This window comes from Nonomuraea salmonea, assembly GCF_042428605.1.
In the GTDB taxonomy this organism is placed as follows: domain Bacteria; phylum Actinomycetota; class Actinomycetes; order Streptosporangiales; family Streptosporangiaceae; genus Nonomuraea; species Nonomuraea salmonea.
On record NZ_JBHMCF010000007.1, the window covers coordinates 55,439 to 112,418 of the forward strand.

General features: G+C 71.0%; 51 protein-coding genes (2 of these 51 cut by a window edge). 24 read left to right on the forward strand and 27 right to left on the reverse strand.

Features of this window, described 5'->3' with window-relative positions; translation table 11 throughout:
- The 9 genes from ACFFR3_RS07020 to ACFFR3_RS07060 all read left to right on the forward strand — a co-directional run.
- Positions 1–65, forward strand: partial view of a hypothetical protein gene (locus ACFFR3_RS07020; RefSeq protein ID WP_364372194.1) — the final stretch only. The gene continues 1,624 nt to the left of window position 1, outside the view; only the last 65 of its 1,689 coding nucleotides appear in the window; its start codon lies off the left edge, out of view; the stop codon is at positions 63–65.
- A 7-nt stretch (positions 66–72) separates the two neighbouring features.
- The gene (locus ACFFR3_RS07025) at positions 73–525 is read left to right on the forward strand and encodes a roadblock/LC7 domain-containing protein (RefSeq protein ID WP_345405362.1); all 453 of its coding nucleotides are present in this window, start codon (positions 73–75) and stop codon (positions 523–525) included.
- The gene (locus ACFFR3_RS07030) at positions 522–872 is read left to right on the forward strand and encodes a DUF742 domain-containing protein (protein WP_364372198.1); all 351 of its coding nucleotides are present in this window, start codon (positions 522–524) and stop codon (positions 870–872) included. Before ACFFR3_RS07025 ends, ACFFR3_RS07030 begins: the two co-directional genes overlap by 4 nt.
- The gene (locus ACFFR3_RS07035; RefSeq protein ID WP_345405368.1) at positions 853–1,431 is read left to right on the forward strand and encodes a GTP-binding protein; all 579 of its coding nucleotides are present in this window, start codon (positions 853–855) and stop codon (positions 1,429–1,431) included. Before ACFFR3_RS07030 ends, ACFFR3_RS07035 begins: the two co-directional genes overlap by 20 nt.
- Positions 1,428–2,753, forward strand: a complete 1,326-nt coding sequence (locus tag ACFFR3_RS07040) for a cytochrome P450 family protein (protein ID WP_345405372.1) — start codon at positions 1,428–1,430, stop codon at positions 2,751–2,753. The genes ACFFR3_RS07035 and ACFFR3_RS07040 overlap by 4 nt, the downstream gene beginning before the upstream one ends.
- Complete coding sequence (locus tag ACFFR3_RS07045; RefSeq protein WP_345405375.1) at positions 2,657–3,883, forward strand: cytochrome P450 family protein; 1,227 nt, start codon at positions 2,657–2,659, stop codon at positions 3,881–3,883. Before ACFFR3_RS07040 ends, ACFFR3_RS07045 begins: the two co-directional genes overlap by 97 nt.
- Positions 3,884–3,997: 114 nt before the next feature.
- Complete coding sequence (locus ACFFR3_RS07050) at positions 3,998–4,954, forward strand: D-alanine--D-alanine ligase family protein (RefSeq protein WP_379482791.1); 957 nt, start codon at positions 3,998–4,000, stop codon at positions 4,952–4,954.
- Complete coding sequence (locus ACFFR3_RS07055) at positions 4,951–6,321, forward strand: UDP-N-acetylmuramoyl-tripeptide--D-alanyl-D-alanine ligase (RefSeq protein WP_379482792.1); 1,371 nt, start codon at positions 4,951–4,953, stop codon at positions 6,319–6,321. Before ACFFR3_RS07050 ends, ACFFR3_RS07055 begins: the two co-directional genes overlap by 4 nt.
- 13 nt (positions 6,322–6,334) lie before the next feature.
- Positions 6,335–7,027, forward strand: a complete 693-nt coding sequence (locus ACFFR3_RS07060) for an aspartate/glutamate racemase family protein (protein ID WP_345405384.1) — start codon at positions 6,335–6,337, stop codon at positions 7,025–7,027.
- Between the two features lie 143 nt (positions 7,028–7,170).
- Here ACFFR3_RS07060 and ACFFR3_RS07065 read toward each other — a convergent pair whose 3' ends face one another.
- From ACFFR3_RS07065 to ACFFR3_RS07105, 9 genes are all read right to left on the reverse strand, one after another.
- Complete coding sequence (locus ACFFR3_RS07065) at positions 7,171–10,392, reverse strand: hypothetical protein (RefSeq protein WP_379482793.1); 3,222 nt, start codon at positions 10,390–10,392, stop codon at positions 7,171–7,173.
- Positions 10,389–11,717, reverse strand: coding sequence for an SWIM zinc finger family protein (locus tag ACFFR3_RS07070; protein ID WP_345405392.1), 1,329 nt, complete (start codon positions 11,715–11,717; stop codon positions 10,389–10,391). Before ACFFR3_RS07070 ends, ACFFR3_RS07065 begins: the two co-directional genes overlap by 4 nt.
- Positions 11,718–11,817: 100 nt before the next feature.
- Complete coding sequence (locus tag ACFFR3_RS07075; protein WP_345405395.1) at positions 11,818–12,582, reverse strand: hypothetical protein; 765 nt, start codon at positions 12,580–12,582, stop codon at positions 11,818–11,820.
- 95 nt (positions 12,583–12,677) lie between these two features.
- Entirely contained in the window at positions 12,678–13,688 is a 1,011-nt protein-coding gene (locus tag ACFFR3_RS07080; protein ID WP_364372212.1) for a LacI family DNA-binding transcriptional regulator, read from the reverse strand.
- A gap of 62 nt (positions 13,689–13,750) precedes the next feature.
- Positions 13,751–14,773 (reverse strand): LacI family DNA-binding transcriptional regulator, encoded by a 1,023-nt coding sequence (locus ACFFR3_RS07085; protein WP_379482807.1) that lies wholly within the window; start codon positions 14,771–14,773, stop codon positions 13,751–13,753.
- A 68-nt stretch (positions 14,774–14,841) separates the two neighbouring features.
- Positions 14,842–15,918, reverse strand: coding sequence for a LacI family DNA-binding transcriptional regulator (locus tag ACFFR3_RS07090; protein ID WP_379482794.1), 1,077 nt, complete (start codon positions 15,916–15,918; stop codon positions 14,842–14,844).
- Between the two features lie 109 nt (positions 15,919–16,027).
- Positions 16,028–17,482 carry a non-reducing end alpha-L-arabinofuranosidase family hydrolase gene (locus ACFFR3_RS07095; RefSeq protein ID WP_379482795.1) on the reverse strand — a complete coding sequence of 485 codons (1,455 nt, stop codon included), beginning with the start codon at positions 17,480–17,482 and terminating at the stop codon, positions 16,028–16,030.
- A 31-nt stretch (positions 17,483–17,513) separates the two neighbouring features.
- Positions 17,514–19,544, reverse strand: a complete 2,031-nt coding sequence (locus ACFFR3_RS07100; protein ID WP_345405410.1) for a family 43 glycosylhydrolase — start codon at positions 19,542–19,544, stop codon at positions 17,514–17,516.
- A 319-nt stretch (positions 19,545–19,863) separates the two neighbouring features.
- The gene (locus ACFFR3_RS07105) at positions 19,864–21,336 is read right to left on the reverse strand and encodes an endo-1,4-beta-xylanase (RefSeq protein WP_364372224.1); all 1,473 of its coding nucleotides are present in this window, start codon (positions 21,334–21,336) and stop codon (positions 19,864–19,866) included.
- Positions 21,337–21,815: 479 nt separating this feature from the next.
- On the opposite strand from ACFFR3_RS07105, the gene ACFFR3_RS07110 reads away from it, so the two are divergent.
- Positions 21,816–23,129 carry an extracellular catalytic domain type 1 short-chain-length polyhydroxyalkanoate depolymerase gene (locus tag ACFFR3_RS07110; protein ID WP_345405419.1) on the forward strand — a complete coding sequence of 438 codons (1,314 nt, stop codon included), beginning with the start codon at positions 21,816–21,818 and terminating at the stop codon, positions 23,127–23,129.
- Between the two features lie 171 nt (positions 23,130–23,300).
- On the opposite strand, the gene ACFFR3_RS07115 is transcribed toward ACFFR3_RS07110, so the two are convergent.
- On the reverse strand, positions 23,301–23,888 hold the full coding sequence (locus tag ACFFR3_RS07115) for a CGNR zinc finger domain-containing protein (RefSeq protein WP_345405422.1): 588 nt from the start codon (positions 23,886–23,888) through the stop codon (positions 23,301–23,303).
- Between the two features lie 87 nt (positions 23,889–23,975).
- Between ACFFR3_RS07115 and ACFFR3_RS07120 the strand changes: the two genes are divergently transcribed.
- The 3 genes from ACFFR3_RS07120 to ACFFR3_RS07130 all read left to right on the forward strand — a co-directional run bounded on the left by ACFFR3_RS07120 (position 23,976) and on the right by ACFFR3_RS07130 (position 26,456).
- Positions 23,976–24,758, forward strand: coding sequence for an MBL fold metallo-hydrolase (locus tag ACFFR3_RS07120; RefSeq protein WP_345405425.1), 783 nt, complete (start codon positions 23,976–23,978; stop codon positions 24,756–24,758).
- A 333-nt stretch (positions 24,759–25,091) separates the two neighbouring features.
- Positions 25,092–26,225 carry an MFS transporter gene (locus ACFFR3_RS07125; protein ID WP_379482796.1) on the forward strand — a complete coding sequence of 378 codons (1,134 nt, stop codon included), beginning with the start codon at positions 25,092–25,094 and terminating at the stop codon, positions 26,223–26,225.
- Between the two features lie 54 nt (positions 26,226–26,279).
- Entirely contained in the window at positions 26,280–26,456 is a 177-nt protein-coding gene (locus tag ACFFR3_RS07130; RefSeq protein ID WP_345405431.1) for a hypothetical protein, read from the forward strand.
- 226 nt (positions 26,457–26,682) lie between these two features.
- Here ACFFR3_RS07130 and ACFFR3_RS07135 read toward each other — a convergent pair whose 3' ends face one another.
- The 5 genes from ACFFR3_RS07135 to ACFFR3_RS07155 form a co-directional block, all read right to left on the reverse strand.
- Positions 26,683–28,650 (reverse strand): right-handed parallel beta-helix repeat-containing protein, encoded by a 1,968-nt coding sequence (locus ACFFR3_RS07135; protein ID WP_379482797.1) that lies wholly within the window; start codon positions 28,648–28,650, stop codon positions 26,683–26,685.
- Between the two features lie 70 nt (positions 28,651–28,720).
- The gene (locus ACFFR3_RS07140; protein WP_364372241.1) at positions 28,721–29,812 is read right to left on the reverse strand and encodes a mandelate racemase/muconate lactonizing enzyme family protein; all 1,092 of its coding nucleotides are present in this window, start codon (positions 29,810–29,812) and stop codon (positions 28,721–28,723) included.
- Positions 29,813–29,847: 35 nt separating this feature from the next.
- Positions 29,848–30,675, reverse strand: coding sequence for a carbohydrate ABC transporter permease (locus ACFFR3_RS07145; RefSeq protein ID WP_345405443.1), 828 nt, complete (start codon positions 30,673–30,675; stop codon positions 29,848–29,850).
- A complete protein-coding gene (locus ACFFR3_RS07150; RefSeq protein WP_345405446.1) occupies positions 30,675–31,571 on the reverse strand; it encodes a carbohydrate ABC transporter permease in 897 nt (298 codons plus the stop codon). The genes ACFFR3_RS07145 and ACFFR3_RS07150 overlap by 1 nt, the downstream gene beginning before the upstream one ends.
- A gap of 2 nt (positions 31,572–31,573) precedes the next feature.
- Positions 31,574–32,833 (reverse strand): ABC transporter substrate-binding protein, encoded by a 1,260-nt coding sequence (locus tag ACFFR3_RS07155; RefSeq protein ID WP_364372246.1) that lies wholly within the window; start codon positions 32,831–32,833, stop codon positions 31,574–31,576.
- 136 nt (positions 32,834–32,969) lie between these two features.
- Here ACFFR3_RS07155 and ACFFR3_RS07160 point away from each other — a divergent pair, with 136 nt between their 5' ends.
- A complete protein-coding gene (locus ACFFR3_RS07160; RefSeq protein ID WP_364372249.1) occupies positions 32,970–33,764 on the forward strand; it encodes a FadR/GntR family transcriptional regulator in 795 nt (264 codons plus the stop codon).
- Here the strand turns inward: ACFFR3_RS07160 and ACFFR3_RS07165 are convergent.
- From ACFFR3_RS07165 to ACFFR3_RS07180, 4 genes are read right to left on the reverse strand one after another with little or no spacing between them, the layout of a single operon-like run.
- Entirely contained in the window at positions 33,761–35,383 is a 1,623-nt protein-coding gene (locus ACFFR3_RS07165) for a GH39 family glycosyl hydrolase (protein ID WP_379482798.1), read from the reverse strand. The genes ACFFR3_RS07160 and ACFFR3_RS07165 overlap by 4 nt on opposite strands.
- A gap of 23 nt (positions 35,384–35,406) precedes the next feature.
- Entirely contained in the window at positions 35,407–36,303 is an 897-nt protein-coding gene (locus tag ACFFR3_RS07170; protein WP_345405463.1) for a carbohydrate ABC transporter permease, read from the reverse strand.
- Positions 36,287–37,186: a carbohydrate ABC transporter permease gene (locus ACFFR3_RS07175; RefSeq protein WP_345405466.1), complete on the reverse strand. Its 900-nt coding sequence runs from the start codon at positions 37,184–37,186 to the stop codon at positions 36,287–36,289. The genes ACFFR3_RS07170 and ACFFR3_RS07175 overlap by 17 nt, the downstream gene beginning before the upstream one ends.
- 30 nt (positions 37,187–37,216) lie before the next feature.
- Positions 37,217–38,524, reverse strand: coding sequence for an ABC transporter substrate-binding protein (locus ACFFR3_RS07180; RefSeq protein ID WP_379482799.1), 1,308 nt, complete (start codon positions 38,522–38,524; stop codon positions 37,217–37,219).
- 169 nt (positions 38,525–38,693) lie between these two features.
- Between ACFFR3_RS07180 and ACFFR3_RS07185 the strand changes: the two genes are divergently transcribed.
- The 6 genes from ACFFR3_RS07185 (at position 38,694) to ACFFR3_RS07210 (ending at position 46,609) form a co-directional block, all read left to right on the forward strand.
- Complete coding sequence (locus ACFFR3_RS07185; protein WP_345405472.1) at positions 38,694–39,734, forward strand: LacI family DNA-binding transcriptional regulator; 1,041 nt, start codon at positions 38,694–38,696, stop codon at positions 39,732–39,734.
- 96 nt (positions 39,735–39,830) lie between these two features.
- Entirely contained in the window at positions 39,831–40,847 is a 1,017-nt protein-coding gene (locus ACFFR3_RS07190; RefSeq protein WP_364372267.1) for a LacI family DNA-binding transcriptional regulator, read from the forward strand.
- 184 nt (positions 40,848–41,031) lie between these two features.
- Positions 41,032–43,155, forward strand: a complete 2,124-nt coding sequence (locus ACFFR3_RS07195) for an alpha/beta hydrolase (protein ID WP_379482800.1) — start codon at positions 41,032–41,034, stop codon at positions 43,153–43,155.
- Positions 43,156–43,307: 152 nt separating this feature from the next.
- Positions 43,308–44,702, forward strand: a complete 1,395-nt coding sequence (locus ACFFR3_RS07200; protein ID WP_345405481.1) for an ABC transporter substrate-binding protein — start codon at positions 43,308–43,310, stop codon at positions 44,700–44,702.
- Positions 44,703–44,873: 171 nt separating this feature from the next.
- Positions 44,874–45,728, forward strand: a complete 855-nt coding sequence (locus ACFFR3_RS07205; protein ID WP_355424502.1) for a carbohydrate ABC transporter permease — start codon at positions 44,874–44,876, stop codon at positions 45,726–45,728.
- Entirely contained in the window at positions 45,725–46,609 is an 885-nt protein-coding gene (locus ACFFR3_RS07210; RefSeq protein ID WP_364372274.1) for a carbohydrate ABC transporter permease, read from the forward strand. The genes ACFFR3_RS07205 and ACFFR3_RS07210 overlap by 4 nt, the downstream gene beginning before the upstream one ends.
- A 6-nt stretch (positions 46,610–46,615) precedes the next feature.
- Here the strand turns inward: ACFFR3_RS07210 and ACFFR3_RS07215 are convergent, their stop codons facing one another.
- Complete coding sequence (locus ACFFR3_RS07215) at positions 46,616–47,629, reverse strand: DUF4331 family protein (RefSeq protein ID WP_345405487.1); 1,014 nt, start codon at positions 47,627–47,629, stop codon at positions 46,616–46,618.
- Positions 47,630–47,812: 183 nt separating this feature from the next.
- On the opposite strand from ACFFR3_RS07215, the gene ACFFR3_RS07220 reads away from it, so the two are divergent.
- The 3 genes from ACFFR3_RS07220 (at position 47,813) to ACFFR3_RS07230 (ending at position 52,213) form a co-directional block, all read left to right on the forward strand.
- Complete coding sequence (locus ACFFR3_RS07220; protein WP_345405490.1) at positions 47,813–48,850, forward strand: LacI family DNA-binding transcriptional regulator; 1,038 nt, start codon at positions 47,813–47,815, stop codon at positions 48,848–48,850.
- Positions 48,851–48,873: 23 nt separating this feature from the next.
- A complete protein-coding gene (locus ACFFR3_RS07225; protein WP_379482801.1) occupies positions 48,874–50,700 on the forward strand; it encodes a glycoside hydrolase family 2 protein in 1,827 nt (608 codons plus the stop codon).
- 214 nt (positions 50,701–50,914) lie between these two features.
- Positions 50,915–52,213 (forward strand): AI-2E family transporter, encoded by a 1,299-nt coding sequence (locus tag ACFFR3_RS07230; protein WP_364372283.1) that lies wholly within the window; start codon positions 50,915–50,917, stop codon positions 52,211–52,213.
- 49 nt (positions 52,214–52,262) lie between these two features.
- On the opposite strand, the gene ACFFR3_RS07235 is transcribed toward ACFFR3_RS07230, so the two are convergent.
- The 7 genes from ACFFR3_RS07235 to ACFFR3_RS07265 all read right to left on the reverse strand — a co-directional run bounded on the left by ACFFR3_RS07235 (position 52,263) and on the right by ACFFR3_RS07265 (position 56,462).
- Positions 52,263–52,721 carry a hypothetical protein gene (locus tag ACFFR3_RS07235; protein ID WP_345405499.1) on the reverse strand — a complete coding sequence of 153 codons (459 nt, stop codon included), beginning with the start codon at positions 52,719–52,721 and terminating at the stop codon, positions 52,263–52,265.
- A 93-nt stretch (positions 52,722–52,814) separates the two neighbouring features.
- The gene (locus ACFFR3_RS07240; protein ID WP_345405502.1) at positions 52,815–53,645 is read right to left on the reverse strand and encodes a toll/interleukin-1 receptor domain-containing protein; all 831 of its coding nucleotides are present in this window, start codon (positions 53,643–53,645) and stop codon (positions 52,815–52,817) included.
- 40 nt (positions 53,646–53,685) lie between these two features.
- Positions 53,686–54,621, reverse strand: coding sequence for an oxidoreductase (locus ACFFR3_RS07245; protein ID WP_345405505.1), 936 nt, complete (start codon positions 54,619–54,621; stop codon positions 53,686–53,688).
- Between the two features lie 196 nt (positions 54,622–54,817).
- Positions 54,818–55,126 (reverse strand): hypothetical protein, encoded by a 309-nt coding sequence (locus tag ACFFR3_RS07250; protein ID WP_364909304.1) that lies wholly within the window; start codon positions 55,124–55,126, stop codon positions 54,818–54,820.
- Between the two features lie 112 nt (positions 55,127–55,238).
- Entirely contained in the window at positions 55,239–55,550 is a 312-nt protein-coding gene (locus ACFFR3_RS07255) for a hypothetical protein (RefSeq protein ID WP_364372292.1), read from the reverse strand.
- Between the two features lie 133 nt (positions 55,551–55,683).
- Positions 55,684–55,950 (reverse strand): YciI family protein, encoded by a 267-nt coding sequence (locus ACFFR3_RS07260; RefSeq protein ID WP_345405514.1) that lies wholly within the window; start codon positions 55,948–55,950, stop codon positions 55,684–55,686.
- Between the two features lie 62 nt (positions 55,951–56,012).
- Positions 56,013–56,462: a carboxymuconolactone decarboxylase family protein gene (locus ACFFR3_RS07265; RefSeq protein ID WP_345405517.1), complete on the reverse strand. Its 450-nt coding sequence runs from the start codon at positions 56,460–56,462 to the stop codon at positions 56,013–56,015.
- Positions 56,463–56,544: 82 nt separating this feature from the next.
- Here ACFFR3_RS07265 and ACFFR3_RS07270 point away from each other — a divergent pair, with 82 nt between their 5' ends.
- Positions 56,545–56,980, forward strand: the 5' portion of a protein-coding gene (locus tag ACFFR3_RS07270) for a sigma-70 family RNA polymerase sigma factor (RefSeq protein WP_345405520.1). 431 nt of this gene lie beyond the right edge of the window; only the first 436 of its 867 coding nucleotides appear in the window; it begins with the start codon at positions 56,545–56,547; its stop codon lies beyond the right edge, outside the window.

The following is a 56,980-nucleotide window of genomic DNA, read 5'->3' on the forward strand; positions in this document are numbered from 1 at the left end:
GCGCAGAAGCGGGCCGCCGCGAAGCGCTGCCGTCTCAGCACGACGACGCGACCGAAGGGAACTGAACCCTCCATGGACCACACCCCCGCCGCCACCCCCCGCCCGCGCCGCCGGCCGCTGACGCTCGACGTCTCCTGGGTCCTGTCACCGCTCCTCGCGCTGCCCGGCGTCACCAGCGGCGTGGTGCTGAGCCGCGACGGGCTCATCCTCGGCGGTTCCGCCAACGTGAGCGTCGAGGCGGGAGAGCGTACGGCCGCGATGACGAGCTCGGTGCTGGGAGCCGCCCGCGCCCTGTGCGAGGGGCTCAGCAACGGCGCCGACGGCGAGGTCGTGGACATCGTCATCTCCGCGGGCACCGGCTACTACTATCTCGCTCCCGCCGGTGACCGCGCCGCCATCGTCGTGGCCGCCACCGGCGCCGTCCAGATCGGGTCTCTCGCGTACGAGGTGCAGCTCCAGGTGCAGAAGCTCATCAAGGCGCTCAACGACGCCAGCGCCGCCAGGACGCCGGAAGCCCCGGCATGACCTCCGGACGGCAGCGGCGGCGTGTCGTCCCCGACTTCATGGCCGCCGCCAAGCTGGCCGTGCCAGAACACATCAGCGTCGAACGGACGACCCTCGTCTACGTCGCCCCCGAGGCGGTCCACGGCGCGCTGGACCCACCGGGCTCTCACCTGGTGAACCTCCTGGAGGAGGGCCCGCTGTCCGTCTATGAGTGCGCGGCGCACCTGGGCCTGCCGTACTGCGTGGTACGGCTGCTGGTGGCGGGGCTGGCGGCCTCCGGCACGCTGCTGACCCGGGATCCGCCGCGCGCGGACGGACCCGACATAGAAATCTTGGAGTTGGTACTCAGTGGCCTCCGCGCTCTCTGATAGCCGGATCAGCGCCGACCACATCCCGGTCAAGCTGATCATCGCCGGACCCTTCGGCGTGGGCAAGACGACCATGGTCAGCGCCCTGTCGGAGATCGAGCCCCTCAACACCGAAGAGGTCCTCACCCAGGCGGGCACGCTGGTCGACGACCTCACCGGCGTCAACGAGAAGACCACCACCACCACCGCGATCGACTTCGGCCGGCTCACCCTGCCCGGCGTGGTGCTGTACCTGTTCGGCGCTCCCGGGCAGACCCGCTTCCAGGTGCTGTGGGAGGAGCTGGCGCGCGGCGCGCTCGGCGTGCTGGTGCTCGCCGACACCCGCCGCATCGACGACAGCTTCGCCGTGCTCGACCTGGTCGAGAACGCCGGAATCCGGTACGCGGTCGCCGTCAACCACTTCCCCGACTCGCCCGAGTACCCGGCCGAGGCGCTGCGGCAGGCCCTGGACCTCGACCCGCGCACGCCGCTGCTGGTGTGCGACGCCCGCGACCCCGTCTCCGCCCGCGCCTCCCTCATCGCGCTGGTGGAACACATCAAGGAACTGATGTCGACATGACCCTGCGTTATCTGCCCGACGCGGGCAAGCTGTACGGGCCCGAGTTCACCAACGACCCGCAGGCGGTCTACGCGCGGCTGCGGGAGCGGCACGGGGCCGTCGCGCCCGTGGAGATCGCCCCCGGCATCCAGGCGCACCTGGTGATCAGCTACCAGGCCGCGCTCGACGTGCTGACCAATGCCGACGGCGCGTGGAGCAAGGACTCGCGCCCGTGGCAGGTCAGGCTGCCGGACACGCCCGGCGCGGCGGCCGCGCTCGGCATGCTCGCCCACCGCGACAACGTGCTGTTCTCCGACGGCGCCGACCACGCCCGCTACCGCCGGGTGGTGATCGACTGCTACAGCATGATCCAGCCGCACAAGCTGCGCGACATGGTGATCGAGGTCTCCGACTCGCTGATCCGCGGCTTCGCCGCCAAGGGCTCGGCCGACCTGGTGCACGAGTTCGCCAGGCCGATCCCGCTGCGCGTGTTCAACCTGCTGCTCGGCCGCCCCGACTCCGACAGCGCCGCGCTCATCTCGGCCCTGTACGACATGATGGAGGCCGACCCCGAGGCGGGCGCGCGCGGCTCCGAGAACTACTACCGCTACATCATCGAGCTGATCGAGTCGAAATACGCCAGCCGCGGCGACGACCTGACCTCGTGGTTCATCGACCACCCCGCCGGGCTGACCCAGCAGGAGGCCATCGAGGCGCTCGTCGTCACGCTGGCCGCCGGCTTCGACCCGATGGCGAGCCTCATCTCCAACACGATCTCCCGCATGGTCAGCGACGACCGCTACTACAGCTCGCTGACCAACGGCGCGCTCAGCACGTACGACGCGCTCATGGAGGCGCTGCGCGCCGAGCCGGCCATGGCCAACTACGGCCCCTACTTCACCACGCGGGCGGTCGACTTCCACGGCACCTGGATCCAGCCGGCCGAGCTGGTCCTGGTGTCGTACGCCGCGGCCAACACCGAGCCGACCCACGTACCGGACGAGCTGCGCTCCGACGGCGGCTCCTACCTGGGCTTCGGCGCCGGCGCGCACCGCTGCCCGGCCTCCGACCCGGCGACGCTCATCGCCATGACCGCCATCGAGCGGCTCACCTCGTACCTGAGCGACCTCGAGCTGGACGTGCCGCGCGAGGAGCTCGAGTGGCGGCCGGGGCCGTTCATCCGCTCGCTGGCCACCCTTCCGGTCAGTTTCACCCCCATCCGCCCCGACCAGCCTGGAGAGTCCCCTTGGTCAGCGCAGAGCGCGTCGCCCTCGACCCCTTCGGAACCGACCTTCCCGGCGAGTCCCGCCGACTACGCGACCTCGGCCCCCTGGTCCTCGTAGAGCTCGCCGGCGGCATCCCCGCCTGGGCGGTGACCCGGCACGACCTGCTCAAGGAGCTCGTGCTCAATCCGCTGGTCAGCAAGGACAAGCAGCACTGGCGGCTGTGGGAGGAGGTCGGCGGCCGGCCCGAGTGGATGTGGATCGCGGGCTGGATCGGCGTGCGCAACATGCTCAGCACGTACGGCGCCGACCACCGCAGGCTGCGCAAGCTCATCGCGCCGAGCTTCACCGCCCGCCGCAGCAAGGCGCTGCAGCCCGTCATCGAGCGCATCATCGCCGAACTGCTCGACGACATGGCCGCCACGCCTCCAGGGCAGCCGGTCGACCTGCGGTCGGCGTACGCGCATCCGCTGCCGATGCGGGTGATCTGCGAGCTGTTCGGGGTGCCCGAGCACATGCGGACCGACATGGCCGAGATCATGGAAGCGGTCATGGACACCACGGCCACGCCCGAGGCGACGGCGGCCAACCTGCAGCGCATCGCCACCGTCCTGCCCGCGCTGGTCGCCTACAAGCGCGAGCACCCCGGCGACGACCTCACCACGGAGCTGATCGAGGCCCGCGACCAGGGCGACCGGCTCAGCGACGACGAGCTGCGCGACACGCTGCTGCTGCTCATCGCCGCCGGGCACGAGACCACCGTCAACCTGATCGGCAACGCGGTGCACGCCCTGCTGACCCACCCCGAGCAGCTCCGCCGGGTGCTGGCCGGGGAGATCACGTGGGAGGCGGCGGTGGAGGAGACGCTGCGCTGGGCGCCGTCCATCGCCAACCTGCCGCTGCGGTTCGCGATCGAGGACATCGAGATCGCCGGCACGCGGATCCCGGCCGGCGACGCCATCATCACCACGTACCTGGCGGCCAACCACGACCCCGCCCAGCACGGTGAGGACGCCGACCGGTTCGACGTCGCCCGGGACCAGGCGGAGCACCTGGCCTTCGGCGTCGGCGTGCACCGCTGCATCGGCGCGCCGCTGGCCAGGCAGGAGGCGCTCACCGCGCTGCCCGCCCTGTTCGCCCGTTTCCCCCACCTGCGCCTGGCCGAGCCGAGCGGTGAGGCGCCGCACGTGCCGTCGTTCATCGCGCACGGCTGGAGCGAGCTGCCGCTGCTGCTCGACGACCCGTCCTGACGCCGTGACACGATCATGACATCGCGCTGACGGCGCGCGGACATCGCCGCACCACAGTGATTCGGAGCCGCCCCCCGGGCCGGCTCCGAATCACTGCAGGAAGGCTGATGGATCGTGACAGAACGCGTACGCGTGGCCGTCTTGGGAGGCGGGCCGTCCGCCGAGCACGAGGTGTCGCTGCAGTCGGCTCAGGCCGTGCTCGACGCCTTGCCCGCCGACCTTTACGAGCCCGTCCCGGTCATCATCGACCGGCGCGGCCGGTGGCCGGTGGAGCTGCGGCGCGACGTGGTGGACGTGGTCTTCCCCGTGCTGCACGGCCCGTACGGGGAGGACGGCGTCGTCCAGGGGCACCTGGAGGCGCTCGGCCTGCCGTACGTGGGGTGCGGCGTGCTGGCCTCGGCCGTCGCGATGGACAAGGTCGCGATGCGGCGCGCGTTCGTCGCGGAGGAGGTGCCGGTCACCTCGTCCGTGTGGTTCTCCGCCCGCGAGTGGCGCGCCACCACCGACCCGTGGGCGCTGGTGAAGCCGCTCGACTGGCCGATGTACGTCAAACCGGCCAACATGGGCTCCTCCATCGGCATCTCCCGCGTCACCTCCGTGGACGAGCTGCGCGCCGGCGTGGAGCTGGCGCTCACCCACGACCGGGTGGTGGTCGTCGAGCAGGGCGTGAGCGCGCGGGAGTTCGTGTGCGGCGTGCTCGGCGGCCACGACGAGCCGGACGTCTCGGTGCCCGGCGAGCTGCTCGTGCCCGGCGACTGGCTCGACTACGAGGCCAAGTACCTCGGCCGGTCCGAGATCGCCGCCATCCCCGCCGTCCTGCCCGACCGGATCGCGGGCGACATGCGCGAGCTGTCCCTGCGCGCCTACCGCGCGATCGGCGGCTACGGGCTGGCCCGGGTCGACTTCCTCTATGAGGAGGCGACGGGCCGCCTGTACGTCGGCGAGATCAACACGATGCCGGGCTTCACCGCGCGGTCCGTGTACGCCAGGTGCTGGGAGGCGAGCGGTGTCCCGTACCCGGAGATGCTGCGCCGCCTCATCGACCTCGCCTTCGCGCGGAGCCGCGCGTGATCCCCATGACGCTGCGCGAGATCGCCGAGGTCGTCGGCGCGCGCCTGCACGACGTGGCCCGCCCCGGGACGGTGGTGTCGGGTCCCGCTGCGGTGGACTCCCGCGAGGTGCGGCGGGGCGGGCTGTTCGCCGCCACGGCCGGCGCCCACGTGGACGGGCACGACTTCGCCGGTGCCGCCGTCGCGGGCGGCGCCGTCGCGGTGCTCGCCGCGCGACCCGTCGGGGTGCCCGCGCTGGTCGTCGGGGACGTCCAGCTCGCGCTCGGGCGGCTGGCCGGGCACGTGCTCCGGCGGCTCCGCCCGGCGGTGATCGGCCTGACCGGGTCCGTCGGCAAGACCACGACCAAGGACCTGCTGGCCCAGGTGCTCGAACGGCACGGGCCGACCGTGGCCACCGACCGGTCGTTCAACAACGAGCTGGGGCTGCCGCTCACCGTGCTGCGCGCCGACGCCGGCACCCGCTACCTGGTGCTGGAGATGGGGGCGAGCAGGAAGGGCGATCTGACCTATCTGACCGGCATCGCGCCGCCCGGGCTCGGGCTGGTGCTGAACGTCGGGGCCGCGCACGTGGAGCGCATGGGCGGCGGGCTCGCCGACGTGGCCGCGGCCAAGGGCGAGCTGGTCGAGGCGCTGCCCGCCGACGGGTGCGCGCTGCTCAACGCCGACGATCCGTACGTGCTGGGCATGGCGGGTCGTACCCGTGCGCCGATCCTGCTGTACGGGCGCGCGCCGCAGGCCGAGGTGCGGGCCGAGCACGTGCGGCTGGACGGGCGGGCACGTGCCGCTTTCGACCTGATCACCCCGACCGGCCGGGCCCCGGTCCAGCTGGACCTCATCGGCGCGCACCAGGTCGCCAACGCCCTGGCGGCCGCCGCCGTCGCCACCGCGCTCGGCCTGGACGCCGCCGAGATCGCCGACGGCCTGACCGCCGCCCGCCGCCGCTCGGCCGGCCGGCTGGAGATCGTCGAACGGCCCGACGGTGTCACCGTCGTGGACGACGCCTACAACGCCAACCCCGAGTCCATGCGGGCCGGGCTGCGGGCGGTCCGGGCCCTGGCCGGCGACCGCCGTACCGTCGCCGTGCTCGGCGCCATGGGGCAGCAGGCGGACGCCTCCCGCGCCCGGCACGCCGACGTGGGCGCGCTCGTCGCGCTGCTCGGCTTCGACGTGCTGATCGCGGTCGGCGCGGGCGACCCGCACGCCATGGCGGAGGCCGCGGCATCCCGCGGCGTGCACGTCCACACCGTCGCCGACCCCGCCGAGGCCGCCGCCCTGGCCACTGAGCTGCTGCGGCCGGGGGACGTGGTGTTCGTCAAGGCGTCCAGCGAGATCGGGCTCGGCGCCTGCGCCCGCGCCCTCACCCACTGAACGGAGAACGCACATGCGCGCGATCGGCCTCATCGGCGGGCTGAGCTGGGAATCGACCGCCATCTACTACCAGATCATCAACCAGCGGGTACGCGAGCGGCTCGGCGGCAGCCACTCGGCCGACAGCCTCATCTGGTCCGTCGACTACACCACCGTCGAGGACCTCATCTTCGCCGGCCGCTGGGACGAGGTGAGCGCCCTGCTGGCCGACGCCGGCCGCAAGCTGGAGGACCTCGGCGCCGGCGTGCTGCTCGTCTGCAGCAACACCTTCAGCAAGGTCAGCGACGACGTGGCGCGGGCCACCGGCGTGCCCGTGCTGCACATCGCCGACGCCGTGGGCGCCGAGGTCCGCTCCCGGGGGATGCGCAAGGTCGGCCTGCTCGGCACCCGCTTCACCATGGAGCAGCGCTTCTACCGTGACCGGCTGGTCTCCCACGGCTTCGAGGTGATCGTCCCGCCGCGCGAGCAGCGGGACCTGGTGCACGACGTGATCTTCGGTGAGCTGGTGCGCGGCGTGATCCGCGAGGCGTCCAGGGACGCCTACGCCGAGATCATCGACGGGCTCGCCGCCGCCGGGGCCGAGGGCGTCATCCTCGGCTGCACGGAGATCGAGCTCCTGATCACCGAGAAGGACACCACCGTCCCGCTGCTCCCCACCGCCCGCCTCCACGCCGAAGCCGCCGCCACCTTCGCCCTGTCGGGCTGACGCCGGGGGCCGCCTTGGCCCTGGCGGGATGGCCCCGGCCGTCGCCGCCTTCGCCTCGATGGGCCGGCCCCAGGGCGCCGCCTTCCCTTCCTGACGGGGCTGACCTCAGGGCGCCACGCGTGAGCGCGGGCGCCCTGGGGCGGTCAGGGGGCGGTGAGGAGGGCGTGCAGGTTGCGGCATTCGTGGGCGAAGCGCGACTTCCTGCGGGTGCCGGCATGGCCGGCGATCACCGGGATCTCACCGCGGGCGTCCGTCCACGCGGCCACCTCGGCGGCGAAGGCGACCCAGGTGGTGTGGGTGACGGTGATGCGCCGATCCGTCCCCGCACCGGGAACCAGCTCGGGGAGCAGGCCCCGCAGGATGCGCCACACTTCGTGGTGACCGCCGGCCTCGGCCAGCTCGGTCAGCGCCGCGATGGCCGCCTTGGTCTCCTGCCAGGTGCGGCGCAGCACCAGCGCGAGCTGCCGGCCGATCGCCTCGCACGGCAGCGTGCCCCGCGCGGCCAGGCAGAGGACCAGAGGCAGCGTGCCGTGCAGCTCACCGCCCAGCATGAACGCGATGATCACCCCCGTGGCCTCGCCGAAGGGACCGTCCGAGAGCTCCAGAGCGGCGACGTCGGCGGGGAACAGCCCCGCACCCCAGTAGTCGTGGAGCAGGGCGGGCAGGGCGCTGACGGCCACGATCTCGGGGTGCGAGGGCACCATCGCCGCCCAGGCGGGAAGCTGGCCGCGCAAGTCGTCCCGCCGCCAGTAGTCCGGCTCCCGCAGCAGCACCTCGTCGATCATCCGATGGCCGCTGGGCGCCGTCACCCGCACCACGGGCCGCAGCTTGACCTCGGTGAAATGCTCGGGCTCGCTGTCGCCGAAGTCCACCATGGACGCGCCGACCATGTGCTGCCACACCGGCCCGCACTCGGGGTCGGCCATGCCGCCCTCGGCGAGCCACCGGGCGGCCGAGCCCGCCGCCTCCGAGCCGAGCTCAGCCGCCCGCGCGGCCGCCGCGGGGTGCTGCCCGCGCGGCAGCCGCAGCAGCGCCTGGGCCAGGTCGGCGGGCAGCGGCTCCACCCCGGCGGCGGCGCAGACCGCCAGCCGATCGACCAGCACGCCGGGGTCGAGGTGACCGCTCGTCGAGGTCGGCGTGGCCAGCAGCACCGGCGGCAAGGCGTCGGCGCGCAGGGCCGCGGCCAGCTCGGCGTAGCGGTGCAGCAGGAAGTCGTGCAGCGGGGCGACCGAGCCGCCACGCGGCAGCCGGTTGACCCGACGCCACTCCTCCGGCTCGGGCAGCTCCTCCGGCATGAACGACCGCAGCCGGGCCGGCATGTAGGAGACGGTCACCTCGACCAGCGGCTCGTCCGGGGCCGGCACGGGCACCGGCTGCCCGGCGCGCATCGCCGCGATCCTGTCAGGGGCGACGCCCAGCTCGGCCATGCGCTCGTAGACGTCTTCGAGGACGTGGGACGGCATGGCCTCATCGGAGGCGTCGTAGCGGACGCCGGGCCGCGACCGTAAGGCGTGGCGGTGATCAGGCGGCCCGGAGAACACGTCGTCGTCCGCGGGGGCCGGGCCGGTGAGGACGTCCCACCTAGCCTCCTCTTCCGGCTGCCGGTGGCCAGCGGGGGAGTCGAGGTGGACCCGGCCGCCGCTGAAGGCGACCTCCTTGCCGTGCTCGCGGGCCACCGCGGCGCCCGGACCCTCGTCACTGGTCCAGGTGATGTCGATGACGCGCAGCGGGCTGTCGTCGTCAAGGTAGCGGCCAGGACGGTAACCGCCGAACACCGCGAACCCTCTGGCCCGGCGACGCGGCTCCGGCGGGGGCTCCTCGCCGCGCGGGATGGCGCGTACCCGTACGGAATGGCTGGAGTTGTCCCAGGCCTTCCGCGGCTGGACCGGCGGCACCTCCGGCAGGCTGCCGGGACTCACCAGCTCGCGCGCCAGCGCCAGCTGCCAGCGGTCGGGCTCGTCGAGCACCTTCCTGGGATGCCAGTGCCGGCGCTCGACCTCCGGCTTGAGCTCGCCGCTGAGGCGGGCCCGGTCGTCGGCGACCCCGGCGACGAAGGCCGCGAGCCAACACTCCCTGCGCACCCAGAACTCGCCGGCGTCCGGATGGATCGACGGCGCGGGGAACGGCTCCGCCTGACGCGGCGCGGGCAGCGGCGGGAACACCTTGCGCTCCTGCTCCTCGACCGGGACCTCCCCGCCGAACCGCGCGACCAGCCGCGCCCGCTGGTCGGCGGGCAGGTGCTCGAAGCCGTCGCCGACGGCCTCGGCGTGATCGGCTAACAGCCCGGCATGCTTGAGCGTCAGCTCCACCGCGCGGTTGCGCACCTCGAAGGACGTGTGCGCGTACGCGGTCGTCAGCGCCGGAACGAAGTCACCGGCCGCGTCGGGTGTGGCCCGCAGCCCCTCGTCGAGCCAGCGCAGGCCCATGACCGCGAGCTTGGCCTCCGCCCTGAACGTGAGCGCCTCCACCGCCTCGACCAGGTCGGCGTGGCCGAGCGGCGGCGCCGCGCGCACCTGCCCGGCCGCCAGCTCGGCGACCGTGCCGGGCGCCGACGGCAGCAGCCGCAGGTAGTCGCGCAGGCGGGCGGCGGACTCGGCGGGCGTCGGTTCGAGCAGTGTGTGCAGCCGGACGAAGAACCGCAGATCCTGGACGTCGCCGCCGCGCAGGAAGCGGCTCACGCACCCGTCGAGCGCCTCCTGCCGCGGCAGCCCGCGCGCGGCGGTGGCCAGCCAGTGGGTCGGGCGGGGATCCAGGCGTTCCTCACGCAGGACGCGGCCCGCGCCGTCGGCGGTGAAGATCCGGGGCAGCAGCACCGGCAGCAGGGGATCATTGGGCACGCTCGGCGCGGCCAGCCAGGCGGCCACCAGCGGGTCGTGGTCGGGCGGCGTGACGCCGGACGCGCGCAGCAGCGCCACGGCCAGCGGCGCGATGCGATCGGCCGGACGGCGCACCCGCAGGGCCAGCCGGGCCGCGACGTCGCGACGCCACTCCGGCGAACGCGCGGCGGCCACCCGGCACACCTGGGCGACGTCGATGTCGCGGGCCCAGCGGCGGTTGACGTCGCGGCTGGTCACCCACGACACCGTCGCCGCGGGCCCGCCGATGACCCCCACCCCGGCCAGCAGCAGCCCACCGGCCACCATCCTGATCCCGTCGGCGACCTGCCAGGAGATCATGTCCACGTGGCTCTCGTGGTGTTCGGCGCGCAGCTTCTCCGTCAACGCCTCGCGCAGCTCCTTGACCAGGCCGGGCAACCGGCCCGCCAGCTCCGCGCGCTCCTCGTCGGTGAGCGCGACCAGGCGGTCCGCCAGCCGGGCGGTCCGCTTCTCGCTGATCAGCGTACGGATCTCCGTCCAGAGACTCATCGGGAGACCTCCACGGCGGCGCGGGCGACGATCCTGGCGGCCAGCACGTGCTTGCACGGCCCACGGGAGCCGCGATGGTCCCACCACCACTCGCACGTACACGACCCGTCCGTCAGCGACACCCGCCGCTCGCCGCCCGAGGTGCGCACGGTCGCCAGCTCGCCCTCCAGCCGCACCGCGCCCGCCTCGGCCAGCCTGCGCGCCTTGGCCAGGCGCGGGTTGAGCAGCAGCACGTTGTCCTTGTCGTACGGCAGCTCGCGGTGGAAGTGCGCGGCCTCCGCCAGGTCGTAGCCGACCCGGCCGGCGACGCCGAGCTGCGTCAGCGCGGCGCGTACGCGGTCGGCCGGGATGCCCGCCCGGTCGGCCAGCAGGCCGATCTCGACCTCGGGCTCGAAGTTGAGCAGCATGCCCACCACGTCGGCGTCGTTCTCGGCCTCGTCGGTGGCGAGGTCGTGGAGCACCGCGCCCTCGCCGGAGAAGCCGCGCCAGCCCTCGGGGGAGAGGGTCAGCGTGTAGCGCATGCCGGGCAGCTCCAGCTCCCAGGCGCTGGACGCGGCGTCGGCGGCGCCGTAGACGCGCAGGGTCTTGGCGAAGCGCAGCAGCGGCAGCAGGGTGGCGAGCCGGTTGGGGCCGGCCAGGCGTACGGACCCCGGCGTCTGCCGCTCCGACGCCTTCAGCTCGCGCCCCGCCTGCGTCACCCACAGCGTGCCGCGCTTGGGCAGCCCGCGCAGGAACCGCACCGCCGCCATGCCCGCCAGCTCGCCCCGCTGGTCCATGCCCGAGGCGATCACCTGCACCTCGGCGAAGCCGCGCAGCCAGCGCTCGGGCAGCGGCACCTTCTTCTCCACCACCGCGCCGTCGCCCGTGGTCACCACCAGCTCGTCGAGCCCCACCCCGAGGTGCAGCGGGTCGCGCGCGCCGATGCGGGCCAGCGCCTCGCGCAGGGGCGCGTTCACGTCGACGTTGGTGGTGCCCCGGTCGAACACCTCGCCGTCGAGCGCGCCGCCCAGCAGGTCGAGCCGGGCGTAGACGCCGCCGCAGGCCGAGAACGACTCGAAGCGCAGCCGGTCGCCGTTGCACGTGACGACCGGGTCGCGTACCCAGCCGGGCCGCGACTGCGGCTGGTGGTAGCGGGCGAGCGCCACATCGGCGACGCCGAGCAGCGCCGCGGCGGCCGGAGCCGCCTGAGTGACCACGCCACTGAAGAAGCGCGGAGCGAGGGCGGGCCCGGACAGGGCCCTGCCACCGGAGGTCGCCAGCCCGAGGCGACCGTCGACAAGGGAGGAAGGCGCGGCGTACGTGTACGCCTGCGTCGCTGCAGTCATGGCGGGGACGATAGATCGCCCCACCGACAGATTCCACCGGGGCCCCGAGGCCGATCTCGGACGCTGCCCGATCAACGCCGGCGGCCCGCTCGGGGCTTGACTAGATCCCGCATCCACCGCCCTGGTCGGCAAGCGGCGGCATCGGGGCACCCACCTGCTTCCACTCCGTCTCCTGGCGTCTCCCCAGACCGTGCTCGTCTATCCGGGTGCTGAAGGTCGACGCGAGAAGGCGCTCTTTGGCCAGTCTCGCCTCCGCGGACGTCGCCAATCGCAACTCTGTGCTTCTTCTGTAGTGGGAGTCGGGAATGCTCGGATGGGCCGCGGCGACTCTGAGCTCGATCGCCTCGATCCACATGGCTTCGTGCATCCGGTCCCGCGCCAGGCGTTTCTTCTCCCGATGCCGTGTCAATGACTGCTTTTCGAAGCGGCAGATCCAGTGGCCGTTCTCTCGCTCGATGGAGATCGGCTGAGGCGGCGAGTCGCGCCACATGGACGAGTCCGCCTTCTTGGATACGACCAGATAAGCCAGTACATAAAGTGCGAACGCTCTGGCTTCGTCCGCATCGAGGCCCGTGTCGCGGTCCCCGCGACGCCTGCGCACGAATGCGCGCACGGCGCTCTTGGCGCCATCGTAGATGGCGTTTCCCATCACCCCTGCGATGGCCGCCTCAGCGCCCCACTGCAGCGCCATGGAGATCAGAACATAGTCGATGTCCAGGTGAGGATCGGGGTCCTTGTGCTTTATGGCGGCGTACTGCTCGCCCAGGAGAGTCCGCGCGTCTTTCCCGGCATCCTGAGCGCCCAATAGGTCGTGAACCGCTTGAAGGTCCTCGGCGTCCTCATCACTGGTGGGTGGCGTGGTCACTTTTCCACTTTCTCATGAGCGGTCTCACCGGCAGTGCGGGAAATGTGCATGCGCTCTGGAGCCGCCTCGTCGCCGGCGCATTCCGCGGGGCCGGGTCAGGCGGGTGGGGCGGTGCTGGCGCGGATGATGAGTTCGGTGGCCAGTTCGACGCGGGTTTGCGCCAGTTGTTCGCCTTGGGCCAGGGTCAGGAGCATGGACGTCGCGGCGGCGGCCATGTCGGCCAGCGGCTGGCGGATCGTGGTCAACGGCGGGATGGCCCAGCGGACGGAGGGCAGGTCGTCGAAGCCGATGACGCTCAGGTCGTCGGGGATGCGCAGGCCGAGCTGGTGGGCGGCGTGGTAGACGCCGATGGCCTGGCCGTCGTTGGTGGCGAAGACGGCCGTGGGGCGGTCGGGCAGGCGCAGCATGCGCAGGGCCTCGGTCAGGCCGCCCTGGATGAGGAAGTCGCCGCGGCCGATCAGCTCGGGGTCGACGGGCAGGCCGGCCATGTCGAGGGCGGTGCGGTAGCCGTCGAGGCGGGCGCGGCTGGACAGGGCGGAGTCGGGCCCGGTGATGATGGCGATGCGGCGGTGGCCGAGGTCGAGGAGGTGGCGGGTGGCGGTCAGGCCGCCGTGCCAGTTGCCCGCGCCGACGGACGGGACGTCGCCGCCGGGGGTGTCGGCGGGGTCGAGCAGGACGAGCGGGATCTCGCGGCGGGCCAGCAGGTCGTGCTGGGCCAGGGTGAGGCCGGAGAACACCGCGATCACGCCGCTCGGCCGCCGCCGCAGCACGCCCTCCAGCCAGGCGTCGCCCTCGGCGCTGTCACGGTGGACGTCGGAGACCGCCACCGTCAGCTCGTGCTTGCGGGCGACCTGCGCCACGCCCTTGGTGATCTCGACGGGGTAGTCGCCCTCGAGGGCGTGGAAGACCAGCTCGACCAGGGCCGTGGGGGTGGAGCGGCGGCGCTGGCGGCGGTAGCCGTGGCGGCGGATGAGCTCTTCGACGGCGGCGCGGGTCTCGGAGGACACCTCTGAACGGCCGTTGACGACCTTGGAGACCGTCGCGGTGGAGACGCCGGCCAGCTCGGCGAGCTGGGCGATGGTGAGTGGAGACGACTCCGTGGTCATGGCCGCAGTCTAGCCAGGCGAAGCCCGAACCAGGGCGGTCCCGGCCCGCCAAGATCAGGCCTTCAGCGTACGTTCCGCGCCCTGGCGGTGCTGTCGCGGGCTATGAGCTGGGGCGGGACGACCAGCACCTCGTGAGCGGCCGGCCGAGCCGCGTCCATCCGCCCGAGCAGCAGCTCGATGCTCAGCCTGCCGACCTGACCGAAGTCCTGCCGGACGGTGGTGAGGGCGGGGGTGAAGTACGCGGACTCGGGGACGTCGTCGAACCCCACCACGGACACCTGCTCGGGCACCCTGATCCCCGCCTCGCTGAACGCCCGCAGCAGGCCGAGCGCCATCTGGTCGTTCGCCACGAACACCGCGCTCAGGCCGGGGACGCGGGCCAGCTCTCCGCCGGCCACGTATCCGGATCTGGGCGTCCAGTCGCCCGTCAGCGGCTCGGGGATCTCGCGTCCCGCCGCCGACAGGGCGGCTCGCCATCCCTCGCGTCGTCCCTCGGACTCCAGCCAGCCGTCCGGGCCGCTGACGTGCCAGACGGTCTCGTGGCCCAGCGCGAGGAGGAGAGCGGTCGCCTGCCGCGCGCCTTCGGCCTGGTCCACGCGGACCACGGGCACGTGGCCGTGGTGCGGGTACTCGATCGCCACGGCGGGCAGGCCGGCAGGCAGACCGGCCAGGGCTCGCGCGGCGGCGTGCTGCGGCGCGACCACCACGACACCGTCGACGCCCTGCTCGACCAGGTGACCGATGGCCTCGTCCACGCCCTGCTCCACCAGGCTGCTGATGGCGGTGGGGGCGTTGATGGTGCGCAGGCTCAGGACGCTGACGAAGTAGCCGGCTTCTCTGGCCGCTTGTTCGATGCCGTGGACGGTTCTGGCGGGGCCGTACAGGGTGGTGTTGAAGCCGATGACGCCGAGCCGGTGGGAGCGTCTGGTGACCAGCGCTCGCGCGGCCAGGTTTCGGCGGTAGCCGAGGATGCCGATGGCGTGCAGGACGCGCGCCCGCGTCGCCTCGCGCACTCTCGGGTGCTTGTTCAGCACGCGGGAGACGGTCTGCTGGGAGACGCCCGCCAGCTTGGCCACGTCGGCCATGATCGGGAGGTGGCGCTCGGCGGGTGGCCGCAATCTGTCCCTCTTCCGGCGTACGGCAGCATGCGGCGTCAGGCTAAGCCTCCCCGCCGACGAGCGTCAAGATTGTTTTCGGTGATTCGACAGTAACGTTCGGCAGGTGTGGTGCTTCCTCGGAGGATGAGGTCGGTGCCCAGCTCGACGCGGTGCCGGACCGGGCGATCGCCGCGGGCCAGGGCGAGGACCAGGTCGGCGGCGGTCGCGGCCATCTCGGGGAGCGGGCGGCGGATCGTGGTGAGGGGCGGGTCCATCCACCGGCCGGCCAGCGGGGCGTCGAAGCCGATCACGCTGACGTCGTCGGGGATGCGCAGGCCGAGCCGGTGCACGATGCGGTAGACCCCGGCGGCCTGGCCGTCGTCGCAGGTGAGGATGGCCGTCGGTGGGGACGGCAGCCGCAGGAGGCGCTCAGGGGCGTCTCCTGGGCCGGCGATCAGCCCGGGGTCGACGGGCAGGCCGGCCATGTCGAGCGCGGTGCGGTAGCCGTCGAGGCGGGCACGGGCGGCCAGGGCGTCGGCGGGGCCCGCGACGGCGGCGATGCGGCGGTGACCGAGTGAGAGCAGGTGGCGGGTGGCCGTGAGGCCGCCGCTCCAGTCGCTCGCGCCCACCGAGGCGACCTCGGCCGGCTGCTCGTCTCGCGGATCGAGCAGGACGAGCGGGATGCCGCGGGTGGCGAGCTGCTCGCGTTCGGTGCCGGTGAGGCTGCAGAACACCGAGATCACGCCCGTGGGACGGCGGCTGAGCACCCCCTCGATCCAGTCTCTGCCCCGGTCGTCGCCGTAGCGCAGCCGCGACAGCGTCACGGCCATGCCGTGCTCGCGCGTCACCCGTTCGGCGCCTGCCGCGACCTCGGCGGGCGCCTCGCCGTCGAGCGTGTCGAAGGCCAGCTCCACCAGGGGCGCGAAGGGGGCGCGGCGCCGTTGCGGCCGGTAGCCGTGCTCGTGGATGAGCCGCTCGATGAGCGCGCGGGTCTCCGGCCTGACCTCCGTACGGCCGTTGACGACCTTCGAGACGGTGGCCGTGGAGACTTGGGCCAGCTCGGCGAGCTGCGCGATGGTCAGCGGCCGTGACTGCGTGGCGCCGTCGTCGGGCGGCCCTGCGACCATGCTCATGCCGAAAGTCTAGCCAGCAGTTTTCGGGACTTCCGACCTTAGTTTTCGGCGGCATCGATGACAGCGGGAGGCCGGGGCCGCTGGGCGGCCCCGGCCTGGATTCACGGCCTCAGCGCTGCAAGGTGAGCAGGCCGGGGCGGTAGGGGAGGAGGCCGTAGTCGCCGCCGCTGTTCGGGCTGCGGCCCTGGTAGAGGAGCTGCAGGTTGCAGGGGTCCACGGTGAACGTCTGGTCCGCGCTCGCCCTGACCAGCTCGCCGTGGCTGATGTCGTTGGTCCACGTCGCGCCGCTGTTGGCCTTGCCGGCGAACGGGTTGCCCTCGCTCGCCGCCTGCGGCGTCCACGTGCCGTTCAGGCTGGTCGCCGTGAACGAACGGAAGTAGCGTCCCTGCGAGCCGATCGCCTCGACCAGCATCAGGTACTTGTTCTGGCCCTGCAGCTTGTAGACCTGCACGCCCTCGAACAGGTTGTTCGTCGAGTCGCTCATGATGATCGTCGAGGACGAGCCGAAGTTGCCGGGGAAGTTCCCGATGGGCATGCTCGCCCGGTAGATCCGGCCGTTGTCCCCGGCGAAGAACAGGTACATGTTCGAGCCGTCACCGATGAGCGTCTGGTCGATCGGGCCGGTGCCGGAGCCGGAGATGCTGCCGGTGAACAGCGGCTGCTCGCCCGACCAGCCGTTCGGGTTGGTGGGGTCGGTGGAGGTCCGGTACGAGAAGGCCGAGCTGCCCCACTGGTAGGCCAGCACCCAGATGTTGCGCGGCGCGAAGTAGAACAGGGTGGGCGCGACGGTGCCGGAGTTCATGGCGTTCTGGCTGGCCGAGCCCATCTCCGACCAGTTGGTGAACGGGCTGAAGTTCATCGACCCCCAGCGCGTGCCGGTGTCGTGCGTGGTCGCGTAGACCAGGTGCCGGCCGTTGTAGGGGGCGACGGTGAAGTCCTTGAGCGACACCCAGCCCGACCGCGGCTGCGCCAGCGGCCCCGTCGAGGTCCAGCGGTAGCTCGACGGCAGGTCGCACTGTCCGGGGTTGCCGGGGTCGGTGCCGCCGTCCACCTTGACGAGCTGCCACTGCTGGTTGGCGCCGCCCCAGTCGTCGTACTGCACGATGTTGCCGCCGTCGGCGGTGGAAGCGCCCTGCACTTCGAGGGCCTTGTTGCTGTTGCGGTTGATGAAGCGGACGTGGCCGTCGGAGCTGTCGGCCAGCCGCCACTGCTGGTTGGTGCCGTTGTGGTCGCTCCACTGGACGACGGACGCGCCGTTGGCGGTGGAGAAGTTGTAGACGTCGAGCACCTTGCCGGAATGGCGGGACTTGATGCGGTAGTAGCCGCCGCCGGAGTCGACGAACTGCCACTGCTGCTGGTTCTGGTTGTTACGGCTCCACTGGGTGATGCGGGCGCCATCGTTGGTGGCCAGGTTGTAGACGTCCAGCGCCTTGCCGCTGTTGCGGTTGACCAGGATGTACCAGGCGTTGGTGTCCACGGTGGCCGCGCGGGCCGGTAGGGCGACGAGCAGGCCCGCCAATAACGAGCCCAGCGCCGCGAGGACGGCCAGGAGTCTGCGATTCACGAAGCATGCCTTTCTCGAGAGGGGGGTTCGATCAGGGTGCGGTGAGGTCGAAGCGGCGCACGGTCACCGCGCCGCCGAGCGACCTGGTGGCGTAGTTGAAGATTCCGAAGCGGTAGCCCATGAAGAACTGCCAGGCGTTGTTCAGCGTGAACGCCCGGCCGAGGCTCACGTACGTGCTGCCGTCCGTGCTGTACGAGAAGCGCGCCTGCCGGCCCGACCCCGGCCGGACGTCGGCGGTGACCCGCAACCAGATCCGGCCGCCCGAGACGGGAGCGCTCGCCGCCTCCGTACCGGTGCCGGTCGTCTGCCACGAACTGTTCATGGTCAGCCCGTCCGTCATCGCGACCCGGGTGACCCCGTTGTCGCGCCGGACGCCGATCCACGCCGACTGGTCGCGCAGCATCGCCAGGCCGGCGCGGTCGCCGTCGGCCATCTGCGCGTAGTCGAGCTCGATCGTCGCCGTGGACTGCGGCCCCTGGATGCGGTGGGTCAGCGTGTTGCGGGCGTTGTAGAGGTCGTTCGTGACGGTCGCGGTCTGCAGCCGCAGGCCGTTGCCGGTGGAGTAGCGGCTGGTGTCGGGGTTGTGGTTCCACTCCCAGCGGTGGCCGAGGCTGCCCGACGAGAACGTGTCGGGGCCGATCATGGACGCCACGGTCTTGGACGTCTGGATGTTCGGCTTCGGGTACGTCACGCCCCAGCGTCCGTTGACGGTCTGCAGCACCGGCCAGTCGCCGCTCCACGTGATCGGCGCGAGCGCCGGGACCCGGCCGCCGGGGTAGGCGTCGACGAAGGACATGTAGTACCAGTCGCCGTTCTGCGTCTGGACGAGCCCGCCCTGGTGCGGCACGCCGCCGCCGGAGATGGGACCGGGCAGGTCGAGCAGGACCTGGCGCATCTCGTACGGGCCCCACGGGGAGGTGGAACGGAGCACGTACTGGCCGTTGGCGGGCCTGGTCAGCCAGATGTAGTAGTAGCCGTTGCGCTTGTAGAAGCGGGCGCCCTCGAGGGTGCCGACGCTGCTCGGCGTCTGGAACACCTGCTGCGCCCGCACCTGGCTCAGCCCGTCGGCGGAGAGCTGGGCGACGCTGATGGTGCCGTTGCCGTAGGCGACGTACATGGTGTCGTCGGTGTCGATGAGCAGGCCCGCGTCGTAGTAGCAGTTGTTGATCTGCGAGCGCTTGGTCCAGGTGCCGTCCACGGCGGAGGCGGTGTAGACGTACGTGCGGTTGAACTCGATGCAACCCATCCAGTAGTAGGTGGAGTTGCTCGGCCGGTAGTTGAGCGTCGAGGCCCAGATGCCCTTCACGTACGCCCGTCCGCCGCTCAGGTCGTACGCGCCGGAGCCGAAGTCGAGCCGCGGCACCGAGTGCCCGGCGTACTCCCAGTCGACCAGGTTGTACGAGCGCAGGATCGGCGCGCCGGGGGAGTAGTGCATGGTCGAGGCCGAGTAGTAGTAGGCGTCGCCGACCCGGATGATGTCGCCGTCGGCGAAGTCCTGCCAGACGACGGGGTTGCCGTAGGTGTCACCGGGGTTGCCGGGGTCGGTGCCGTCGACCTTGACGAGCTGCCATTGCTGGTTGGCGCCGCCCCAGTCGTCGTACTGCACGATGTTCGCGTTGTCCGCGGTCGACGCGTTCTGCACTTCGAGGGCCTTGTTGCTGTTGCGGTTGATGAAGCGGACGTGGCCGTCGGAGCTGTCGGCCAGCCGCCACTGCTGGTTGGTGCCGTTGTGGTCGCTCCACTGGACGACGGACGCGCCGTTGGCGGTGGAGAAGCCGGACACGTCGAGGACCTTGCTGGAATGGCGGGACTTGATCCGGTAGTAGCCGCTGCCCGAGTCCACGAACTGCCACTGCTGCTGGTTCTGGTTGTTACGGCTCCACTGGGTGATGCGGGCGCCGTCGTTGGTGGCCAGGTTGTAGACGTCCAGCGCCTTGCCGCTGTTGCGGTTGACCAGGACGTACCAGGCGTTGGTGTCGACCGTCGCCGCTTGAGCAGTCGTCGGCGTCAGCAGCACGCCGATGAGCGTGAGGGCCGAGAGGATCGCGAGCGCACGCCTCACGGGGACCTCCAGCACGTACGCAACCGGGCTGTTAGCGCTAACATTTCGCTCCGCATGATGAGATGTCACTCCTTCTCAGGGTGCGTTGTCGGGGAGTACATCCGACGGTCCGGCCCGCCGTCAACGAACGTCAACGAAGGACGCCCCGCCGCCGGGCGGGGCGCGGCGCTCCTGCCTGGCGTTTCACGCCGTCAGAAGGACCGCTGTGCGCGGAGCGAGGTCATGAAAATTTCATGCGCTGATCGAGTTACGTTACGAGCGCGGCTGTCTCGTCCCGGTACCCGCCCGTCCGGGACCGGGACGAGAGCTCAAGCCGCGGTCAGGACCCGGAGTTGTAGGTCCACCGCTGGTTCGCGCCACCGTGGCAGGTGTAGAGCTGCAGCCCCGTGCCGTTGGCGGTGCCCTGGCCGACGGCGTCGAGACAGAGGTTCGACTGGACGCCGGTGATGCTGCCGTCGGAGTTCACGCGCCACTTCTGGTTGTCGCCGCCCCAGCAGGAGTAGATCTGGATGCGGGCGCCGTTGCCGCTGCCTCCGGCGTCGAGACACTTGTTGCCGTAGACGCGCAGCTCACCGGACGAGGTCTGGCTCCACTGCTGGTTGGTGCCGGTGTTGCAGTCCCAGAGCTGGACCGCGGTGCCGTCGCTGGTCGAGGCGTTCGGCACGTCCACGCAGCGGCCCGAGCCGGCGCCCCTGATCTGCCCCTCACCCTCCGGGTCGGGGCCGGGCGTCCCGGTGTCGCCGCCGTTCAGCGCGTTGAGGACCGCGGTATAGGCGGCCTTCTTGTTGCCGTTGCCGTCGAAGAGCAGCGCCTGGGCGCCGCTGCCGAGCCAGGAGTCGGTGTCGCGCACGCCCCAGACCGTGATGCCGGTGCAGCGCGACACGGCCAGGCAGTCGTTGACGACGTTGGCGTACGTGGTGGCCGAGCCGCCCTGGATGTCCAGCTCGGTGATCTGCACGTCAACACCCAGCGCCGCGAAGCTCGAGATGGTCGTGCGGTAGTTGCTGTTGTACGGGCTGTTGCTGTTGAAGTGGGACTGCAGGCCGACGCAGTCGATCGGCACGCCACGCGCCTTGAAGTCCCTGACCATGTTGTAGACGCCCTGCGTCTTGGCCCAGTTCCAGTTGTCGATGTTGTAGTCGTTGTAGCAGAGCTTGGCGCTCGGGTCGGCGGCACGGGCGGTGCGGAAGGCCACCTCGATCCAGTCGTTGCCGGTGCGCTGCAGGTTGGAGTCGCGCCGGCCGCCGGAGTTGCCGTCGGCGAAGGCCTCGTTGACCACGTCCCAGGCGTAGATCTTGCCCCTGTAGTGGTTCATGACGCCGTTGATGTGGTTGATCATGGCCTGGCGCAGCGAGCCGCCCTCCATCGACCGCATCCAGTTCGGCTGCTGGTTGTGCCAGGCCAGGGTGTGGCCGCGGACCCGCTTGCCGTTCTGCACGGCCCAGTTGTAGATCCGGTCGCCGCCGCTGAAGTTGAACTGCCCCTGGTTGGGCTCGGTGGCGTCGATCTTCATCTCGTTCTCGGCGGTGATCATGTCGAACTCGCGCGAGGCGATCGAGGTGTACTGGCCGTCGCCCAGCTTGCCCTGGGCTATGGCGGTGCCGAAGTAGCGGCCGGTCTGCGCGGCCGCCGCGCCGAGCGTGCTCTCGGCGGCCTGCGCGGGTAAGGGCGCCGTCATGGCCGCGATCACGCCGATCCCGGCGATGGCGCTCACCACGCCGGCGATCAGCGCCCGCTTGCGCCTGCCGGGCGCGGGCGGGAAGGTGGGTGGGGACATGGCGTTCTCGCCCATGCCTGAGCCTCCATGTACGTGTCGGGGGGAAGGAAGCCAGCGGGGGACACCCGCGGCAGCGACGCCGCGGTGCGCACCACGGCGGTCGTGACGGCGCCCCCTGCCGCACACCACCGTTCCTGACAGGGGAGATCGTCGTGCGGTCTCAGTCTGGGAATCGCTCCGAAAGTTGTCAAGGATTTAGTGAAAGTTTCGGTCAGGGCGTCTTCGCGATGTCCGTGACATCGTCCCGGAACACCTGATCAGCGTATTTGAAACTTTCGGCAGCCCGCCGATGGGAATGAAAGTTTCACGGCGCGGATCCCGATCGTGGCTGGTGAGCGCCTGCGGCGCGGCCCATGGCCGCACGGGGACTCTTGACACAACGTTTCTGCTCGGATTTGCTCCGTGCGCCACCACCGAACAGGCCCGAGGACACTCGGGGACACCACTTGTTAGCGCTAACAGCAAGCGTCCGGCCCCCAGAAAGGACGTGCAGCATGAGAACGCGAAGGTACGCCGGCATCGGTGCCGGCCTGGTGGCGCTCATCGCGGCGATCGCGACCGGGCTGTCGTTGTCCCTGACCGCCCCGCAAGCGTCGGCGGCGGCGCTGACCGAGGTGACGAACTTCGGCAACAACCCGGGCGGCCTGCGTATGTACCTCTATGTCCCCGACCGTCCCGCCGCCAGGCCGGGCGTGCTGGTGGCGATGCACGGGTGCAACGGCTGGGCCCAGGGCTTCCACCAGGGGACGGAGTTCGCCTCCCTGGCCGACCGCCACGGCTTCATCGTCATCTACCCGCAGGCCAACAAGAGCGCCAACGGCATGTCGAACTGCTTCGACGTGTGGTCGAACGAGGCGCTGCGGCACGGCGGCGGCAGCGACCCCGTCTCGATCGTTTCCATGGTCAACTACGTGCTCCAGCGCCACTCGGGAGACCCGGAGCGGGTGTTCGCCACCGGCTTCTCCTCCGGCGCGATGGAGACGCTCAACCTGCTCGCCACGTACCCCGATGTGTTCAAGGCCGGCGCTCCGTTCGCGGGCGTGCCGTACGCGTGCCTCGGCCCGGCCGGCTGCGGGGACAAGTCGCCGCAGCAGTGGGGCGACCTGGTCAGGAACGCCTACCCCGGCTACACCGGAGCCCGGCCGCGCGTGACGGCCTGGCACGGCACCAACGACTCCGTCCTGCCGTACTCGATGCTGCAGGAGGAGATCGACCAGTGGACCAACGTGCACGGGCTGAGCCAGACCCCGACCTCCACCGACAGCCCGCAGTCCGGCTGGACCCGGCGCGTCTACGGCTCCGGGCAGGTCGAGGCGTACACGATCAACGGCGCCGGCCACGACCTGCCGCACAACGGGATGGCCGCGCACGCCATCCGCTTCTTCGGCCTCGACGGCGGCGGCACGACCCCGCCACCGGACCCGGAGGGTGAGGGGCAGATCAGGGGAGTGGGCTCGGGCCGCTGCATCGACGTGCCGAACAACGCGACCAGCGACGGCACCGCCGTCCAGCTCTGGGACTGCAACACCGGCGCCAACCAGCAGTGGACGCAGAGTTCATCCGGCGAGCTGCGTGTCTACGGCAACAAGTGCCTGGACGCGGCCGGCTCCGGCAACGGCGCCCGCATCCAGATCTACGCCTGCCACGGCGGCGCCAACCAGCAGTGGCGCCTCAACTCCGACGGCAGCATCACCGGCGTCCAGTCGAACCTCTGCCTCGACGCCGTCGGCCAGGGAACAGCGAACGGCACCCGCCTGCAGCTCTACTCCTGCCACGGCGGCGCCAATCAGCGCTGGACCCACAGCTGACCGCCACCGTCGGGCCCCGCGCCTGGGGGCCGTAGCCGCAGACCCGCCCGCGCCGGAAGCAGAGGACGACTTCCGGCGCGGGCGCTCCGGCCTCACGTCCGGCGGTAGCGCGGACCGTCCCGCGCTCCGTCCCGCGCTCCGGTATCGCCGCGGCCGCCGGCATCAGGGGCGTCAGCGGGCGCGGCGGGCGTAGGCGCGGGCGGCGCGGGCGCGGTCTCCGCACCGGGTGGAACACCAATGGCGGCGGCCGTGGCGCAGCAGGTAGCGGTTGCAGGGGGTGGAACCGCAGCCGGTGAGGCGTTCGGCGTCCGGCCCCGTGAGCAGGTCGGCGGTGTCGGCGGCGAGGGCCGCGAGCGCGTGGTCGAGGACCTCGTTGACGGGGCACGGCGCCGCACGATAGGGGCCGGTCTTCTCGTCCCAGTACAGCAGGGCGGCCGTCGGCGCCCTGGTCAGCGCGTCGTTGACGGCGGACAGAGCCGCGGGCAACGCGGGCAGCCCGGCGACCCGGGCGGCGAACAGCGCCCTGACGTGCTCGCGCAGCGAGCGCAGCTGCGTGGCGCACATCTCCTGCACCCCGGCGTCGGGCGGAGCGAGGCCGCGTTCGGCGAGCCACTGATTCGTCGACGCCGGGGTGCCGAGGAGGTCGATGAACTGCCCGCCCGGCAGCGCGATCGCGCTGTTGACGAAGTCGAGAGCGACGTAGTCGGCCGCCCCTGGCGCGGGCGGCAGGACGGGCTCTGCGGTCGGGGTCTCGCTCATACCTCTCATGGTACGGCTTGCGCTCATCCGTGAGACTCCTCTACCTTCATCACGGATGAACCGCTTTCTATCCGTGAGGTATTCGACATGACCGATCCGGCCCCCGAGCCGTTCCCCGTCCGCGTCATCGGCGGCCCCACCGCCCTCTTCGACTACGGCGGCCTGCGCTTTCTGACCGACCCGACCTTCGACGCGCCCGGTGACTACCACGTACCGGGAGGCCGGCTGACCAAGACGGCCCACTCCGCCGCCGCACCGGCCGACCTCGGCCCGATCGACGTGGTCCTGCTCTCCCATGACGAGCACCCGGACAACCTGGACGCCGCCGGGCGGGCGCTGCTCGCCGACGTCCCCCTCACGCTCACCACGCCCGGGGGAGCCCGGCGCCTGGGAGGCGGAGCCAGAGGGCTCGGCGAGTGGGAGTCGATCGAGGCGGAACGTTCCGGCGGCGGCACCGTGACCGTCACCGGCGTGCCCGCCGTCCACGGGCCCGGCCCGCGCGAGCAGGTCGAAGCGATCCTCGGCGAGGTCACGGGGTTCGTCCTGACCGGCGAGGGGCTGCCCACGGTCTACGTGAGTGGTGACAACGCCTCGCTGGACGCGGTCAGACAGGTAGCCGAGCGCTACCGCCCGGTGGACACCGCCATCCTCTTCGCCGGGGCGCCCCGGTTCGACATCCTCTTCGGCGGCGAGCAGATCGTCCTCAGCAGCGCGGAGGCCGTCACGGCTGCCGAGATCCTGCACGCCCGCCGCGTGGTACCCGTCCACTACGAGGGCTGGGCCCACTTCACCGAGGGCCGCGACGCCCTGCTCGCCGCCTTCACCACCGCCGGCCTGACCGACCACCTGGACCTGGGCCGGCGCGGCTGACCCCCGCCCCGCCGGACTCGCCGAGCCCGGCCGAGCCTGGCCGATCGCCTGGTCCCGGGCTGGTGGGGATGCCCCCAGCCCGGCCGAGCCTGGCTGATCGCCTGGTCTCCGGTTGGTGGGGGGTGACTTCCGCTCGCCGGGACCGCCGCCGAGCCGGCCGATCGGCTGGTCCTGGGTCGGCGGGGTGAGTGTCTGGCTTGCCGGAACCGTCGCCGGTGGCTTCTGGGCCCGTGTCCTTTTCTGAGAAGAGCCTTCATCGTGACAATCAACGCGCCTGTTCGGAACGGGGATGTCGCCCGCCTCCGGGTACAGCGCCGTTCCCTGATCGTCCTGGTGGCCGCGCAGATCCTCAGCGGTGTCGGGCTCGCGGCCGGTGTGACCGTCGGAGCCTTGCTGGCGCAGGACGTGTTCAGCTCCACCGGCCTCGCCGGGCTGCCCAGTGCCGTGGGCACCGCCGGTTCCGCGGTCGCGGCCGTCGCCGTCGGGCGCGTGTCCCAGGCCCGCGGGCGCCGGCCCGGCCTGGCCGCCGGTTACCTGGCCGGTGCCGCCGGCAGCGCTGGCGTCGTCGTCGCCGCCATCGCCGGCAGCCCGTTCCTGCTGCTCCTCGCCCTGTTCTGCTACGGCGCCGGCACGGCCACCAATCTGCTGGCTCGTTACGCCGGCGCCGACCTGGCCGCTCCGGGCAACCGGGCCCGCGCCGTGTCCACCGTGCTGGTCGCCACGACCCTGGGAGGAGTCGCCGGCCCCAACCTCGCCGCCCCCGCCGGCGATCTCGCCCGGTCTTTGGGCATTCCCACACTGGCAGGACCGTTCCTCCTCGCCGCAGCCGCGTACGCGCTGGCCGCCGCCGTCCTGGCCGTCTACCTCCGCCCCGACCCCCTGCTGCTGGCCCGCGCTCTGAAGCCCGAACGCGACAGCGATGGGGACGGAGACGGTGACGAGGCCGATGACCGGCCGCCCGCAGCGGCCGGGGGTGCTGCCGGATCCGGCAACGGCGAAGTGGATGAAGGGTCGCAGCCGGTGGCCCACGGTGTCGTCGCGTCGGCTGAAGGCGATGTGGGTGAAGGGTGGCGGCCGGTGGCGCAGGGTGTCGTCGCGTCGGCTGAGGGCGATGTGGATGGAGGGTCGCGGCCGGTGGCGGGGCGGCGACGTCCCGGTGTGCTGGTGGGTGCGGGGATCATGGCCTTCACTCAGCTGGTCATGGTCGCGATCATGACGATGACGCCCGTTCACATGCGCGACCTCGGACACGGCACCGCTGCCGCCGGGCTCGTCATCGCCGTCCACATCGGTGCGATGTACCTGCCCTCGCCGCTGACCGGGTGGCTCGTCGACCGCTACGGCCGCCTCGTGGTCGCCGCCGCCTCCGGGCCGGTCCTCCTGGCCGCCGGGGTCGTCGCCGCCACCGCGCCCGCCGGCTCCGCCACCGCGTTCGCGATCGCCCTCGTCCTGCTGGGGCTGGGGTGAAACTTCGGCCTGATCGCCGGGACCGCCATCATCACCGACGCCGTCCCGCCGGCCGTGCGCGCCAGGACCCAGGGCTCGGCCGACGTCCTCGTCTCCGTCGCCGGCGCCACCGGAGGCATGGCCTCGGGCCTCGTCGTCGCCGTCGCGGGCTACCCCTTCCTCGCCATCTGCGGCGGCATCCTGGCGCTGGCCGTCGTGCCGGCGACGGTCGCCGCAGCGCGCGGCCGGTGAGCGCCGGCCCGCCACGGCGCGCCCGGTGGGTGCGTCATCGGCCCACCTGCCCGATTGGCCACCACGGCCGCCTCGGCCCACCCCGGCCACCCCAGCTGCCTCGGCCCACCCGGCCGCCTAGGCCGCCTCGGCCCGCCCAGGGTGCCTCGGCGCTGCTGGTCAGGGCCGGTTCTTCGTCGGGTACCGAGGTGGCCGGCCCCGCTTCGCAGTGAGGCCGGCCGGGTGGTCAGGGGGTCTTGCCGTGTGGGCCCGCCTGGTCGATGACCCTCTTGGCCTCCGCCGGGAGGTCGTCGGCGGTGACGGTGGTGTTGTCGCGGACGGTGTTGCCGCGTTCGCCGTCCACCAGCCCCGTGATGGCGGGGTTCGTGGTGTAGTTGCCGGTCAGCGTGATGTCGCCGGTGTGGTTGCCGTTCTGGTTGTTGGCGTGTGCCCACTGGGCGGCGGTGCCGACGAACACGTTCTTACTGGCGGACATGTACCGGGAGCCCTCGTCGAAGTACACGCCGAGCTGCCCGCTCTTCTCGCAGTAGTTCTGCTCGATGTGGCTGCGCGGCATCGCCGACAGCGTGTAGATGCAGCCGGCGTCGAACATCGTGTGCACGACGTCGCGCACGTGGTTCCCCACGACGCGGACCTCGGTGGACGTGGTCGGCGTGTCGTAGATCGGCTGGAAGTCGTACAGACCCCGGTTGATGTACTCGGGGCTGCCGCCCGGGTCGTTGGCGCCCCAGCCGAAGCCGATCCCGATCCCGGTGTACGGCAGGTCGGCGACCTCGTTGTGCTCGATGGTCAGCCGCGTGACGTAGCTGGCGAAGATGCCGTCCTGGTCGAGGTACTCGCGGGCGGTGGAGTAGATGCGGTTGCCGCTGATCCTGATGTCCTTGTTGACCATGCGCGGATCGGAGGGGTGGTGCGCGTCGGGCCGTACGCCGCCGACGACGATCCCGCCACCGGCGCTCGCGGTGAACGTGCTGTCCTTGACGGTCACGCCGTGCGCGCCCAGCCCGACCCCGGTGGCGTGGGCGTTGGCGTCGTTGCCGATGCCGAGCCCGACGGAGCCGAGGTTGACGAACGTGTCGCCGGTGAAGGTGATGTTCTCCGCGGCCGACACCTGCACCGCCGCGGGCGTCTGCGACCAGTTGTTGCGCGAGCCCTCGAAGCCCTTGCAGCCGAAGTCGCATGAGGTGAACGCGTCGGCCGGCCGGTGTTCCTGGACCCCGGCGATGAACACGCCGGTCTGCTGGTTGGCGTATCCCTCCGAGGTGCCGGGCTGCAGCCAGGTCGTGCCGGTGAAGGTCAGCCCCTCGAAGCGCAGGTTGCGGGCCGGTTCGTCGTACGTGCCGCCGATCTCCAGCAGCCGCTCGAGCCGGGGCAGTTCGACCCGCGCGCGGGACAGGTCCTGCCCGGCGAGCGGCTTGTAGAAGAGGGTCCCGGCGCTGCGGTCCAGGTACCACTCGCCCGGCTCGTCGAGGAACGCCCGGGAGTTCAGCAGGGAGAAGGTGGGCGTGCGCAGCGGCGACTGGATGGTGTCGTAGCCGTAGGTGTTGTTGTCCCAGGCCGGCTGCTGCATGGTGACCGTGGTGCCGGAGATGCTCTGTACCGGCGCGAACCGGTTGGTGAACGACAGCTTGGCCTGCAGCTCGATGCGCTGCTGGTCGGGCAGGCCGGCGAGGTGGGCCAGGCCGGGGTCGTCGAGGGTGAAGCCGGTCGCGGTGAGCGTGATGGCGTCGCGCGGCACGTCGACGCGGGCCCGCTGGGCCAGGGCGCCGTCCACGTAGAGCTGCCGGCTGTCGGCGCCGGCGCCGGCCTGCGCCTTGTAGACGCCGTCTTCGTCGGGCGTCCAGCCGGTGACGGGGCGGGCGCCGCTCAGCACGGGCTTCGCTCCTGGCCTGGCCTTCCACGTCACCACGTGCCCGTTCCTGCCGGAGTCCGCGGCGCCGAACCGCAGCGGCTCGCTCAGCCGGTAGGTGCCGCCGAGCAACTCGACGGTGACGTCGTGCCGGCCCTCGGCCGCGGCCGCGCGGGCTCTGCGCTGCGCCTCCTCAAGGGTGGCCAGCGGCCGGCCGGCGCTGCCCGGACCCTGGTCGTCGGCGTTCTTCGCACCGGTGGGGGCGACCACGATGGTCCGCGCGGGCGCGGCCTCGGCCGGGCTCGCGAGGAGCCCGCCGGCGGTCATCAAGGCAGCGGCCGCCACGACAGATGTCCTGAACGATGGGCGCACGAAGTTTCCCTTTCATTCGTGATTTCTGACGATCAGGGGTGGGTCAGCGCAGCCGCAGCCCGGCCCGCTCCGGCCGTACGTCGGGGGTGCCGTCCGAGCGGGGCGCGGGCGTGGCGATCGCGCCCTCGTCGACGGTGATGCCGAGGCCGGGGGCGTCGCCGAGCACGAAGGCGCCGTCCTCGATGGTCAGATCGACGGAGACGCCCAGCGGCGGCCGCAGGTCCTGCAGCTCGCTGACCAGGTGATTCGGTACGGAGGCCGCCGCGTGCAGCAGCCCGACGGGCGTGGTGCCGATGGGGCTCACCGGCAGGTCGTGGGCGTGCGCCAGCGCGGAGACCCGCAGGAAGTGCGTGACCCCCCAGACGGCGGCCGCCTGCACGACGTCCACCGCGCCCGCGGCCAGCAGCGGGCGGTACTGTTCGAGCCCCGTGAGGTTCTCGCCCGTGGCGACCGAGGCGCGGATCCCGCGTCCGACGGCGGCCAGCCCCTCGGCGTCCCACCGCCGCACCGGCTCCTCGATCCACACCAGGTCGAGCGCGCGTTCCAGCTCGCCGACGTGCCTGACCGCCTGCTTGCGGGTCCAGGACTCGTTGACGTCGAGCATCAGGGCGGGCCGCGCTCCGTGCCCGGCCTCGGTCAGCACCTCGCGGACGAGCTCCAGGCGCCGCCGGTCGCGGTCGATGTCGAGCCCGCCCTTGAGCTTGGCCGCCCGCAGCCCGCGCGTGGCGTACTCCTGGTGCACGGCGATGAGCTCCGCGTCGGTCAGCGCGATGTCCAGGCCCGACGCGTACGCGGGAATCCGCCGGTCGCGCCCGCCCAGGAGCCGCCACAGCGGTTCGCCGGCCGCCTGCGCCTTGATGTCCCACAACGCGGTGTCGAGCGCGCCGATCGCCCCGAACACCGCGCCCGCGTGCCCGGCCTTGAACGTCCGCCGCACCATGCGGTCGTGGAGCGCGGTGACGGCGCGCGGGTCCTCGCCCTCGATCGCCGGGAAGACGGCGTCGAGGTGGGCGTGCGCGCCGAGGCCCACGCCGGTGATCCCTTCATCGGTGTCCACCAGGACGATCGGCACGGGAACGTTCCCGTCGGCGTGCACGCCGTTGGCGTCACCGACGGGGCGGCCCCACGCCTGCACCGTGGTCAGTGTCCGATACCCCGAGATTCGCAATGTCAGCCCTTCGTGGAGCCGGCGGTGACCCCGTCGGCGATCTGGCGCTGGAGGAAGAGATAGATGAGCAGCACGGGGATCGCGGCGATGAGCACGCCCGAGGCGAACTGCGGGATGTTGTCGGAGTACTGCCCGCGCAGTGAGGTGACGCCGACCATGAGCGTGCGGTGCTCGGGCGACGGCATCATGAGCAGCGCGATCAGCACGTCGTTCCAGCAGAACAGCGCGTCCAGGATGCCGACGGACAGCAGCGCGGGAGCGCCGAGCGGGATCATGATCCGCCGGTAGACGCCGTAGGTGGAGTTGCCGTCGATGCGGGCCGCGTGCACGATGTCCGCCGGGATCGTCCGGTAGTGGCTGGTCATCAGAAAGATCGTGAAGGGCAGGAACTGCGCGACGTACGCGAGGATCAGCCCCGGATAGGTGTCGATGAGCCCGGTGTCGGCCATCACCCGCGCCAGCGGAACCATGATCACCTGGAACGGGATGAACAGCGCCGCCAGGCAGCCGAGGAACAACGCCGTCGAGCCGCGGAAGCGCAGCTGGCTGAGCGCGAACCCGGCCATCGACCCGATGAGCAGCAGCAGGACCACCGAGACGGTCACCACGAGCAGCGAGTTGGCGAAGTAGCGGGCCATGCCGACGCTGCTCCACGCCGCGGTGAGGTTCTCCAGGTGCAGGCCGCCGGCGGGGGAGAAGCGGTCGAGGATGTACTCCCGCCGGGTCTTCATGGCGACGTTCGCGGTGAACACCAGGGGATAGATGGTGGCGAGGGCGAGCAGCGCCATGGGGACGGCGGCCACCCACCGGCCGAGACGCCGGCCGCGCATCAGTCCTCACTCCCCGCGCGGCGCAGCAGCGCCACCTGCGCGACTCCGACCACGAGCATGATGAGGAACAGCACCGTGGACGCCGCCGAGGCGAGCGCCGGGCGGTTCATCTGCCCCTGCTGCATCCACACGTAGAACTCCGGCAGGTACGTCGAGCCCTCCGGGCCGCCGCTGGTCATGATGTACAGCAGGCCGAACATGGACGTCAGCATTCCGATCATGGTGGTGACGACGACGAACTGGATGGTGCGCGACAGGCCGGGGATGATGACGTGCCAGATGATCCGGGGCAGCGACGCGCCGTCGATCTTGGCGGCGTCCAGGAGCGCGGCGTCCAGGGTGGAGTACCCGGCGAGGAAGACCACCAGCGCCATCCCGAACGTCGCCCAGACGTGCACGCCGACGACCGTGAACTTCGCCAGGCCGGGGTCGCCGAGCCAGTCGATCGGCCCGAGCCCGATCAGCGCCAGCGCGGTGTTCAGCGGGCCGTCGTAGCCGAGCATCAGGTTGAAGATCGCGCCGACGATCACCGGGGAGAGCACGGCGGGGAAGAAGTAGACGCTGCGGAAGAACCGGTGTCCCGGCACCCGCAGGTAGATGAAGGTGGCCAGCAGCCCGGGGATCGCCACCGCGACGGGCAGCAGCAGCACGAGCAGCCCGACGTTGCCCAGCGCGGTCCTGAACAGCGGGTCGGCCAGCAGTTCGGCGTAGTTGTCGAGGCCGACGGGGGTGCCGTTGCGCTCGCCGTCGCCGGTGAAGGAGAAGTTGACGCCCAGCACCAGCGGCCACAGCCGCAGCGCCACGATGATGAGCACGGCCGGCGCCACCAGGACGAAGGGCGCGAGCCGCTCGGCCCGCGCCCCCCGGGGCAGGCCGAGCGTGTTTCCGATCGGCACGATCAGCTCGCCTCGTCCGCGGCGGCGAGCTGCCGTACGACGTCGTCCACCTCGGCCGATCCGCTCAGCAGCTGCTGCGACAGCCGGCCCATCAGGTCGAGGACCTTGCTGGACAGCGCGACGTGCAGCGCGGGCTTGCCGCTCTTGATCTGCGGCACGATCGCGGCCACCGCGGGCGCGCCGCCGGAGGCGTCGATGGTGGTGTCGGAGGTGATCGCGCCGGCGCCGGTGGAGAAGGCGGTCAGCGCGGCGGTCGAGGTCAGCGACCGTACGAGGTCGGCGGCGAGCGCCGGATCCTTCGCCGTCTTGGCGACCCCGTAACCGATGCCGCCGTCGTACGGCAGGACGGGCTCGGCCCCCTCGGTGACCACGGGCGCGGCCATCACGCCGACGTTGTCCGGGCCGAGGAACTCGCCGAAGTCCTTCCAGTGGCCGACGTCCGACATCAGCCCGATGACGTGCGCGGCCTTGGCGGTGTCGAAGAGCGCGAAGGCGTCGTTGAACAGGGCGGTGGAGTTGGCGCCGTCGTTGTTCAGGCCGTCGTCGCCGGCCTTCTTCCAGAGCCGGAAGATCTCCTTGACGTGCGGGGACGTCCAGTCGCGCCGGCCGGCGATCCAGTCGTCGTACTCCTTCGGCGTCAGGATGCCAGGCCCGAGCCCCGACATGAAGAACTGGATGCCGAAGCCCTCCTTGTTGCCGAGCGCCAGGCAGTCGGCGCCGGCGGCCTTCTTGATCGCGGCGCAGCCGGTGACGAAGTCGTCCCAGGTCTTCGCCGGTTCCACCCCGGCCTTCTGGTAGATCGTCTTGTTGTAGTAGATGGGGTGGCCCTGCAAGGTCACCGGGGCGGCGTAGACCTTGCCGTCCTTGCTGAAGGCGTCCCAGCCGGCCAGCCGCTGCCGGTCGGCGGCCACGTACTCGTCGAGCGGCACCAGCAGGTCCACCCGGTCGCGCAGCTGGCCGCCGCCGTTGAACAGCATGACGTCGGGGCCCTTGCCCGACTGCGCCGCCGCGCCCAGCAGCGTGTAGTACTGGTCGAACGGCTGGGCCACGAACTCGACGGTGACATCGGGATGTCGCGCGGCGAAGTCGGCCTTCGCCTTTTCCAGGTAGGACGCCACGCCCGGCTCGCCGGACTTCCAGTCCCAGACCACGATCTTGCTCGGTGCGCCCTTCGACGAGGGCTGGGTCGGTGCGGCGCTGCCGCAGCCCGACAAGGCCAGCCCGGTGACGAGGACGGCAGCCCAAAGGCTTCGCTGCTTCATGGCTTCACTCCCAGAGCGCGGCCGACGTCCCCGGCCGCAGTGCCCGAAAACGTAACTCGTATGACGTATTACGTCAACGGGGGTGCCCTATACTGGCGGGGCGCCGCCCCGGCGGCAGCGCAGCGCGGAGGAGGACATGACGGCATCGCAGGAATCGCCCGGCAGCGTCTCGGTGCCGCCCACTGGGCCGCCTACTGGACCGCCCAACTGGGTCCGCCGCCCGGCCAGCCTGGCCAAGGCGGTGACCGCGGAGCTGGTGGAGCGCATCGTGCGAGGCGTCCACCCGCCCGGCTCCCCGCTGCCCCCCGAGCCCGTGCTGTGCGAGACGTTCTCGGTGAGCCGCACGGTCGTCCGCGAGGCCGTGAAGATCCTCCAGGAGAAGGGCCTCGTCCAGGTCAGGCAGGGCGCGGGCACCACCGTCACCCCGCCCACGATGTGGGACATGCTCGACGAGCTCGTGCTCGCGGCCACCATCGACATGGACGAGAGCCTGGCCATCCTCGACGACCTCGTCGTCACGCGCCGCCTGCTCGAGTCCGACATGGCCTACCTCGCCGCCCGGCTGGCCGACGACGAGACCATCGGGCGCCTGCTCGCGCTGGTCGATCGCATGGACGAGCTGGTGGGCGACCACGTCACCTACGCCGACCACGACCGCGCCTTCCACGACGTGATCATGCAGACCTCCGGCAACCGCATCGCCCGCGGCGTCGTGCGCTCGCTGGAGAGCCAGGTCGTCAACACCGCCCGCTACCTCGGCGAGCCCCAGCGCGCGCTGTGCGTGGCGTCCAACCAGGGCCACCGCCGCATCTACGAGCGCATCGCCGCGCACGACCCCGAGGGCGCCAGCGCGGCGATGTTCACCCACATCACCGAGGCGTGGCTGGTCAGGCGCAAGGCCCCCACCGCCCCGGTGCGCCTGCAACGCTAAGCGGACTGCCGCAGCGACAGCACCGCCCAGGGCGCCAGCTCGACGTCCAGCTCCAGCACGCCGTCGCCGGGCACGGTCAGCGTGGACGCGTGCAGCGCGTCGGCCACCCCGCGCAGGTGGTCGCGCTGCGCCGGCGACAGGTTGAGCGGCCCGCCGAGAGCGTGCCACGCCTCGGCGACGTTGCCGTGCTCCCAGTCCAGCACCTCGACGAGGAACGTGGTGCCCGGCTCCAGCCCTTCGATCGTGTGGCGGATCCTGCGGCCCGGCCCGACGTCCGCCAGCTCGCGGGTCGCCTCGTACGTGCCGCGGGCACTCAGCCCCTTCAGCCCCATGCCGTCCGGATAGTTGAAGAACACCGCCGACACGGCCGACGTGCGGCTGTCGCGGGTCACCACCCCGTCGGGCGTGGCGAGCAGCAGCCGGTCGCCCAGCCGTTCCAGCATGGTGAACGCGTGGAACGTCGGCTTGTGGATGCCGTCCTCGTTGACCAGCCCGAACCCGCCGTGGAACGGTCCGATGCCGGCCCCGCCCTCCTCGAACACGTCGGTGAACGTCCAGTAGGAGATGGAGTCGGCCAGGGACGCGCACTGCAGGTAGGAGCGGGTGATGGAGGTGGCCGCGAACACCGTGTCGTGGATGAAGTCGCGCGACGACGGCGACGTGGACCACTCGGTGATGTGGATCTCCGCGTCCGGGTAGGCGCTCTCGCGCAGCAGCGCCCGCAGCAGGGTCAGGTCGTCGTACGTGGCGTCGGCGTACCGGGTGATCTGCACCGCCTGGCCATCGGCGCCGTAGGCGTAGTCGGTGGGGTAGAGATGGGTCGAGACGAAGTCCACCGGCAGGTTCCGCTCCGCGCACCAGGACAGGAAGTCCTCGAGCCACACCGGCCGCCAGTCGAGCGCGTCCACGTCGGTCGCGGCGGCCGTCTCCAGCATCGCCGAGCGGTCCTCGACCTCGCCCTTGTAGCGGTCGTCGGGCACGAAGACGCTGGTGGACGGGCCGCCCACCTTCAGCTCGGGGTCGATCGCCTTGATGGCCCGCACGCTCGCCTCGTACAGCTCGAAGTACTCGGTCTTGGTGCCGGTCCAGAAGTGGGGGACGAGGTTCGGCTCGTTCCACACCTCGAAGCGCCACTGCCGCACCTCGTCCAGGCCGTACCGGCCGATCCAGTGCTCGACGGTCGCGGTGACGAGGTCGCTCCAGCGCCGCATGTCCTTGGGCGGGCTGCAGTGCGCGCCCCACCAGAACAGCGTCTCCGTCTGGGTGGCCAGCTCGCGCGGCATGAACCCCAGCTCGACGAACGGGCGCACGCCCTGCTCCAGCAGGAAGTCGAAGACCTTGTCCACGTAGGAGAAGGTGTGCACCGGGGAGGGGAGCGGGCTGTTCGGGCCGAAGCCGCCGCCGTAGCTCTCGCGGTAGACGAACATGTCGTCGTGGAAGAGGCCGTGGAAGCGGACGTACTTCACCTTGAGGGTGTCCGCCACCTCGGCGAACTGCCGCTGCCAGTCCGCGCGCAGCGCCTCGTTGGCCCGCCCGGCCCCGATGCAGGCGCTCCAGACGTGCGGGAACGCGCTCTCCTCGCGCGGCTCCCCGTCGATGCGCAGCAGGGATCTCGTCATGATCTCTCTTTCTTGAGGGAGCGTCAGCCCTTGACGGCGCCCATGGTCAGGCCCGACTGCCAGTACCGCTGCAGGCAGAGGAACGCGATGATCAGCGGGATGATGGTGAGCAGCGAGGACGTGATCACCAGGTTCTGCACCAGGGCGCCGTTGCCGGCCGACGAGCCGAGCTTGTTCCACTGGTTGATGCCGACGGTCAGCGGATACCAGTCGGGGTTCTTCAGCATGATCAGCGGCAGGAAATAGTTGTTCCAGATCGACACGAACGAGAACAGCAGCACGGTCACGCCCGCCGGGGCCAGCAGCGGCAGCGCGATCTGCAGGAACGTCCTGAACTCGCCGGCGCCGTCGATCTTCGCCGCCTCCAGCAGCCCGGTCGGCACGGCCTCGGCCGTGAACACCCACATCAGGTACAGCCCGAACGGATTGATGAAGGACGGGATGAGGATCGCCCACGGGGTGTCGGTCAGGCCCAGCTCCGCGAAGAGCAGGAACTGCGGGATCGCCAGCGCGATGCCGGGCACCGAGATCGACCCCAGGATGACGAGGAGGAACACCCGCTTGCCGGTGAAGTGCAGCTTGGCCAGCGCGTACCCGCCGAGCGCGGCGAGGAACGTCGAGACCGTCGCGCCGACGACCACGTAGAGGACGGTGTTGAGCAGCCACCGGGAGAAGATGCCGTCCTGGTAGGTGAAGACCTGCACGACGTTGTCCCACAGCGCGAACTCGCGGCCCGGCGCCAGCCCGAACGTCGAGACGAAGTCCTCCTGCGACTTGGTCGCGTTGATGACCAGCCAGACCAGCGGCAGCAGGCAGTACAGCGTGAACAGCCCGGTCATCAAGGTGAGGGTCTTGCTCTTGCGCGGATTGTCCACGGTGTAGAGGCGCGGGTAGGGCCGCAGGCTACTGGTCGGTCGCATTCCTCAGCCCTCTGATCTGGACGGCGTAGGCGACGGCGATCGTGATCGCCGCCATGACGAGCGCGAGCGCTGCCGCGTACCCCTGCTGGGAGCCGGTGAAGGCCAGGTTGTACGCGTACAGGTTCGGCGTGTAGAAGCTGGTGACGCCGCTGTTGGCGACCATCGTCGGCAGGATCTGCGGCTCGTTGAACATCTGGAACGTGCCGATGATCGAGAAGATGACGGTCACGACCAGCGAGCCGCGCAGCGCCGGCAGCTTGATGGCCCGCACGATCTGCCACTCGTTCGCCCCGTCGATCGCCGCCGCCTCGTACAGCTCGCGCGGGATGGCCTTGAGCGCGGCGTAGAAGATGAGCATGTTGAAGCCGGTGAACGCCCACGTCACCATCACGCCGATGGAGATGAGCGTGGTGCCGGGGGAGAAGGGGTCGAAGTCGGTGCCGAGGGCGTCGTTGAGGCTGCCGAACAGACCGTACTTGACGCCGAGCAGGAATCCCCACATGAGGGTCGCCACGATCGCCGGCACCGCGTACGGCAGGAAGATCGTCACCCGCAGGAACCGGGCGCCGTGCAGGCGCAGGCTGTCGAGGGCGAGCGCCAGCGCCGTCGAGAGGAGCAGCATGATCGGCACCTGCACGAGCGTGAACCGCACGACGCGTCCCACGCCGTCCCAGAACTGCGGGTCGGCGACGAGCTTGGTGTAGTTGTCCAGGCCGACGAAGACGTTGCCGCCGACCAGCTTGTCCTGGAAAAGGCTGAGGTAGGCGGCGTACGCGATGGGCACGATGAACACCAGGGCGAACAGCGCCGCGAAGGGCGCGATGAACGCCAGCCCGGTCTGCGGCCTGCCCCGCCTGCGCACCGGCGCGGGTGCGTGGGTCATAGTCGGAGTTCCTTCCTGGAAGCAGGCCCGCTAGTCCACCTGGAAGCCCTGCTCGTTGCCGTACTGGATGCAGCGTTGCCGCCACTGCTCCAGCACCTCGGCGAGCGAGCCCTTGCCGGTGGTGTAGAACGGCGAGGCGAGGTCGCCGTAGATCGAGCGCGCCCACTCGAAGAACGGCGGATACTGCCAGTCGTCGGCGACGATCTCCGTGGCCTCGGCCAGCACGCCGCCGACCTTCTGGCCGCCGAAATACTCGTTGGCCTTGCCGGTGAAGGTCTCGTTCTCCAGCACCGACAGGTTCGGCACGAACGCGCCCGCGTCGACGCGGGTCTGCAGGCCGCCGCCGTGCGCGAAGTATTCGAGGAAGGAGAAGGCCGCCTCCTTGTGCTCGGCCGCCTCAGGGATGCCGAAGGAGCTGCCGCCGTTCGCCGCGCCGACCTTCTCGCCCTCCTGCCACTGCGGCATCAGGGCCACCTTGAAGTCGCCCGCGGCCTTCGGCGCGCGTTCGGGCAGCGTGGAGGTGAGCCAGCCGCCCATGGTCTGGGTGGCGAGGGTGCCGTCGTTGAGGGTCCTGTTCCAGTCGTCCGACCAGCCGGTGACCTTGGTGTTGATCAGGCCCTCGTCCAGCATCTTCTGCCAGAAGGCCACGGCCTTGGTGGTGCCGGGGTCGGTGAAGTCGATGTGCACCTTGGTGCCGTCCACCTTGAACGGGCGGCCGCCGGCCTGCCAGATGAGCGAGAGCAGGAAGAAGATGTCGCCGGTGTCCTGGGCGATGTAGTAGTCGTCGCCGAGCTCGCGGATCTTCTTGGCCGCCTCGTAGTACGCGTCCCACGTGGCCGGGGGCTCGTCGATGCCGGCCTTCTTCAGTGTGGCCTCGTTGTAGAACATCGCCGATGGCCCGTAGTCGGACGGCAGCGCGTACACCTTGCCGTTGACCGTCACGTCGTTCCACGCGGCCGGCACGTAGTCGGCCTTCAGCTTGTCCGCGCCGAGTTCGCCGAGGTCGGCCAGCTTGCCGGGGACCGCGAAGTACGGCACCGCGAAATACTCGAACATCACCAGGTCCGGCACGCCGGAGCCGGCCTGGATGGCGTTGTCGAGCGCCTTGTACTCGTCCTGTGACGAGCCCGCGTTGACGACCTCGACCTTGATGTTCGGATGCGCGGCCTGGAAACCGGGCACGGCCTGCTCGACGGTGCCGTCCCAGCTCCAGACGGTGATCTTCACCTGTTCGCCGCCGTCCGCGCCTGCTTGTCCGCCGCCGCCCGAGCACGCGGTCAGCGCGAGCATCGGCACGAGTGCCGCGCAGAGGAGTTTGAGCTTCCGGGAGAGCCGCATGGGGTCTCGCCTCTCGTCCTGAGCCGGTTACGAAATTATTTCGCAACATGTTCGGTGTTGCGGAGGACCATAGGTGTCGTTTCTGTTCGATGTCAACGGTTGATCCTGCGGGATCGGGGCCGTGGTAGGTTTACGAAACAATTTCGCTGGAAGCCCGGAAGGAGCCTTGATGGGACGACGAGGTCGTTCTGAGCGCGTCACCTTGGCCGACGTCGCGCGGCTGGCCGGCGTCTCGCCGACGACGGCCTCGAAGGTGCTCAACGGGCGCAGCGACGTGGGCGCCAAGACCCGCGAGCTGGTGCTGGGCGTGATGGCCGAGATCGGCTACAAGCCGACGGCGGTCCGGCACGAGCAGCCCCGCGACAACACGCTGGTCACCGTGCTCGACATCGTCGAGTCCCGCTACGCCGGAACGGTGCTGCAGGGCATCCTGCTGGCCGCGACGACCGCGCGGGCCGAGCTGCTGCTGCGCCTGCCGCCCGACGAGCCGGTCAGCACCAGCCGTACGGCGGCCCGCACCTGGGTCGAGGAGCAGCAGGCGTCGGGCGTCGTCGGCGTGATCGCGCTGGCCGTCGCCGTGCCCGACCCGGTGCTGCTCGCCGCCGACGACCTCGGCCTGCCCATCGTCACGATCGACCCCATCGACACCACCGAGTCACGCCTGGTCAGCATCGGCTCCACGAACTGGGCGGGCGGCCGTTCCGCGACCGAACACGTCATCAAGCTCGGCCACCGCAGGATCGGCTGGATCGGCGGCCCGCTGGGTTCGGCCCCTTCGCTCGAACGTTTCCACGGTTACCAGGCCGCGCTCGACTCGGCCGGCATCACCCCTGACCGCGCGCTGGTCCGCCACGAGGCGTTCTCCGTCGAGGCGGGGCGGCGCCACGGCCGCGACCTGCTCGCGCTCGCCGACCGGCCCACCGCGATCGTCGCGGGCAACGACGAGATAGCGGTCGGGGTGCTCGCCGCGGCGGGTGACCTGGGCGTCTCCGTGCCGGGGCAGCTGTCGGTGACCGGCTTCGACGACACGCCGCAGACGCAGTGGACGACGCCGCGCCTCACCTCCGTCCGCCAGCCCCTGGAGGGCATGGGCCGGATGGCGGTGGAGACGGTGCTCGGCATGGCCGAGGGCGTCCAGCCCGCCTCCCGGCATCTGCAGCTAGCGACCAGCCTCAGCGTTCGCGACTCGACGGGCCCGGCTCCCGCCTGATCAAGTAGCCGAAAGTTACTCTTGTTTTCTGTGAACGTTATCGCTTACGTTGCTGCTGCAAACGTAACCGATAACGATTCCCCCTAGTGAGGCGGTATGGCCCTGGGCGGCTCGCCCGTGACCATGAGCGACGTCGCCCGGCTCGCGGGCGTCTCGACCACGACGGTCTCCCGGGTGGTCAACGGGCGGTACGGCGTCAGTGCGCACACCATCGCCCAGGTCCGCTCCGCGATCGAGCGGCTCGGCTACGAGTCGAGCCTGGTGGCGACCAGCCTGCGGCGCAGCAGGACCGACGTGCTCGGCCTGGTGACGCACAGTTTCCAGTCCTACACCGCCGAAGTGCTCAAGGGCGTGATGGACGCGCTGAGCCGATCGGGTCTCGACCTGATCATCTACGCCGACAGCGACCTGTACGGAACCTACGCGGAGGGCTGGGAGCAGCGGCACCTGGCCCGCCTCGCGGGCACGCTGACCGACGGCTGCATCGTGGTCACGCCCTCGGGCGAGATCCGCAGCGGCATCCCGGTCGTCGCCATCGACCCGGCGAAGGACTCGCAGGTGCCGTCGGTCACGGCCGCCAACTTCGAGGGCGCCACCGCGGTGGTCGAGCACCTGCTCGGCCTCGGGCACCGGCGCATCGCGTTCATCGCTGGCCGCGCCGAGCTGGCCGCCTCGTGGTCACGCGAGGAGGGCTACCGCAAGGCGCTGGCCCGGGCGGGCGTACCGGCCGACCCCTCCCTGATCGCGCAGGGCGACTTCAACCCCGACTCGGCGGCGCCGCTCGCGCGGGCGCTGCTGGCGCGGCCCGACCGGCCGACCGCGATCTTCGCGGCGAACGACGGGATGGCGCTGAAGACCCTGGAGGTCGCCAAGGAGCTGGGGCTCAGCGTCCCCGGCGACCTGTCGATCGCCGGCTTCGACGACATCCCCGAGTCGGCGCTGGCCCAGCCGGGGCTCACCACGGTGGACCAGTCGGTGTACCGGCTCGGCCTCGAGGCCGCGCGCATGCTCAAGGCGCTGGTGCGCGGCGGCTGGGACGGCCCCGGCCAGATCGTGCTCCCGACCCGGCTGATCGTGCGCGGCTCGACCGCGCCGCCGAGGAGCGCCATGTGATCGTGAAGCCACGCGATGTAGTGGCGTCACGCCGCACCTGACACCCGCGGCAACGGGCGTCAGGCGGGCAAGCGGATCCCACGACGGAATGGAGGTGCGAAACACCCACAACACAGAGTCCACCGCATGAATCAGGCCGACCACCCGGGCTGCAACCGTGGCCGGCCATCAAGGGAGTTTTTGCATGCCTTCTTTAGAATATCACGGCAGGTCACGCGTGCTCCGGCTCACCGCCGCGATCACCGCGGCCCTCGTCGCGCTCGCGGTGGCGGTGCTCGCCCCGCGACCGGCGATCGCCGACACTCCGTGGCTGGCCGTCTCGGAGGACGGCTACGCCTCGTTCACCGTTCCCGTCTCCGCCGTCGAGGCCGCCATCGGGGGCTCGGTGTCGTCGGTCCTCATCGAGGGGAACTTCGGGCCCTCCGCCGCGTGGGCGGAGTTCGGGCTGACCCGCCGCGGTGACGCCTTCTCCGGCGTGCTCGGCCCGCTCAAGCCCGGCCTGTACGCCTACCAGGTCACGGCCGACGAGACCAAGGGCGTCAAGGACCCGACCAACGCCACCACCGTGGCCTCCAAGCCGCTGTGGAGCACGTTCTTCGTGGCCGGCGAGCAGGCCGCCCCGCTGGCGGACGTGCCCGAGGGGCAGGGCGGCACGGTCGAGACCCTCGCCTACGCCAAGGGCTCGGCCCTGGTCTGGACGCCGCGCGGCTACACCGGCAAGGGCGCCAAGAAGTATCCGGTGCTCTACCTCGACACCGCGGGTGCCGCCGCCGGCGACTGGCTGGACCTCGGCCGCGCCAAGCAGATCCTCGACAACCTGTCGGCCCGTAAGGCCATCGAGCCGATGGTGGTCGTGATCGGCGAGACCGGCAAGGAGCTGCAGCAGGCGGTCGCCGGCCGCTACCGCGTCCACCGCGGCCCCGCCCACCAGGCGATCGCCGGCGCGGGCGAGGGCGGGACGAACGCGCTGCGCGCCGCGCTCGGCCACCCCGCCGAGTACGCCTACGCCGGCTCGTTCTCGGGCCTGCTGACCGAGGCCGCCGGCAAGCACAAGCCGCACCTCAAGCTGCTGCGCCTCTACACCGGCAACGTGACGGACCCGGCGTACAACGCGACCGTGAAGCTCACCAAGGCGCTCGACCGCGCCCGCGTCTCCTACGAGTTCGACGGGGTCAACCCCGACGCGGGAGCGAACTGGAACGCCTGGCAGGAGAACCTGATCGACTTCCTGCCGCGCCTGTTCCGCAACGTCCGCGACCACGGCCCGAGCGACGGGCACGGAAGGCTGAAGGGCGAGTTCGCCCCGCCGCCTCCTGGTACGACGCCGACGCCGTTCGTGACCGACGACGGCTTCGTCACGTTCGAGACCACCACCGAGTTCGCCGCCGCCAAGCAGGTCAAGGTGTGGGCGAACTGGGCGCCCGGTGGCAGCTGGCTGCGCATCCACCTGACCAAGGCGGGGGACCGGTGGCGGGGGACCGTCGGCCCGCTCGACCCGTGGTTCTACTACTACAAGTTGATGGTGGACGGCGTCTCGCTCAAGGACGCGTCGAACCCGACCAAGGTCACCACCGAGCAGACCTGGAGCACCTTCCTCGTCAACGGCGAGCAGGCCCGCCTGCTCACGGACGTTCCCGAGGGCCAGGGCGGCAAGGTGGAGCCCTTGACGTACCAGAGCACGGTCGCGAACCAGGAGCGGACCGCGCTGGTGTGGACCCCGCCGGGTTACGACCCCGACCGCGCGGAGCCGTACCCCGTCTTCTTCCTCCAGCACGGCGGTGGCCAGAACTACACCGACTGGACCGAGATGGGGCGGGCCAAGCAGATCCTCGACCATCACTTCCTCGACGGGAAGATCGTGCCGATGGTCGTGGTGATGGGCAACGGCAACGTCTCCGACTTCAACCGCGAGCTGCTGGAGAACATCGCCCCGGCGGCGAAGGCCCGTTACAACATCTCCGACGACCCGTCGCAGCAGGCGCTCGCCGGGCTGTCGATGGGCGGCGGCCAGACGTTCGGCATGCTCAAGGCACACCCCGGACGGTTCGCCTACATCGCGGCGTTCTCGGCCGGCTTCGGCAGCGGCGCGGGCGTCGACGCCGAGGCGATCAACAGCGGCACCAAGCTGCTGCGCCTCTACATCGGCGACCAGACGGACTTCGTCTACCCGGGGTTCGCCTCCACCCTGGCCACCCTGGACGACCTCGGGATCCGCTACGAGTTCGACGGCGTCACCCCGGGACCGCACGGCTGGGACGTCTGGCAGAAGAACCTCATCGACCTGGCACCCCGCCTGTTCAAGCGCTGAGCCCGGCGGCTCTGCCCCGGTAGAGCCGTGTTAGCGCTCACATGAGGATCGGCGGCGGGGCACGGGAGCCATCCGTGCCCCGTCCGCCGATCACTCGGCCCCACCGGTGGCGCACGAATCCCCGCGTGCGCCGCGATCGCAAGGAAAACACCATGAAGAAGACACGGCTCTCCACCGCGGCGCTCCTCCTCGCCGCCGCGACCGCGCTCGCGGGCTGCGCTCCCGACCCGGGCGGCGGCGGTGGCACGGACGCGAACGCGACCAAGGCCGCCACGAACGATGGCGGCGGCAACAGCGCGAGCAACTGCACGAACACCATCCCCAAGAAGGACCTGCCGGTCGTCACGATGTGGGGCTGGTATCCGAACACGCAGCTCGTCGTCGACAACTTCAACAAGCAGAGCAGCGACGTCCAGGTCTGCTGGACCAACGTCGGCCAGGGCAGCGACGAGTACGAGAAGTTCCAGACCGCGATCGCGGCGGGCACCGGCGCACCCGACGTCATCATGATCGAGATGGACCGCATCCCGACCTTCCAGATCCAGAACGCGCTGGTCGACATCAAGCAGTACGGCTACGACTCCGTCAAGGCCGACTACGGCGAGGGCGCGTGGAAGGACGTCTCGGTCGGCGACGCGATCTACGGCGTGCCGGTCGACGGCGGCCCGCTGGCGATGATCTACCGCAAGGACATCTTCGACAAGTACAAGATCAAGCCGCCGACGACGTGGGCCGAGTACGAGGAGGCGGCCCAGAAGGTGAAGGACGAGGGAGGCCCCGCGTTCGGCGACTTCGCCGCCAACGTCTCGGCGCTCACCATGGCGCTGCAGATCCAGAAGGGCGCCAAGCCCTTCACCTACGACCCGGCGCAGAAGGACACGATCGGCATCAAGCTGAACGACCAGGCGTCCAAGGACGTGCTGGAGTACTGGGGCCGGCTGGCCAGCAAGGGCCTGGTCGGGACGCAGGACCAGTTCACGCCCGAGTACATCTCCGGCGTCATCAACGGCAAGTACGCCACGTACATCTCGGCCGCCTGGGCGCCCGGCTACCTCACCGGCGCCGGCGTCGGCAAGGGCGAGGACACCGGCAAGTTCGCGGTGGCGCCGCTGCCGCAGTGGGACCCCGCCAACCCGGTGCAGGTCAACTGGGGCGGGTCGGCGTTCTCGGTGACGACCCAGGCCAAGAACCCCGAGCTGGCGGCGAAGGTGGCCTACGGCCTCTACGCCGACAAGGAGTCGCTCACCGACGGCTGGACCAACCAGATCATCTTCCCGCTCAACCTCAAGGCGCTGAACGACCCGGCGTTCGAGGAGCTGAAGGTGGAGTTCTTCGACGGCCAGCAGGCGAACAAGGAGGTGTACGTCCCGGCGGCGAACGCCTACCAGGGCGTCACCTACAGCCCGTTCGGCCAGTACTACTTCGACGCCATGACGAAGCAGGTCAGCGCGCTCATCGACGGCTCCGTCAACGCCGCGCAGGCCGCCGACAAGCTGCAGGAGGACGTGGCCGGCTACGCCAAGGAACAAGGCTTCACCGTCCAGTGACGCCGCGGGAACCGGCCGCCGCCCACGCGCGGCGGCCGGCCCGTACCCGACCTCCCCGCATCCCCTGTTTTCCCGGAGCCAGAAATGACCCTCATGATGGAGAAGAGTGCGCCAAGCGCCAAGGACAGGAAATCGAGCAGTCGCGGCAAGGTGCGCCTTCGCGAGCATCTGATGGGGTGGCTCTTCGTCGGGCCGTTCGGGCTCGTCTTCCTGGCGCTGCTCATCGCGCCGCTGTGCTACGCCTTCTATCTCAGCCTGTGGCAGAAGCGGTTGATCGGCGGCACCAGCTTCGTCTTCCTCGACAATTACGTTAAGGCGTTCACCGACCCCAGTTTTCTGTCCGGCACCTGGTTCGTCATCCGCTTCTCGCTGGTCTCCATCCCGCTGCAGATCATCGTCGCGCTCGTGATGGCCCTGATCCTGGACTCGGTCACCTCGCGGTTCGCCCGCTTCTCGCGCCTGATGATCTTCCTGCCGTACGCGATCCCGACGGTCATCGGCGCGGTCATGTGGGGCTTCCTCTACAGCAAGAGCTTCGGCCCGCTGACCGACATCTTCAGCCTGTTCGGCACCACGGCGCCGGACTTCCTCAGCAGCAACTTGATCTTCTACGGCCTGGTCAACATCGTCACCTGGCAGTGGGCCGGCTACTACATGATCATCCTGTACGCCGCCCTCCAGGGCATCGACCCGGCCCTGTACGAGGCCGCCCGCATGGACGGCGCCGGCGGCCGGCAGATCGCGCTGCGCATCAAGATCCCGCTGATCGCGCCCGCGCTGCTGCTCATCCTGGTCTTCTCGCTCATCGGCACCCTGCAGTTCTTCAACGAGCCGCAGATCCTGCGCTCGCTCGCGGCCGGCACCATCGGCCCCGACTTCACCCCCAACATGTACGCCTACCAGCAGGCCTTCGGCCTGGCGAACTTCACCTACGGATCGGCGATCTCCTTCGCCCTCGGCGGGGTCATCTTCGCCGGCGTCTACGCCTTCCTGTTCTTCACCCGCAAGCGGAGGACCTTCCTGTGACGAGTGACCGCTCGCCCGCCGGCACCCGTCGCCGGCCGAACCGCAACCTGCCCCTGCACCTCCTGCTCGCCTTCCTGGTCGTGTACTTCCTGGTGCCGTTCTGGTGGGTCGTCGTCAACAGCTCCAAGGACGCGGCCGGCCTGTTCTCCGGTGGCAACACCCTCTGGTTCTCGGGCAACGTCGACTATCTTGGCAACCTGCAGCAGCTGTTCACCTACGACAACGGCATCTATGCCAGGTGGATACTCAACTCCACCCTGTACGCCCTGGCCGGCGGCATCGGCGCGACCGTCCTGGCCGTCATGGCCGGCTACGGGTTCGCCAAGTACCGCTTCGCGGGCCGGCGCTTCAGTTTCTCGCTCGTCCTCGGCGCGCTGATGGTGCCCGCGACGGCGCTGGTGATCCCGACGTTCATGATGTTCTCCGAGTTCGGGCTGACCAACACGATCTGGGCGGTCATCCTGCCGTCGCTGCTCAACCCGTTCGGCGTGTACCTCATGCACGTCTACGCGCGCGACGCGGTGCCCAACGAGATCCTGGACGCCGCCCGCGCCGACGGCGCGGGCGAGATCCGCACGTTCCTCCGGGTCGCGTTCCCGCTGATGCGGCCTGCCGTGGTCACCGTGCTGCTGCTGTCGGCGGTCGCCTCGTGGAACAACTACTTCCTGCCGCTCGCCATGCTGTCGGACAACCGGCTCTTCCCCGTCACCGTCGGGCTCGGGCTCTGGCAGGGCATCGCCTCGGCCAACAACGCGGGCACCACCTCGCTGTGGAGCCTCATCATCCTCGGCGCGCTGGTGTCGATCATCCCGCTCGTCATCTCGTTCTTCGTCCTGCAACGCCACTGGCGCGGCGGCCTGTCCGTCGGCGGCCTGCGCTAGGAGCTCTCAGGACGCGGGGTGCGGGTCGCCGAGGTACGGGAACCGGTCGAGCGTGTCGGTGTGCGGGCTCAGGCCGGTGGGCGGCGCCTCGTTCTTCGTGAGGAACGCGACGCGGATGTCGATGACGTCCTCGGTGAACGTCCGGCCGTTCGGATAGGCGGCCGGCTTCGCCGGGTCGAAGTGCAGCACGTCCGGCAGCAGGCCGTGCTCGTCGATCGCGGCGATCGCCTCCTCGCGCGAGTAGCCGCCGGTGTGGCCGAGCAGGTGCACGAACGGGTCGGTCCACCGCTCCCGGTCGCCGGCCGGCTCGCTCGCGTTGTACTCCTCCTTGGTGTCGTCGGTGTTGAAGAAGCTGCTCATCGACGGGTGCCCGGCCCGGTCCACGTGCACGAGCCGGCCGTCGCGCCGCACGCTGCACCGGCCCCAGGCGTGCAGCTCGGGCCGGGGCGCCAGCGCGTCGGTGGGCAGCTCGACGGCCATGGAGAAGACGTTCGCCGTGACGTTGGAGTCGACGCCCGTCCACGGTGACGTCCCGCCCAGGTGCGGCGCGGTGAAGTTGCGCTTGCCGCTGGTGTCGAACAGGTTCTTGATGCCGTCGTAGTCGAAGAAGAAGGCGTCGCTGCGGCTGCCGGCCGCGATCGTGTGGTGCCCGGCCGTCACCACGTTCGCCTCGGGGCCGAACGAGACGCGGGCGTCCTTCACGATCTCGGTGCCGCCCGGCTCAGGGTCGCGGGCCTGCTCGCCGGTCGCCAGGTACACGCTGTAGGTCTGGGAGCCGTCCGGTCCCGGCTCGCCGAACACCCAGCTGAACGCGATGTCGGTCAGGTAGTCGCCGTCGTTGTCGATGTTCAGGCGGTAGACGGCGTCCGGGTGCAGGGCGTCGGCGTTGGGGTTGGCGTTGAGGATGAGCACCGTCCTGCCCGGGTCGCCCGGCGCCTGGAAGGCGTACAGGTCGCACAGGTCGAGGCGCTGGTCGCCGAGTGGCGGCCCGAGGCTGAGGCCGGTGAAGTGGTTGGACATGGCTGACCCTCCCAGCGGCTGCTGGTTCGTCGCGAGACCTTCCCTGTCACGCTAGGTCAGAGGTGGCAAACGGTGGCGAAAGCCGCAGTCGGCCGCTTGCCGGGTCTTGAGGAGCGATGTTGCCGCGTGGCAAAGTGGGCTTTGCCACGCGGCAAAGAGCGTCTCTGGAGGAGGTGGGCGGCCGTGGTCACCCAGCGGGACGTGGCGCGGCTGGCCGGAGTCTCCGTGCGTACCGTCTCCAACGTCGTCAACGACTTCCCGCACGTCTCGCCGCAGACCCGCGCGCAGGTGCAGCGCGTGCTGGACGAGCTCGACTACCGGCCCAACGTCGCCGCCCGCAGCCTCAACCTGGGCAGGTCCCGGCTGCTCGCCCTCGTGCTGCCGCTCGACGTGCCGTACTTCACCGAGCTGGCCGGCCACGTCGTCGACCAGGCGGAAGAGCGCGGCTACACGGTGCTCATCGACGGCACCGAGGGCATGGCCGAGCGCGAACGGCAGATCCTCATGCGGCGCGACCGGTCGGCGCTGTTCGACGGGTTCATCTTCAGCCCCATCGGCCTGACCGGGAACGAGCTGCGCCGCTGGGCCGGCGACTGCCCCGCCGTACTGCTGGGGGAGCTGCGGGTGCCGGGCGTCGACCACGTCGGCATCGACGACACCGCCGCGGCCCGCGCGGTCACCGCCCACCTCGCCTCGCTGGGCCGCACCCGGGTCGCCGTCATCGGCGTGCCGCACCCGCCGCCGGCCGACGCCCTCGACGCGCCGGCCGGACGGGAGACCTCGGTGCATCGCGCGGCCGGATACGAGCAGGGGCTCGCCGACGCCCGGCTGCCCTACCGGCCCGAGCTGGCCGTACGCGTGCGGCACTACCAGCGCGAGGACGGCCGGCGCGCGATGGAGGAGCTGCTCGCCCTGCCGGAGCCGCCGGACGCCGTCTTCTGCGCCAACGACCTGCTCGCCATCGGCGCCGTGCACGCCGTCCTCGCCGCCGGGCTGCGCGTCCCCGAGGACGTCGCCGTCGCCGGCTTCGACGGCATCGAGGAGGGCCGGTACGCCAACCCCGCCCTGACCACCGTCGAGCCCGACAAGCGGCGCATCGCCGAGCTGGCCGTGACCCGGCTGCTGGAACGGGTCGAAGGCGGCGCGAGCGAGCCCGTCCACCTGGAGGCGCCCTGGCGGCTGGCGGTCAACGCCAGCACCGCGGGCCGCCGAAGCGCATGACGTCGATCACCCTCCACGAGAAAGTGAGCATCGTGCCCGACACCCCCGAAGTGCCCCGCCCGGAGTACCCGCGCCCGCAGTTCGTCCGTACCGAGTGGCAGTGCCTGAACGGAACCTGGCAGTTCGAGCGGGACGCCGGCGACTCAGGGCTGGAGCGCGGGCTGCTGGAACGGGACCTGTCCGGCGAGATCGTCGTGCCGTTCTGCCCCGAGGCGCCGCTGTCCGGCATCGGCGACCCCGACTTCCACCCGGCCGTATGGTACCGCCGCACCGTGCGGGTGCCGGAGGAGTGGGCGGGCCGGCGGGTGCTGCTGCACTTCCAGGCCGTGGACCACGACGCCACCGTGTGGGTGGACGGCGTCGAGGCGGGCCGGCACCGGGGCGGGTTCACGCCGTTCAGCTGCGACCTGGCCGCCGCGGCCGATCCCGAGCACACGTACACGGTGGTCGTCAGGGCCAGGGACCCGCGCACCGGACCGCAGGCGCGCGGGAAGCAGGTCCGCACGTACGAGGGGCACGGCCCGTGGTACGGCCGCACCACCGGCATCTGGCAGACGGTCTGGTGCGAGCCGGTGCCCGACGTCCACCTCGGCCGGCCGCGCATCACGCCCAACGTCGCCGCGTCCGCGTTCCGCGTCACCGTCCCCGTCTCGGCCAACCGGCCGGGACACCAGGTCCGGGTCACGGTCTCCGACGCGGCGGGCGAGGTCGTCCAGGCGCAGGTCCGCGCCGACCTCGACCTCGCCGCCGAGCTGTGGCTGCCGCTGCCTTCCGACCGGGTACGCCTGTGGTCCCCCGAGGACCCCCACCTGTACGACCTGCGCATCGACCTGCTCGACGCCTCCGGCGCGGTCGCCGACACCGCCGCGAGCTACGCCGGGCTGCGCTCGGTCTCCATCGACGGGCACGCCATCCTGATCAACGGCGTCTCCGTCTTCCAGCGGCTCGTGCTCGACCAGGGCTACTACCCCGACGGCCTGATGACCGCCCCCTCCGACGAGGCCCTGCGCCGCGACATCGAGCTGGGCATGGCCGCCGGCTTCAACGGAGCCCGGCTGCACCAGAAGGTGTTCGAGGAGCGCTACCTCTACCACGCCGACCGGATGGGCTACCTGGTGTGGGGCGAGTTCGGCGACTGGGGCGCCGACGTCGGCGGCCCGCCCGGGGACAACCAGCAGCCGACCGCGTCGTTCGTCACCCAGTGGCTGGAGGCCGTCGAGCGCGACTACTCCCACCCGTCCATCGTCGGCTGGTGCCCGCTCAACGAGACCGCGCAGCGGTGGCACGACCGCATCACCGTGCTGGACGACGTCACCCAGGCCATGTACCTCGCCACCAAGGCGGCCGACGCCACCCGTCCCGTCCTCGATGCCTCCGGCTACTCCCACCGCGTGCCCGGCGCCGACGTCTACGACTCGCACTGCTACGAGCAGGATCCCGAGCTGTTCGGCAAGATGATGGACGGGCTCGCCGAGGGCCGCCCGTACGTCAACGCCGACGCCGACGGGACGCCGTGGTCGGTGCCGTACCAGGGGCAGCCGTACTTCTGCAGCGAGTTCGGCGGCATCTGGTGGAACCCCGACGTACGGCAGGGCGAGTCGTCCTGGGGGTACGGCGAGCGTCCCGCCACCGAGGAGGAGCTGCAGCGGCGCTTCGCCGGGCTGGCCGGGGTGCTGCTCGACGACCCCCGCATGTTCGGCTACTGCTACACGCAGCTCACCGACGTCTTCCAGGAGCAGAACGGCGTCTACCGCTTCGACCGCACCTCGAAGCTCGACGTGGCCCGCATCCGCGCCGCCCAGCAGCGCCCGGCCGCGATCGAACAGGCGGAACGCCCGTCGGCGGGCTGACCTCCGAGCCGGGGGCCCATCCCGCCCGCCGAGCCCGCTGCGGCGATCGCGACGGAGCGGAGGGCCCCATCCGCCGGCTGAGCCCGCTGCGGCGATCGCGACCCCCCGGCCCGCACACCGGTCCCCGATGCGAACCCATGGTGGTGATCGTGCATGGGAGCTTGGATCTGGGAAGAGACTGGTGGTGAAACCAAGGTCCGGTCAGGAGAACGCCATGACCAAGCCCGCAGAGCCGCGCGGCCCCCGCCGCCACGGGGAGTCCCGCGCCGAGGAGCGCCCCGGGGAGCCGCGCCGCGTCCAGGTGCTGCTCTCGCCCGCCAACGTGTGGCGGGTCGGGTTCGCCGTCGTCGCGGTCGTCGTCGTGGTGTACCTGATCCGCTTCATCCTCACCGACGCCGGATCGCTGGTCGTGGTGGTGGTGATGGCCTGGTTCCTGTCGCTGGCGATGGAGCCCGCCGTCGGCCGCCTGTCGCGGCACATGCGGCGCGGCGCCGCGGCCGTCCTGGTGATGATCGGCCTCGCGCTGTTCGCCGGGCTGTTCCTCTACCTGTTCGGGAACCTGTTCGTCGAGCAGGCCGCACTGCTGGTCCGGGCGCTGCCGGAGGTGGTCACCGGCGCGATCGACTGGGTCAACGGCCGATTCGGTACGCGCTACGACATCTCCACCATCCTCAGCTCCATCAACCTCACCCCGCAGCAAGCCGCCACCTACGCCCAGGACCTGGTCGGCGGCGTGCTGGGCCTGCTGGGCACGATCACCGCCGCGGTGTTCAACACCTTCGCCCTGCTGCTGCTCACCTTCTACTTCTCCGCCGACGGCCCCCGCCTGCGGCGCTGGCTGGCGCAGCTCCTGCCGGGCCGCGTCCAGCAGGTCTTCCTGACCGTGTGGGACGTGTCGCTGGTCAAGACCGGCGGCTACGTCTCCGCCCGGCTCATCCTCGCCACCATCAACGCCAGCACCTCGACCCTGGTGTTCTCGCTGATCGGCATGCCGTCATGGCTGGCGCTCGGCGTGTGGACGGGCGTGGTGGCGCAGTTCGTCCCGACGATCGGCACGTACATCGCGATCGCCCTGCCCACGGTGGTCGGCCTGGCCTCGCCGAGCCCCTGGATCGGGGTGGCGGCGCTGGCCTGGGGGATCCTGTACCAGCAGGTGGAGAACCTGACGCTGGAGCCGCGCATCAGCGGCCGGTCGGTGAACATGCATCCCGGGGTCGCCTTCGCCGGCGTGCTGCTGGGGGCGCAGCTGTTCGGGGCGGTGGGCGCGCTGCTGGCGGTGCCGGTGCTGGCCATGCTGCTGTCGCTGGTCGACACGTTCGTCTCGCGCAAGGAGATGATGCCGGTCATGCCCGAGGTGCCGGAGGCGTACCTGGACGAGGACGAGGGCCCCGCCGACCCCCCGCCACCCGGCTCGGAGCCGGAAGCGGGGGCGGGAGCGGACACGGCGGGCGCGAAGGACACCCGGCCCGCCGTCGGCTCTGCGCCGCCCCGCCCGCTGGGCGGCGCCAAGTGAGCGTCCGCGCAGCCGCGCGCCAGGTGGGCCTCGGCGCAGCCGCGCGGCGCTAGGTGAGCTTCGCCTCCCCGCCCACCGGGGAGCGGGCCTCCAGCTCGGCGGCCTCCCCTGCGGCTTGGGAGCGCTGTTTGAGCTCGGCCTCGTACACGTGCCGCCGACCGCCCGTCAGCCGGTCCCGCACCTCCTTCTCGACCGCGCGGAACGTCGCGTAGTAGTCGTCGTCGTACGCCTCCACGATCTGGAACGTCCAGCGCCCGGGCAGCACGTCGCGGCCGACCAGCTCGGCCGCGAGGAGCCTGGCCAGCTCGTCCTGCCCGGCCTCGCGCAGCAGCCCCACGGCCTCGTGCAGGGTCGCGTGGGCGGAGCCGGTGAGCTGGTGGAAGGAGTAGAGGTGCCCCCGTGCGCGCTCGACCGTCTCCAGCGCCTCCGACACCAGACCGGCGGCGCGTACCGCCTGGTCGTCCGCGTCGTCCGGCCGGCGGTGGTTCTGATCGGGTGTGTATGCCATGCACTCAGCGTTACCCGTTGCCGCGCGGAGGATGCGCGCGCCGCTGCCGCGTGCTGCCCGGGACGCTCCCGCACGATGACGAAGCGCCGGACGTCAGCCGCCGCCCAGATGCCGCACGATGACGTCCACGCACGCACCCAGCGCGTCCGCGCCGTCCGCCTCGTTCCAGGTCATCAGGAACGTGTTCGGCGCCTCCGCGCCGAGCAGCTGGTACGGCGTCATCCGGGTGTGCGGGCCCCGGTGGACGGCGAGCACCACGGCGACCCGCTGCTCGTTGGCACGGAGCTCGCGTTCGGCCTGGCCCAGGATGTGCCCCTCGGTCGTCGAGGGGTCCGGCCACACCGCGACGCCGATGCGCAGCAGCGCGACCTCCACCACGCACGCCAGCCCGCCACCCGTGCGCTGGACGAGGTACCCGAAGCGCCGGGCGCCCCTCTCCAGATCGCCGGTGACGGTCGCGGAGAACTCGTCCATGTCCGGCCTGCGCAGCCCCGGCGCCTCGGCAGGCTGATCGCCGGACAGCGGCAGGGTGTGCAGCGGGACGCCGATCGCCGCCCCGAGCGCCGCGAGCCCCCGCTCGTAGTCGGTCAGGTCGATCTGCTGGAAGACCGACAGCAGCGGCGGCACCGCCACCGGGCTCAGCACGACGGGCAGCACCCTGATCTTGCCCTGCGCGGCCCGGTCCACGGCCGCGGCGACCTCCAGCTTCACCCACTCCTTCGTCAGCGACGCCGGAGAGAGCAGCGCCAGGAAGCAGTCGCTGCCCTCCAGCCCCGCGTCGATGGCGGCGGCGAAGGGCGTACCGGGGGCGATGCTGTCCGGCGCCATCCACACGGCGACGCCGGCCGCGCGCAGGTCGGTGGCCAGCCGGCGGGCGCGTTCGAGGTCGGGGCCGGCCGCGTAGGTGACGAAGACGCGTGTCACCTCCTCATTGGAGCGTCCCGGGCGGGGAGCGGCAAGCCGTTCACGAGGGGAGGTCGTAGGTGACGCCGGTGAGGCGTTCCGACAGGTCCCAGAGGCGGGCGGCCGTGGTGGTGTCGTACAGGGCGCGCTCGCGGGTGCGGCGGGTGGGTTCGCCGCGGATCTGCAGAGGGCCGTCGGGCACGATGTACGAGCCGCCGGGCAGATCGGGGACGGTGGCCGCGTACAGGGAGGTCCTGGCCCCCTCGGGCGCGGGGCGGAAGGCGGCGCGCTCGGCCAGGCGCATGGTGGCCAAGTAGAGCCGGCTGCGCGTGCTGTTGGCGCCGCCGGTCATGACGTTCGTCCTGGTGAAGCCGGGTTCGACGGCCATGCTGCGCAGCCGCAGCCCGGCGGCCTCGGCGCGGCGCTGGAGCTCCATGGCGAAGTAGAGGACCGCTCGCTTGGTGCGCCCGTAGTGGAAGGCCGAGCGGTAGGAGCGTTCCGCGTTGAGGTTGCCCAGGTCGAAGCGGGCGAACCGGTGCGCCACGCTGCCGACGGAGACCACGCGGGCGGCGGGCGCGGCGAGCAGGTGCGGCAGGAGCAGCCCGGTCAGCGCGAACGGCCCCAGGTGGTTGACGCCGAACTGCGACTCGAACCCGTCGGCGGTCCGCGCGTACGGCACCATCGCGATCCCCGCGTTGTTGACCAGCAGGTCGAGCCGGTCGTGATCCCACGATGCGGCGAAGGCACGTACGGACTCCAGGCTCGCCAGATCGAGCGAGCGCAGCTCAAGCCGCGCATCGGGCACCTCGTCCCGCATCCGCCCGAGCGCGGCCTTTCCACGCTCGGGATCGCGGCAGGCCAGCACGACGTGCGCGCCACGGCGGCTCAGCTCGCGCGCGGTGACGTACCCGATGCCGCTGTTGGCGCCGGTCACGACCACGATGCGGTCAGATTGGTCGGAAATATCGGTCAAGCTCCAAGAACGGGGGATGCCCATGCTCGTCACCTCGCGGGGGGATACCGGTACGTACGAGAGAGCATGCCCGATTCCCGATCTTGTAGTGACCCGCGAAGTTCAGCGACCACGCGATCCCGTGCCGCCGTACCGGCCGATCAGTGCTCTCTTCCGTCGCGGGCCCGGATGCGGCGCTCACGGCCTTCACCCGGGCTGCGATCGTTGCGCTCGGGGAGCCTCAGTACTTCTTGATCTGGTAGGAGTGGCCGGTCGCGTTGCGGTTGCCGGAGCAGGTGGCGACGGACTGTCCCGAGATGCCCGAGGAGACGACGACCCAGGGGCCGTACGTCGTGCCGGTGGGACACTTGGCCACGGCCCGCACGTATCCGGAGCCGCTGTTGCAGCTGGCCCAGGTCTTGTACTTCTGGTAGTAGATGCCGCTGTGGCAGTCGCTCGGCACAGGGTCGGCGTGAGCGGTGCCCTGGGCCAACGGGATGACTGCGGTGATGGCCGCGGCCGTCACCACCGCCATGATCATTTTACGCATGCCGGAATGGTACGGGAAGCGCGTGTTCTGTCAGCCCCATTTGATCGGTCTCGCCCCTCTTCAGGAAGGTTCGCAGCCAACCTTGACGCGTGCTTGCTCGGCTTCCAGGGGGTCAGCGGGCAGGTAGCGTCCATTTTCCGCCCTCGCAGGCGGGTGGGCCGAAGGTGAAGCGGCGTCCGCTGGTCGTCTCGGCCATGATCGTGTCCTCGGCTCCGTTACGCAGGCAGCCACCGGACGCGACGGGAATCTGGACCGACTCCCCGGATGGGAGTCGCCGGTGGTGAGTCGTGTCGCCGACCCACTTCACCGTCACGGTTTCACCGGTACGGTTTTCGACGTCCACCCACCTGCTGACGCGTGGTTGGCAGGCGGTGAGGGCGAGAATCATCGCCGGGAGCAGCGTCAGCCGGATGATCCTTTTCACGAACCCCCTCGGCCGTTCGGGCTGTGCGTAGTCATGTAAGCATGTGCCGGCGGTCAGCGCACATGACGGCACTGATGGGTCTTGCTTCGTGTCAGGGCCGGGCGCCCGGCCCTGACACGAAGTACGCCGCCCGTCACGGGAGGATCGGGGTCCACTCCTTCAGCAGTGCGATGTCGTACGCGTCCACCGCCGTGTACGGGTCATCGTCCAAGATCTCCCGGAGTTCCGCCTCGTCCGCGACCTCATAGACGTGCATCGCACCCTTGTCGTCGGCCCATGGCCCCGCGGTGATCAACCGGCCCTGGTCGAACAGCGCCTGCAGATGCTCACGATGCGCCGGGCGCGCTCTCAAGCGGTCATCCTCGTTCTTGAACTCCATGTACAGCACAAATCTCGCCATGGCCGTCAGATTAGTACTGAACGATCTTCGGGGCGGAGGTGGCGGCGCGGGTTTCTACCCGTTCACCAGGTTTTGCCGGCCTGCTCCCGGACTGTGTGGTTGATCCGGTTGAAGAAGTTGGTCAGGGCGATGTGCAAGATGATCGACGACAGCTGGTCCTCGTCGAAGTGCGCGGCGGCGGCGTCCCAGATCTCGTCGGTCACGCCGGGCGCGCCGTCCTGGATGCGGGTCGCCGCCTCGGTGAGCGCCAGCGCCGCCCGCTCGGCGTCGGTGAAGAACGGCGTCTCGCGCCAGGCCACCACGCTGTGCAGGCGCTCGTCGCTCTCCCCGGTCTTCCTCGCCGACGCGACCCCGGCGTACACGCAGGGGCTGCAGCCGTTGATCTGACTGGCCCGCAGGTGCACCAGCTCCAGCACCCGCGCATCGGCGCCGCCCGCGTGGACGGCCTTGTAGAGGTGCTGGACGGCGGTGGTCACGTCCTGGTTCGGCGTCCGGTTCATACGTGCTTGCATGGCTCTTGCTCCTTCATCGGTTACCTGTGCCCTTCCGGGCTCGTCATCCCCATGACGGAGCGGATCCGAGGAAGGTAACGACATGTCCCACATCAGCCCGGCGGTGGCCGAGACGTTCGAGGCGCAGCGCGACCGGCTGCACGCGGTCGCGTACCGCATGCTGGGCTCGCACGCCGACGCCGAGGACGTGGTCCAGGAGGCGTGGCTGCGGCTCTCCCGCCAGGACGCGGCCGCCATCCACAACCTCGCCGGCTGGCTGACCACCGTGGTCGGGCGCATCAGCCTGGACGTCCTGCGCTCGCGCCAGTCCCACCCCGAGACTTTCCTCGACGGCCCGGCGCCCGTGGTGGTGGATGACAGCGCCGTACCGGAGGACGACGTGGCGCTCTCCGACTCGGTGGGTCTCGCGCTCCTCGTCGTGCTGGCCTCGCTCACGCCGGGCGAACGGCTGGCGTTCGTGCTGCACGACCTGTTCGCGGTGCCGTTCGACGAGATCGGCCACATCCTCGGCAAGTCCA

Bases quoted from the DNA above. Each gene is read 5' to 3' on its own strand.
- ACFFR3_RS07200 (WP_345405481.1), top strand. From the start codon at position 43,308: ATGAAGAAGACACGGCTCTCCACCGCGGCGCTCCTCCTCGCCGCCGCG.
- ACFFR3_RS07195 (WP_379482800.1), top strand. From the start codon at position 41,032: ATGCCTTCTTTAGAATATCACGGCAGGTCACGCGTGCTCCGGCTCACC.
- ACFFR3_RS07030 (WP_364372198.1), top strand. From the start codon at position 522: ATGACCTCCGGACGGCAGCGGCGGCGTGTCGTCCCCGACTTCATGGCC.
- ACFFR3_RS07085 (WP_379482807.1), bottom strand. From the start codon at position 14,773: ATGGCCGACGTGGCCAAGCTGGCGGGCGTCTCCCAGCAGACCGTCTCC.
- ACFFR3_RS07090 (WP_379482794.1), bottom strand. From the start codon at position 15,918: ATGAGCATGGTCGCAGGGCCGCCCGACGACGGCGCCACGCAGTCACGG.
- ACFFR3_RS07080 (WP_364372212.1), bottom strand. From the start codon at position 13,688: ATGACCACGGAGTCGTCTCCACTCACCATCGCCCAGCTCGCCGAGCTG.
- ACFFR3_RS07175 (WP_345405466.1), bottom strand. From the start codon at position 37,186: ATGACCCACGCACCCGCGCCGGTGCGCAGGCGGGGCAGGCCGCAGACC.
- ACFFR3_RS07260 (WP_345405514.1), bottom strand. From the start codon at position 55,950: ATGGCGAGATTTGTGCTGTACATGGAGTTCAAGAACGAGGATGACCGC.
- ACFFR3_RS07245 (WP_345405505.1), bottom strand. From the start codon at position 54,621: ATGGGCATCCCCCGTTCTTGGAGCTTGACCGATATTTCCGACCAATCT.
- ACFFR3_RS07145 (WP_345405443.1), bottom strand. From the start codon at position 30,675: ATGCGCGGCCGGCGTCTCGGCCGGTGGGTGGCCGCCGTCCCCATGGCG.
- ACFFR3_RS07235 (WP_345405499.1), bottom strand. From the start codon at position 52,721: ATGGCATACACACCCGATCAGAACCACCGCCGGCCGGACGACGCGGAC.
- ACFFR3_RS07185 (WP_345405472.1), top strand. From the start codon at position 38,694: ATGGGACGACGAGGTCGTTCTGAGCGCGTCACCTTGGCCGACGTCGCG.
- ACFFR3_RS07065 (WP_379482793.1), bottom strand. From the start codon at position 10,392: ATGAGTCTCTGGACGGAGATCCGTACGCTGATCAGCGAGAAGCGGACC.
- ACFFR3_RS07250 (WP_364909304.1), bottom strand. From the start codon at position 55,126: ATGCGTAAAATGATCATGGCGGTGGTGACGGCCGCGGCCATCACCGCA.
- ACFFR3_RS07070 (WP_345405392.1), bottom strand. From the start codon at position 11,717: ATGACTGCAGCGACGCAGGCGTACACGTACGCCGCGCCTTCCTCCCTT.
- ACFFR3_RS07060 (WP_345405384.1), top strand. From the start codon at position 6,335: ATGCGCGCGATCGGCCTCATCGGCGGGCTGAGCTGGGAATCGACCGCC.
- ACFFR3_RS07165 (WP_379482798.1), bottom strand. From the start codon at position 35,383: ATGACGAGATCCCTGCTGCGCATCGACGGGGAGCCGCGCGAGGAGAGC.
- ACFFR3_RS07160 (WP_364372249.1), top strand. From the start codon at position 32,970: ATGACGGCATCGCAGGAATCGCCCGGCAGCGTCTCGGTGCCGCCCACT.
- ACFFR3_RS07265 (WP_345405517.1), bottom strand. From the start codon at position 56,462: ATGCAAGCACGTATGAACCGGACGCCGAACCAGGACGTGACCACCGCC.
- ACFFR3_RS07120 (WP_345405425.1), top strand. From the start codon at position 23,976: ATGACCGATCCGGCCCCCGAGCCGTTCCCCGTCCGCGTCATCGGCGGC.
- ACFFR3_RS07110 (WP_345405419.1), top strand. From the start codon at position 21,816: ATGAGAACGCGAAGGTACGCCGGCATCGGTGCCGGCCTGGTGGCGCTC.
- ACFFR3_RS07190 (WP_364372267.1), top strand. From the start codon at position 39,831: ATGGCCCTGGGCGGCTCGCCCGTGACCATGAGCGACGTCGCCCGGCTC.
- ACFFR3_RS07155 (WP_364372246.1), bottom strand. From the start codon at position 32,833: ATGAAGCAGCGAAGCCTTTGGGCTGCCGTCCTCGTCACCGGGCTGGCC.
- ACFFR3_RS07230 (WP_364372283.1), top strand. From the start codon at position 50,915: ATGACCAAGCCCGCAGAGCCGCGCGGCCCCCGCCGCCACGGGGAGTCC.
- ACFFR3_RS07205 (WP_355424502.1), top strand. From the start codon at position 44,874: ATGGGGTGGCTCTTCGTCGGGCCGTTCGGGCTCGTCTTCCTGGCGCTG.
- ACFFR3_RS07115 (WP_345405422.1), bottom strand. From the start codon at position 23,888: ATGAGCGAGACCCCGACCGCAGAGCCCGTCCTGCCGCCCGCGCCAGGG.
- ACFFR3_RS07170 (WP_345405463.1), bottom strand. From the start codon at position 36,303: ATGCGACCGACCAGTAGCCTGCGGCCCTACCCGCGCCTCTACACCGTG.
- ACFFR3_RS07105 (WP_364372224.1), bottom strand. From the start codon at position 21,336: ATGGGCGAGAACGCCATGTCCCCACCCACCTTCCCGCCCGCGCCCGGC.
- ACFFR3_RS07215 (WP_345405487.1), bottom strand. From the start codon at position 47,629: ATGTCCAACCACTTCACCGGCCTCAGCCTCGGGCCGCCACTCGGCGAC.
- ACFFR3_RS07040 (WP_345405372.1), top strand. From the start codon at position 1,428: ATGACCCTGCGTTATCTGCCCGACGCGGGCAAGCTGTACGGGCCCGAG.
- ACFFR3_RS07180 (WP_379482799.1), bottom strand. From the start codon at position 38,524: ATGCGGCTCTCCCGGAAGCTCAAACTCCTCTGCGCGGCACTCGTGCCG.
- ACFFR3_RS07025 (WP_345405362.1), top strand. From the start codon at position 73: ATGGACCACACCCCCGCCGCCACCCCCCGCCCGCGCCGCCGGCCGCTG.